This window comes from Pseudocolwellia agarivorans, assembly GCF_002000085.1.
Classification (GTDB): Bacteria; Pseudomonadota; Gammaproteobacteria; order Enterobacterales; family Alteromonadaceae; genus Pseudocolwellia; species Pseudocolwellia agarivorans.
Window position 1 is genome coordinate 115,343 of the sequence record NZ_MUZU01000010.1, and the last position, 57,671, is coordinate 173,013.

43 protein-coding genes (2 of these 43 running past the window's edge) are annotated in these 57,671 nt (G+C 36.9%); 34 read left to right on the forward strand and 9 right to left on the reverse strand.

Annotated features, from left to right (window positions below; genetic code table 11):
* Positions 1–289: the beginning of an L-rhamnose/proton symporter RhaT gene (locus tag B0X80_RS15325; RefSeq protein WP_077341827.1), read on the reverse strand. It extends 737 nt beyond the left edge of the window; 289 of the gene's 1,026 nt are visible here — the first part of the coding sequence; the start codon lies at positions 287–289; its stop codon lies off the left edge, out of view.
* A 548-nt stretch (positions 290–837) separates the two neighbouring features.
* Between B0X80_RS15325 and B0X80_RS15330 the strand changes: the two genes are divergently transcribed.
* The 11 genes from B0X80_RS15330 to B0X80_RS15380 all read left to right on the forward strand — a co-directional run bounded on the left by B0X80_RS15330 (position 838) and on the right by B0X80_RS15380 (position 18,683).
* Positions 838–1,083, forward strand: coding sequence for a hypothetical protein (locus tag B0X80_RS15330; RefSeq protein WP_139345331.1), 246 nt, complete (start codon positions 838–840; stop codon positions 1,081–1,083).
* 101 nt (positions 1,084–1,184) lie between these two features.
* Positions 1,185–2,726, forward strand: a complete 1,542-nt coding sequence (locus tag B0X80_RS15335) for a sulfatase-like hydrolase/transferase (protein WP_077341831.1) — start codon at positions 1,185–1,187, stop codon at positions 2,724–2,726.
* A 70-nt stretch (positions 2,727–2,796) separates the two neighbouring features.
* A complete protein-coding gene (locus B0X80_RS15340) occupies positions 2,797–3,948 on the forward strand; it encodes a mandelate racemase/muconate lactonizing enzyme family protein (RefSeq protein ID WP_077341833.1) in 1,152 nt (383 codons plus the stop codon).
* Positions 3,945–5,375 carry an aldehyde dehydrogenase family protein gene (locus B0X80_RS15345; protein ID WP_077341835.1) on the forward strand — a complete coding sequence of 477 codons (1,431 nt, stop codon included), beginning with the start codon at positions 3,945–3,947 and terminating at the stop codon, positions 5,373–5,375. Before B0X80_RS15340 ends, B0X80_RS15345 begins: the two co-directional genes overlap by 4 nt.
* A gap of 60 nt (positions 5,376–5,435) precedes the next feature.
* A complete protein-coding gene (locus tag B0X80_RS15350; protein WP_077341837.1) occupies positions 5,436–6,893 on the forward strand; it encodes a sulfatase-like hydrolase/transferase in 1,458 nt (485 codons plus the stop codon).
* Positions 6,894–6,948: 55 nt separating this feature from the next.
* Positions 6,949–8,412, forward strand: a complete 1,464-nt coding sequence (locus tag B0X80_RS15355; protein WP_077341839.1) for a sulfatase-like hydrolase/transferase — start codon at positions 6,949–6,951, stop codon at positions 8,410–8,412.
* Between the two features lie 205 nt (positions 8,413–8,617).
* Positions 8,618–12,328, forward strand: coding sequence for a TonB-dependent receptor (locus tag B0X80_RS15360; RefSeq protein ID WP_077341841.1), 3,711 nt, complete (start codon positions 8,618–8,620; stop codon positions 12,326–12,328).
* A gap of 78 nt (positions 12,329–12,406) precedes the next feature.
* The gene (locus tag B0X80_RS15365) at positions 12,407–14,188 is read left to right on the forward strand and encodes an Ig-like domain-containing protein (RefSeq protein WP_077341843.1); all 1,782 of its coding nucleotides are present in this window, start codon (positions 12,407–12,409) and stop codon (positions 14,186–14,188) included.
* A 69-nt stretch (positions 14,189–14,257) separates the two neighbouring features.
* Positions 14,258–15,301: a family 16 glycosylhydrolase gene (locus B0X80_RS15370; RefSeq protein ID WP_077341845.1), complete on the forward strand. Its 1,044-nt coding sequence runs from the start codon at positions 14,258–14,260 to the stop codon at positions 15,299–15,301.
* A 15-nt stretch (positions 15,302–15,316) separates the two neighbouring features.
* Positions 15,317–16,648 (forward strand): family 16 glycosylhydrolase, encoded by a 1,332-nt coding sequence (locus B0X80_RS15375; protein ID WP_077341847.1) that lies wholly within the window; start codon positions 15,317–15,319, stop codon positions 16,646–16,648.
* Positions 16,649–16,853: 205 nt separating this feature from the next.
* Positions 16,854–18,683, forward strand: a complete 1,830-nt coding sequence (locus B0X80_RS15380) for an SLC13 family permease (protein WP_089024899.1) — start codon at positions 16,854–16,856, stop codon at positions 18,681–18,683.
* 7 nt (positions 18,684–18,690) lie between these two features.
* Here the strand turns inward: B0X80_RS15380 and B0X80_RS15385 are convergent, their stop codons facing one another.
* Positions 18,691–19,398 (reverse strand): DUF6445 family protein, encoded by a 708-nt coding sequence (locus tag B0X80_RS15385; protein WP_076420060.1) that lies wholly within the window; start codon positions 19,396–19,398, stop codon positions 18,691–18,693.
* Positions 19,399–19,881: 483 nt separating this feature from the next.
* On the opposite strand from B0X80_RS15385, the gene B0X80_RS15390 reads away from it, so the two are divergent.
* The 3 genes from B0X80_RS15390 to B0X80_RS15400 all read left to right on the forward strand — a co-directional run bounded on the left by B0X80_RS15390 (position 19,882) and on the right by B0X80_RS15400 (position 24,487).
* Positions 19,882–20,397: an RNA polymerase sigma factor gene (locus tag B0X80_RS15390; protein WP_077341849.1), complete on the forward strand. Its 516-nt coding sequence runs from the start codon at positions 19,882–19,884 to the stop codon at positions 20,395–20,397.
* A 14-nt stretch (positions 20,398–20,411) separates the two neighbouring features.
* On the forward strand, positions 20,412–21,461 hold the full coding sequence (locus tag B0X80_RS15395; RefSeq protein ID WP_077341851.1) for a FecR family protein: 1,050 nt from the start codon (positions 20,412–20,414) through the stop codon (positions 21,459–21,461).
* 65 nt (positions 21,462–21,526) lie between these two features.
* Positions 21,527–24,487, forward strand: a complete 2,961-nt coding sequence (locus B0X80_RS15400; RefSeq protein WP_175623959.1) for a TonB-dependent receptor — start codon at positions 21,527–21,529, stop codon at positions 24,485–24,487.
* A 153-nt stretch (positions 24,488–24,640) separates the two neighbouring features.
* On the opposite strand, the gene B0X80_RS15405 is transcribed toward B0X80_RS15400, so the two are convergent.
* The 6 genes from B0X80_RS15405 to B0X80_RS15425 all read right to left on the reverse strand — a co-directional run bounded on the left by B0X80_RS15405 (position 24,641) and on the right by B0X80_RS15425 (position 34,607).
* Positions 24,641–25,570, reverse strand: a complete 930-nt coding sequence (locus B0X80_RS15405; protein ID WP_077341855.1) for a metallophosphoesterase — start codon at positions 25,568–25,570, stop codon at positions 24,641–24,643.
* Between the two features lie 92 nt (positions 25,571–25,662).
* Complete coding sequence (locus B0X80_RS15410) at positions 25,663–26,772, reverse strand: hypothetical protein (protein ID WP_077341857.1); 1,110 nt, start codon at positions 26,770–26,772, stop codon at positions 25,663–25,665.
* 106 nt (positions 26,773–26,878) lie between these two features.
* Entirely contained in the window at positions 26,879–29,584 is a 2,706-nt protein-coding gene (locus B0X80_RS15415) for a TonB-dependent receptor (RefSeq protein WP_077341859.1), read from the reverse strand.
* A gap of 338 nt (positions 29,585–29,922) precedes the next feature.
* Positions 29,923–30,096, reverse strand: coding sequence for a hypothetical protein (locus tag B0X80_RS20470; protein ID WP_175623960.1), 174 nt, complete (start codon positions 30,094–30,096; stop codon positions 29,923–29,925).
* Positions 30,097–30,268: 172 nt separating this feature from the next.
* On the reverse strand, positions 30,269–31,150 hold the full coding sequence (locus B0X80_RS15420; RefSeq protein ID WP_077341861.1) for an SMP-30/gluconolactonase/LRE family protein: 882 nt from the start codon (positions 31,148–31,150) through the stop codon (positions 30,269–30,271).
* Positions 31,151–31,250: 100 nt separating this feature from the next.
* Positions 31,251–34,607 carry a glycoside hydrolase family 2 gene (locus tag B0X80_RS15425; RefSeq protein WP_077341863.1) on the reverse strand — a complete coding sequence of 1,119 codons (3,357 nt, stop codon included), beginning with the start codon at positions 34,605–34,607 and terminating at the stop codon, positions 31,251–31,253.
* A 447-nt stretch (positions 34,608–35,054) separates the two neighbouring features.
* Between B0X80_RS15425 and B0X80_RS15430 the strand changes: the two genes are divergently transcribed.
* From B0X80_RS15430 to B0X80_RS15475, 10 genes are all read left to right on the forward strand, one after another.
* Positions 35,055–36,068 (forward strand): LacI family DNA-binding transcriptional regulator, encoded by a 1,014-nt coding sequence (locus B0X80_RS15430; protein ID WP_217697160.1) that lies wholly within the window; start codon positions 35,055–35,057, stop codon positions 36,066–36,068.
* Positions 36,069–36,088: 20 nt separating this feature from the next.
* Positions 36,089–36,862: a hydratase gene (locus B0X80_RS15435; protein ID WP_077341866.1), complete on the forward strand. Its 774-nt coding sequence runs from the start codon at positions 36,089–36,091 to the stop codon at positions 36,860–36,862.
* A 15-nt stretch (positions 36,863–36,877) separates the two neighbouring features.
* Positions 36,878–37,927, forward strand: coding sequence for a TRAP transporter substrate-binding protein (locus tag B0X80_RS15440; protein ID WP_077341868.1), 1,050 nt, complete (start codon positions 36,878–36,880; stop codon positions 37,925–37,927).
* A 23-nt stretch (positions 37,928–37,950) separates the two neighbouring features.
* Positions 37,951–38,430, forward strand: coding sequence for a TRAP transporter small permease (locus B0X80_RS15445; protein WP_077341870.1), 480 nt, complete (start codon positions 37,951–37,953; stop codon positions 38,428–38,430).
* Positions 38,431–38,439: 9 nt separating this feature from the next.
* Positions 38,440–39,708: a TRAP transporter large permease gene (locus B0X80_RS15450; protein ID WP_077341872.1), complete on the forward strand. Its 1,269-nt coding sequence runs from the start codon at positions 38,440–38,442 to the stop codon at positions 39,706–39,708.
* A gap of 143 nt (positions 39,709–39,851) precedes the next feature.
* Positions 39,852–41,657: an alpha-1,3-galactosidase-related protein gene (locus B0X80_RS15455; RefSeq protein WP_077341874.1), complete on the forward strand. Its 1,806-nt coding sequence runs from the start codon at positions 39,852–39,854 to the stop codon at positions 41,655–41,657.
* A gap of 13 nt (positions 41,658–41,670) precedes the next feature.
* Positions 41,671–43,059, forward strand: a complete 1,389-nt coding sequence (locus B0X80_RS15460; RefSeq protein ID WP_217697161.1) for a sulfatase — start codon at positions 41,671–41,673, stop codon at positions 43,057–43,059.
* Positions 43,060–43,492: 433 nt separating this feature from the next.
* The gene (locus tag B0X80_RS15465; protein ID WP_077341876.1) at positions 43,493–45,055 is read left to right on the forward strand and encodes a sulfatase family protein; all 1,563 of its coding nucleotides are present in this window, start codon (positions 43,493–43,495) and stop codon (positions 45,053–45,055) included.
* A gap of 98 nt (positions 45,056–45,153) precedes the next feature.
* Positions 45,154–45,885, forward strand: coding sequence for a hypothetical protein (locus B0X80_RS15470; RefSeq protein WP_077341878.1), 732 nt, complete (start codon positions 45,154–45,156; stop codon positions 45,883–45,885).
* Between the two features lie 264 nt (positions 45,886–46,149).
* Positions 46,150–46,449, forward strand: a complete 300-nt coding sequence (locus tag B0X80_RS15475; RefSeq protein WP_077341880.1) for a PilZ domain-containing protein — start codon at positions 46,150–46,152, stop codon at positions 46,447–46,449.
* 68 nt (positions 46,450–46,517) lie between these two features.
* On the opposite strand, the gene B0X80_RS15480 is transcribed toward B0X80_RS15475, so the two are convergent.
* Complete coding sequence (locus B0X80_RS15480; RefSeq protein ID WP_077341882.1) at positions 46,518–47,705, reverse strand: class I SAM-dependent methyltransferase; 1,188 nt, start codon at positions 47,703–47,705, stop codon at positions 46,518–46,520.
* Between the two features lie 112 nt (positions 47,706–47,817).
* Here B0X80_RS15480 and B0X80_RS15485 point away from each other — a divergent pair, with 112 nt between their 5' ends.
* The 10 genes from B0X80_RS15485 to guaD form a co-directional block, all read left to right on the forward strand.
* The gene (locus B0X80_RS15485; RefSeq protein WP_077341884.1) at positions 47,818–48,087 is read left to right on the forward strand and encodes an acylphosphatase; all 270 of its coding nucleotides are present in this window, start codon (positions 47,818–47,820) and stop codon (positions 48,085–48,087) included.
* 155 nt (positions 48,088–48,242) lie between these two features.
* Complete coding sequence (gene xdhA / locus B0X80_RS15490) at positions 48,243–49,751, forward strand: xanthine dehydrogenase small subunit (protein WP_077341886.1); 1,509 nt, start codon at positions 48,243–48,245, stop codon at positions 49,749–49,751.
* Positions 49,744–52,143 carry a xanthine dehydrogenase molybdopterin binding subunit gene (gene xdhB / locus B0X80_RS15495; protein ID WP_077341888.1) on the forward strand — a complete coding sequence of 800 codons (2,400 nt, stop codon included), beginning with the start codon at positions 49,744–49,746 and terminating at the stop codon, positions 52,141–52,143. The genes xdhA and xdhB overlap by 8 nt, the downstream gene beginning before the upstream one ends.
* A gap of 67 nt (positions 52,144–52,210) precedes the next feature.
* Positions 52,211–53,074 carry a xanthine dehydrogenase accessory protein XdhC gene (xdhC, locus tag B0X80_RS15500; RefSeq protein WP_077341890.1) on the forward strand — a complete coding sequence of 288 codons (864 nt, stop codon included), beginning with the start codon at positions 52,211–52,213 and terminating at the stop codon, positions 53,072–53,074.
* 9 nt (positions 53,075–53,083) lie between these two features.
* Complete coding sequence (gene allB, locus B0X80_RS15505; RefSeq protein WP_077341892.1) at positions 53,084–54,433, forward strand: allantoinase AllB; 1,350 nt, start codon at positions 53,084–53,086, stop codon at positions 54,431–54,433.
* 78 nt (positions 54,434–54,511) lie between these two features.
* Entirely contained in the window at positions 54,512–55,639 is a 1,128-nt protein-coding gene (gene alc, locus B0X80_RS15510; protein WP_077341894.1) for an allantoicase, read from the forward strand.
* A complete protein-coding gene (gene uraD, locus B0X80_RS15515; RefSeq protein WP_077341896.1) occupies positions 55,632–56,171 on the forward strand; it encodes a 2-oxo-4-hydroxy-4-carboxy-5-ureidoimidazoline decarboxylase in 540 nt (179 codons plus the stop codon). The genes alc and uraD overlap by 8 nt, the downstream gene beginning before the upstream one ends.
* Positions 56,164–56,544 carry a hydroxyisourate hydrolase gene (uraH, locus tag B0X80_RS15520; RefSeq protein WP_077341898.1) on the forward strand — a complete coding sequence of 127 codons (381 nt, stop codon included), beginning with the start codon at positions 56,164–56,166 and terminating at the stop codon, positions 56,542–56,544. Before uraD ends, uraH begins: the two co-directional genes overlap by 8 nt.
* A gap of 3 nt (positions 56,545–56,547) precedes the next feature.
* On the forward strand, positions 56,548–57,087 hold the full coding sequence (locus B0X80_RS15525) for an ureidoglycolate lyase (RefSeq protein ID WP_077341900.1): 540 nt from the start codon (positions 56,548–56,550) through the stop codon (positions 57,085–57,087).
* A gap of 9 nt (positions 57,088–57,096) precedes the next feature.
* Positions 57,097–57,671, forward strand: the start of a protein-coding gene (guaD, locus tag B0X80_RS15530) for a guanine deaminase (protein ID WP_077341902.1). 715 nt of this gene lie beyond the right edge of the window; the window shows 575 of its 1,290 coding nt (coding positions 1–575); it begins with the start codon at positions 57,097–57,099; the stop codon falls past the right edge of the window.

A 57,671-nucleotide genomic window follows, 5' to 3' on the forward strand; every position in this document is an offset into this window, starting at 1 on the left:
CTATATAACCTACAGATACACCGAACATAATGCCACCAATACCCCAGCCAAAACCAAGAGCTGCGCCCATTAATATTTCATTCATTGGGGCTTGTGCAATAACGTTGCCTAAGTCAGGCACTACCATTAGCGCCCAAGCAAGAGGAAAAATTACCATAGCAACTGTTGCGTATACTATCCACCAAGCTTCCCAAGCTAAAGGCTTTACATATTTCATGCCTAAGCCAAATGTACCTTGAAATACACTGGCGATAACTACGATCATTATCGGTAACAATAATTCGTTCATTGAAATCTCTCTTTATAATTAAATGTTGTTGTATACCTAAAGCTTTGCATATCTTTTTTTTATCTTTATATTGATAGAATAACCAAAGGTTAGTTGTAGTTAAACATATGATGTTTTAATTAGCAATTAGATAAATAACACATCATGAATAACTGTTATTAATTAAAATATTCTTTCTATGGTTGAGAAAATTTAAGAACTCATTCTATGTTGTATGCTTAGCCTTCTCTTTTTCTCATTCGTATTGTTGTCATTCGTTTATTTTGACTTTTAATTTTTCAAATATTTACATTAAAAGTGGGATATATACTTTAGATTATGTTGTAAAGTTAAACATCATATGTTTAACTTAGTAGTATTAATAAGTTCGAGTAGTCGTGTTATTTGAGTTTTATATTATTTTAGGCCAGTAAAAACGCTATTTATAAAAAATTCGCCATACGGAAGGAAGCCTCAAGTTAAACGGAATTGAGCGAATTTAGTTTTAATTACTATGAGTACAATTTAATTAAATGAAAAATCTATCGTTGCTAAAAAAACTTTTTACTATGAGCCGTTGTACTCTAACGATTAATTCTGCACACGCAGCTTTTTGGTTTAGTCAATTTAAGCCTGCCTTTATTACTTATGCGCTAGAAACGATAGGTTTATCTAAAGGTACAAGTATTCTCGATATTTATATGCTATCAAATACTCAATTAACCTCTAATGACCAATCAAATCTTTTAGGCTGCTTAACTACACTAGAGGGTAATATCTTTATTCGTAAAGATAAAAAAGAAGGAACCTTCTGAGTGGTTACTTTAATCCAATACAACATAGAGTAAGTGCTTTAAATGTCGCTTAATCAATCATGAGCGGTGTTAATAAATATTTGTAAATGATGAGAAAAAATATGAAAAAAATATGGACAAAATCAATACTAAGTACGGTGTGCGCAATAGGATTATCTTCTTGTGCTTTAACTGACTCCCAAACAGGTAACGTGTTACAAATTGAAAAGGAGAAAAAATCTAATGTTCTGGTTTTATTCTTTGATGACATGCGTTTTGATACTTTTTCATATCGTGGTGGTCCAGTAAATACTCCTAATATCGATGCTTTAGCTAACGAAGGTGTTCAGTTTAATAATGCGATGACGACTACAGGTTTATGTTCGCCATCTCGTGCTGCTTTATATACAGGACGCTGGGGACATAAAAATGGTTTAGACGATAATGTTGACCTTTACCATTCTCGTCAATCAGAGCTTGATTTAAAAGAAGGAGGCTTAATACGCCGAGCTGCAGATGCCGGCTATTTAGTAGGGCATGTGGGTAAATGGCATTTAGGTGCTCGTGGTACTGAATTACGTGGTGCTGAAATTGACTTAGCACAAGGACATGAACCGCGTGAACGCTTTACTCGTCCGTATACGCCTTACTCAAAAGTTAAACAGGTTGAAGGTTATTACAAAGGTAAGTTAGATAAAAACGGTGAAAAACATGAGTACTGGATAACATTAGACGGTACTTATGAAGACACCGAAGCTTATAAAAAAGTCGTTGCTGGTAAGCAAATGTTAAAACAAGTAGCTAAAGATGAGCGTCCATTCTTTGGTGTTATTAGTTTTAACCAACCACATCCTGCTTATCGTGTGCCTGAACCTTACGCAAGTATGTTTGATCCTAAAACTCTTAAATTACCTAAAAATCACCTCTCTAAACGCGTAAATAAACCACTTGCTCAAGAAGGTATTTGGTGGCCTTGGCATGATGTGGGTCATATGAGTGATATGGATTGGCGTAAATCTCGTGCTTATTATTATGGCGCAATTGCTATGGTAGATCGTATTGTTGGTGAGCTTATACAAACAGCAAAAGATGAAGGCGTTTACGACGACTTAACGATTGTTTTATTAGGTGACCAAGGCAGCATGTTAGGTGAACATTCATTATACGACAAAGGCCCATATGCTTATGATGAATTGATGCGTATGCCTCTTATTATTAAACGTCCAGGTAACGCCCCTAAAATAGTAAACCGTCAAGTTTCTATGCTTGATCTGACGCCAACACTTGCTGAAATTATGCATTTAGAAAACGATGGCGATGTTGATGGCTTCTCACTGAACCCTTTAATTGAAAAAGGTGATAACGCTGAAGAATACAAAGATAAAGAAGACACTGCGCTGTATGCATACGAATGGTACAACGGCTCATGGTTTGGTATTCGTGCGATTAGAACACCTGAAATGAAGTTTGTTTGGAATCCAGGTGATACCCGCGATGAACTTTACGACCTTAAAGCAGATCCTGTTGAACTAAACAATTTAATTGGTAACAAAAACTATACAGTTAAGTTAACTAAAATGGCTAAATTATTAGAAAAAGAACTGGTTAGAGTAAGCGATCCGTCAGTGGCTAAATTTAGACATCATTACAAAGATTATCTTTAAACACTCAATTTTAATTAGTCGGTTAGTTGATAAATAACAGCCTAAAATAACAAATAAAGTAGCGAAATAAATGAAAATAGAATGTATTAAAACTCACCACTTACGATGCGAACTAGATCAGCCTTTTGGTTTTTCTCAATGGTCTTACGCACAACGAAACGTTTTGGTTATTGAAATCATTACTGATACTGGCGTTTCAGGTTGGGGCGAATGTTATGGACCTGCAGATGTAACACAAGCGGCTGTCGAAAAGTTTTTTGCGCCTCGCATAATTGGTATGCCAGCTTTATCTACCGATGTTATTTGGCAACATATGTGGCGTTCGGCATTAGATTTTGCGCGTGGCGGGATCATGATGGGCGCTATGTCAGGTATTGATATGGCGTTATGGGATCTAAAAGGTCATGCGCTAGGTTTAAGTGTTAGCGACCTAATGGGTGGTAAACATCGCGATAAAGTGCCTTGTTACGCTACAGGAATGTACTACACCGACTTACCTGAAGATGAGCTATTAACGTCTTTAGTTGATGAAGGTGTTAGTTATGCAAACGAAGGTTTTAAAGCCATGAAAATCAAAGTGGGAAAAAATCCTGATTTTGATATTAAGTTTATTCGAGCTATTCGTAAAGCCTTACCAAATATAGAGCTTATGGCTGACTCTAATCATGCATTTGACCTACCTGAAGCGATCCGTGTAGGTAGAGTCTTAGATGAATGTAATTTTGGCTGGTTTGAAGAACCACTGTCGCCAGAACATCCTCATTTGTTTAGACAATTACACGCAAAAATTGATACACCCTTATCTACAGGCGAATGTGAGCAAACTCGTTGGGGCTTTAAAACTTTAATTGAGCAAGGCCATGTGTCTTTATTGCAGCCTGATCTTGCCTATTGTGGTGGCCCAAGCGAAGCCTTGAAAATTAGAGCTATGGCGTCAGCACACGGTATCAATTGTATTCCTCACGTTTGGGGAACACAGCTTAACTTAGCTGCCGGAACTCACTTTTTAGCTAGTGCTTATCATGAGCCGGGTCGGGCAGAACCGAAAAAATTATTACTTGAATATGATCGTACCGAAAATCCACTTCGCGATGAGTTATACGAAGTTGTTGTAGAAGTAAAAAATGGCGAAGCAACCGTTCCTACAGCACCAGGCTTAGGTGTAAAAATAGATCGTAACGCTTTAAAACAATTTGACATAAATGAGACTGAAACAAAATGAGCAATATACAATACAAAATGCTAATTAATGGTGAATTAGTTAGCGGAGATAAAAGTTTCCCTGTAGTTAATCCTGCAACAGAAGAAGTTATTGCAGATGTACCACAAGTTACTGCAGAGCAAATTACCCAAGTTATTTCTAGTTCTAAAGCAGGATTTGCGACTTGGTCTAAAATGTCTTTAGCAAAACGTGCAGAATTAATTTTTGCTTATGCCGATATTTTAGAAAAGCACAAAGAAGAAATCGTTGATATTTTAATTGCTGAAACTGGTAAGCCAGCAGATAACGCTGAATACGATTTTGATATGTTAACTACGTGTTTACGTTTCTTTGTTGAAGAAGCTAAGCGTTTAGACCAACCTGTATTAGGTGATCCTGATGGTCGTTTCTTAAACTACATTATGCGTCAACCTTTAGGCGTTGCAGTAGGGTATTTAGCATGGAATTTTCCATTACTTAATGTCGGTTATAAATTAGGTCCTGCACTTGCAGCTGGTTGTTCCGCAATTATTAAACCTTCTCAAGTTACGCCATTAGCAAGTTTACGTGTTGCTGAACTTTCAGTTGAAGCAGGTATTCCAGCCGGTGTTATTAACATGATCACATCAAACGATTATGACGTAACTAATCCATTACTAACCAGTAAAGATGTTTCATTATTTACTATGATCGGCTCAACACGAGCGGGTGTAAATGCAATGAAAACTGCTTGCACTAACATTAAACACTTCTCTGTTGAATTAGGCGGTAATGCACCTGTAGTTGTATACGATGATGCCGACATTAAACGTGCGGCAACAGATATTGTAAACCTTAAGTTTGCTAATACAGGTCAAGTGTGTGTTTCACCAAACCGTTGTTTAGTTCATGAATCTGTTTATGACGAATTTGTTGCCTACGCTAAAGCACACGCAGAAGGGATAACTCTTGCTGCTGGCCGTGCAGAAGGTCATCTAATGGGTCCACTAGTGAACGACAAAGAGCGTCAACGTGTATTAGGTTTAGTTAATGCTTCTGTAGAGCAAGGCGCAACTGTTGCTCTTGGTGGTAACGCGGTAGATAAAAAAGGTTTTTACATGGAACCGACTATTTTAACTAACGTAACGTTAGACATGCCAATTACAACGGATGAAATTTTTGGTCCTGTACTTCCTATCGTTAAGTATACCGACGCTGATGATGTAATTGCCTTAGCAAACGACAACGAATACGGATTATCAGCTTACGTATACACCACTAATTTACAACGTGGTTTACAAGCGGCTGAGCAGATCCAAGCGGGTAGTGTATGTATAAACGAAGTTCACTATTCAGTGCATTTACCTCATGGTGGTTTAAAACAATCAGGTGTAGGTAAAGATTGCTCTCAATACAGCTTAGAAGAATACATGACACTTAAACGCGTTTCTGTATTAGTAAATGACTAGTTAAATAAAATTCAGGTTCCTTATTTAGGTCTATGAGGAGCCTGTCGGGGACAAAGAAAAATGATAATAAATAATTCATTCAAATCACTATCAATGATTGCCGCTCTTTTATGTAGTAGTTGTGCTATTGCTAGTAAAGCACCAGAGCGGCCAAATATTCTATTCATTCTTGCTGATGATTTAGGCTACGCAGATGTAGGGTTTAATGGTTCACCAGATATTAAAACACCAAACCTAGATAAATTAGCAAGTAATGGCACAGTATTCACTTCTGCGTATACCGCACACCCCTTTTGTGGTCCAAGTCGTGCAGGTTTATTAACTGGGCGTTATCCTCACAAATTTGGCTCACAATTTAATCTGCCTGAAAGCGATTCATCTGGCGGTTTAGGTGTACCTGTAGAAGAAACTTATATTAGTGATGTTTTACATAACTCTGGTTATTTTACTGGTGCTATTGGTAAGTGGCACCTAGGAGAAATGGCTGAACATCATCCAAATGTTAGGGGCTTTGATGAGTTTTATGGTTTTCTAAATGGTGGTCATCAATATTTCCCAGAAGAGTTTAAAGCCAGTGTTAAACAATGGAAAGCACAAGGTTTAGAGCATGCTATTCCAGGATACTTCCGTCCTTTAGAACATAATGGACAAGATGTGGATGAAAAAGAATACATCACAGATGGTTTATCAAGAGAAGCTGTAACTTTTATTGAAAAAGCCGCCAAGAAAAAAGATCAACCTTTCTTTCTTTATTTAGCTTACAACGCGCCACATTCGCCAATGCAAGCTAAAGAAGAAGACATGGCGATGTTTCCTGAAATTAAAGACAAAAAGCGTAAAACTTATGCAGGAATGGTTTATGCAGTTGACCGTGGTGTTAAAAAAATTGTTGAAAGTTTAAAAGCTACAGGACAATTCGAGAACACATTAATTGTCTTTACCAGTGATAACGGCGGTAAATTAAAGTTTGGCGCTAATAATTATCCTTTAACTGCAGGAAAAGGCAGTGTACATGAAGGCGGATATCGCGCACCTATGTTTTTCCATTGGCCAAACCAAGTTCCTGCCAATAAAAAATATACCTATCCAGTTTCAGCTTTAGATTTTTTCCCAACGTTTGCTGGTTTAGCTAACGCTGAAATACCCACATCAAAACAACTTGACGGAAAAAATATTTGGTCAAAGTTTCTTGCTAACGAAAGCGCAAGAAAGGGCGAAACTATTTTTGCTATGCGTCACCGATTGGGTTATTCAGACGTCTCTGCACGTAAAGATAACTGGAAAGTAATTAGAACGGCTAACGGTAAATGGCAGCTATTTGACGTTGATAAAGACATGGCAGAAAAACATGATTTAAGTGCAAAACATCCAAATATTGTACGTGAATTAGTAACTTCGTTAAGCACATGGAGTTGGACTCATGCAGATCCTAAGTGGTTTCATATCCATAAAGAAGGATACGAATGGCGTGAAAAATCAATGCCTCGTTTTCATGAGACATTTAGCTTAGATAAATAAAGGAGACAATAAGAGGTACTTTACTCATTATTCAAGTACCTCTTATCAAATACATATGAAAATATTACATTCAATATTACTTGTTTGCTTACTAGGAGCCTGTAGCCAAGAATCAGTCTCTCAAGAAATAGACAAACAACCAAAACAAAAAAAACAACCTAACATTGTTCTAATCTTCTCAGATGATGCAGGCTATGCTGACTTTGGTTTTCATGGCAGTAAAGTTATAAAAACACCTCATTTAGATAAATTAGCTAAAGAAGGTATGTTGTTTAAGCAGGCTTATGTATCTGATCCTACTTGTGGTCCTTCTCGTGCAGGGCTTATGACGGGTAAATACCAACAACGTTTTGGTGTTGAAGAAAACAACGTACCAGGTTATATGAGCCCTAATTCAGCCGCTGACGGTGCTGATATGGGAGTGCCTGTTGATCAAGTTACTATGGGGCAATACCTTAAAAAGCAAGGTTATGCCACAGCATATTATGGAAAGTGGCATCTTGGAGGTGCTGATAAATTTCACCCCACTAGACGTGGTTTTGATGAATTTTATGGTTTTCGTGGTGGAGCAAGAAGTTTTTTCGCGTACACCGATAAGAAAAAGCCACATGATGTTTTAGATTACAACGAACGTAATTTTGGTGAAATGGTTGAGTTTGAAGGCTATTACACTGATGTTTTAGCGGATGAAACTATTGACTTTATTGAAAGAAGCGCTAAAAAAGATGTGCCATTTTTTACCTTTGTGGCATTTAATGCTCCACATACACCAATGGAAGCAACAGAAGAAGATTTAGCGCAATTTCCTAACTTAACGGGTAATCGCAAAATTTATGCTGCCATGATGTTAGCCTTTGATAGAGCATCGGGTAAAATTTTAGATAAATTAAAAGAACTTGGTATTGACGATAACACTATTGTAATTTACACCAATGACAACGGTGGTCCAACAGACAAAAATGCTTCAAGTAACCTCCCATTAAGTGGTACTAAATCTAATCATTTAGAAGGTGGCCTTCGTGTTCCTTTTCTAATGAAGTGGCCAGGTAAAATCCAACCTAATACAACTTTTGATAATCCAGTAATGACCTTAGATTTACTGCCTACCTTTTTTGCTGCTGCTGGTGGTGATGCTACTTCAATTACTGATATAGATGGCGTTGATTTAATGCCTTATATCAATGGAACTAAAGAAGAGCGCCCTCATGAAGTGATGTATTGGAAAAAAGACGCTAGAGCAACGATTCGTGTAGGTGATTGGAAACTTATTCGTTTTCCTGATCGTCCAGCAGAACTCTACAAAATACCTGAAGATGTACGTGAAATTGATAACTTAGCGACTGATTACCCTGAAGTTGTTAAGAAAATGTATAAAGAACTGTTTAAATGGGAATCAACATTAGAGCGTCCACGTTGGTTACTTAAAAGAAAGTTTGAAAATGTTGATATCGATCGTATGGATAAGTACAGAGCAAAAATTTTAGAGAAAAAAGTAAATAAAAACAAAGTGGTTTTATAAACAAGAATAATCGATAACCTTTTTTCAAAGGTTATCGAGATTAATTGTTTGTAATATCAAACATCATATGTTTAACTAGGTGTTATCAATGCACTTGAAGGGTTTTGATAAAGAAAAACAAGGTGTCTAATTAAACACCGATTTTAAAACAAGGTAATAGCTATAACTATCTACCGAAAATACTAAAATATGTGGGGGAGACTACATGAAACACAATTTTAAAATTACAACGCTTTCAGCGGCTATTATGGCAACGTTTATCACGATGCCAACATACGCTGCTGAAGAAGCTGAGCAACTTTCAGAAATCGAAGTGAGAAAAGCTGAGCGTGATGCTAAAAAGCAACAGGCTGAAATTGAAGTTATTGAAGTAACGGGGTTTGCAGGTAGTTTACGCAAAGCAATGAACGCAAAACGCTTTTCTGATGGCGTTAGTGATTCAATTCATGCGGAAGATGTTGGTAAATCAACCGATCAAAACATTGCTGATGCATTATCTCGTGTAACAGGTGTAAATGTTCAAGAAGAAGGTGGTGAGGGCGCACGTATATCGGTACGTGGTGCTGGTCCATCAATGAACCAAATTCAGATGAACGGTGTAACATTAACAAGTGGTCTTTCTGGGGATGGTTCTGATCCAACAGCTGACCAATCTGTAGATTTAAGTGCTTTCTCATCTGATATTTTATCTTCAATCGATGTAGTTAAAACGGCTTCTGCAGATCAAGAAGAAGGTTCTTTAGGCGCAACTGTTCGATTAAATACAGTTAAACCATTAAATTTAAATGGGCCTCGTCGTAATATCACAGTTGAAGGTCGCTATAATGATTTTGCTGATGAAAGCGATACACGTATTAATGGTAGTTTCGCAGATAAATTTTTAGATGACACACTTGGTTTTGTTATTACTGCTTCAAGTGATACACAAAAAACTCGTCAAGATCGTGTTGAAACAGAGTGGGTTGAGGGATCTATTGGTATTGCTGACCTTAATGATAACAATGGCCGTAAAGCTACTGACTTAGCTTCAGGTAAAGCTTTACGTGTTCTTGGTTGGCAACGAGATGGTGATGGAAATTTATTACTTGATGACAGTGGCAATAGAATATCTAATTCTATTGATAGTTTAGTTGATTATAATCCTGATACTCAATTGGCTGTTGAAGGCGATTTAGATGTATTAGCACGTGATCAAACACGATTCTCGCTTAATACAGATGTAAGGAAACGTTTTTCAGTGTCAACAGGTATTCAATGGCAACCGACTGATGATACGGATATCCAATTAGATATAACTCATACTAAACAGCGAGTTGAAACTGATTATCATAACTTCAACCTTAACTTTGCGCCTAATGCAAATAGAAATGGTGATGTTGAAGATAATGCTGTTGACTTATCTACACGTACTCTAGCTAATTCAGTTAACCCTCGTTCAGCTGGTGCCTTTAACCGTAATCAAGGGGCTCGTGATGTAACAACTAATATTGTTTCACTTGCTTTTGAGCAAGGTCTTACTGATGATTTAGTAATGAATGTATCTGCAGGTTACTCAAAAACTGAAGATATAACCGATGGTTATGTTAGCTTATCAACGGCTACGTGGGGAACTACAACTGCTAACCTTATCGATTCAATATCTCGAGATATTGTTGAACCTGTTGGTTATAATTGTAGTACGTCAGAGTGTTCATTCGAAACAGGTGTAACGCCAGCAATCATTGACCCATTAGATGGTTCTATTACGTCTGCAACAAGTCGATTTAATCCTTTCGATTTAGAAGCTAATCATCTTGGTTCATTAACATTTCGCGATAACGAACAGATTGATACGAGTAAAAGTCTGAATGTAGATTTTAATTGGAGCCTTGATATTCTTAACTTTATAACGGGCGCTAAATTTGGTTTTAAATATTCAGACCGTGAAAAAGATGTATTTACACAAAATAGACGTATCACAACGGGTACGGCTTTAATTGATAGAACTAACCCTGATATTTCATACGCGACAACAGGTATGAACTCTATCGGTTTATTAGATATGATGTCTGGTGAAGCTTTTCCATACGACGATTTCGGCGAAGGTATTGTTGAACATAGAGACAATGCATTTTTTAATGGTTGGGCAATGCTTGATGCTAACAAAGCTATTGAACAATACTCAGGAAGAAAAGCTGGTACTGTTGGTTTAGATCGAAATAGTGGTGGTTCTCGTAATATTCAAACAGAAACAAATGCAGCATATGTTCGAGTTGATTTTGAAGCCTTAGATGGAGCTTTAACTGGTAACATCGGCTTACGTTATGTGAAAGACAAAAATGAAGCTGCCGGTGTAAGTAATATTAATTACTACCGCCCACCTCATGTACTTGACCCATATAATCTACTTATAGAACGCCGTTTAGGTGATATTGAAGGTTCTCAGCCATGTCCTGCAGCAGAAAGAGGTGTAGATCCTTCAACAGGTAATCTTGATACTCGTTGGGCTCCTACGAATGAATCAGAATTGTCTAATTGCTGGGATTGGGCATTAACACATGGTTTTGATTATACTAATGCTAAAACGATTCCGTATGTAGATGGTCAGTGGGTATTACCTGGCGGTGTATCAACTAACCGCATAACCAATATTGATTATAGTGGCGCAGTTCCAGTATGGACAAACAATAGTTTAACGCCATTACCAAACACCATAACTGATATAGATGGTAATCAAGTAGTGACTAAAACAGGTACACATTTAGGTTTTGCTTCTGCCGGTGTGGCTTGGCCTTATTTAGATCGTTCAACATCATTTACTGGTCCTAATGGTGATCAAGATTCATCGTATATTCGTGAGGCACCTGCTTCAGGTTCAGCAGAACATTCATTATTATTACCTAGTTTAAACTTAAACTATGCGGTTAACGATGAGATGATTGCACGTTTTGCAGTTTCTAAAACGATGACTCGTCCTAGATTTGATTCATTAAACCCAAGAATATCTTTAAATGAAAATATTTGGCAGCCTACTGCCAGTGGTCAAGCTGGTAATGCTGCTCTTAAACCACTTGAGTCTAATAACTTAGATTTATCTTTTGAGTGGTACTTTAATGAGGCAGGTTTATTCTCAGTTGCTTTATTCCATAAAGATATGAGTAATTTTGAAGAAACTGTAACAACACCTTTTTATTATAAAGATGTTCGTTCTGAGTATGAATTAGCTAACGGTAATTTGTTATTAGATTATGATGCTGAACTACAACCAGGAGATATAAATGAAGAGGGAGATAAGTGTTCACCTCATCGTTACCCTGGCGGTACTCTAGCAAGTTCTTGGCAAATAGAGTGTCATACTGCAAACGTGAATATTGTTAAGAATGGTAATGGTGCAAAAATCAAAGGTATTGAATTAGGATACACTCAAAATTATGATTTCTTACCAGGTAACTTATCAGGTTTAGGTTTAAGTATTAATTACACTTACCAGAACTCTGAAAAAGATGAGCAAGAAATAGGTACAACAGGTTTCTTTACTCAACCTTTACCGCAACCGTTAACACCAGAACATTCAGCTAACAGCACATTATTCTGGGAAAAAGACGGTATATCACTTCGTTTAGCTCACCGTTATTCGGGTAAGCAACTTGTTAATGATGGTTTAGTTGGAGGCTCAATATGGCAAGACTCTACAAGCCGTTTAGACTTTAGTTCTAGCTATAGAATTAATCAAATGTTAACAGTAACGTTCAATGCAACTAACTTAACTGATGACACTCGTCGTACGTATTATACCGCTTATGATACAAGAAATGATAACGGCGAAATTATTTTAGACGAAGGTAATGTTTTTGATGGTGGTGTAACTAACGATCGTACGGTTGCGGTTTACCGAAATGGTAGACAATTCCGTTTAGGCCTGCGTGGTACATTTTAATTAAAAAACTACATATTTTTATAAATTACTTAATGTTAAGTAATTACATCAAAAACAAATTATATACGGAGAAGTAAGATGAAAGTTAACTTACTAAAAAATGCAATTATGGTGGCAATGGCGTCATCGATATTAGCTGGTTGTGGTAGTGATAAAGGTGTTGATTATAATTTTAAAGCTGATAATCAAGTTGAATTTTCTGATGCTGAAATTGTTATTAATCTAAATGAAGATTCAGGAATACAAGTTTTAGATTTATTAGAAGGTGCTTCAGCAAATGGTAAGCCACTAAATTCTGAAGATTCTACAATATTTATTCGAGAATTTATATTTAGTACGCCTGATAATCCTGCATTTAGTACACCTCAGGCTACTAGTTCTGTAACAGGGCAAGCTACCTCACCATTTTTTATTGGTGAAGATCCTTCAAAGCTGGCTGTACAAACAGATGCATTTAAAGAGTTTTTACGCTTTTGTGATAGTACTGACGAAAGAGGGGCTTTAGACGCTGATGGTAATCCAACAGGAGATGGTATACCTGATTTTCCTACATCAATTAAATATAATGTTCAATTTATTGTAGATAATGGGTTCACATTACCCGCTGGTGAAGAAGCTACGCCAAGAGTAATGTCATTAACCATTAATGCCGTACCAGACCCTATAACAGGTGTTGCAGCAGCCGATTTAGATGTTCCAAGCGGAGGTTCAGCTCAATTAATCGCTCAACCTACTCCAGCATACTCATGTGATGATAAAACATTAACATATTCTATTGCTGATACGAGTATTGCGACAGTTGATAGTAATGGTTTAGTTACTGGTGTTTCTCAAGGACAAACAGAAGTTACGATAACTAGCGTTGCTACTAATTCAAGTACTACGGTCAAAGTTAATACTACACCAGGTTTTAACTTAGCCATTGTTAATCAAGATTTAACAGATTTAGGTACGCCTTCTGGCAGTAAAGAAGTGCCTTCATGTAGTTTTGCTGGTGTTAGCGTTGAGCCTACTATTGTTAATGACGATTTAACTGGTGAATATACATTTTCTTGGATGTCAGAGAATGTTGATTTACCATTTTTAAGTGAATATTCTGATGGAGCTTTTGGTGCAACAGGAGTTTTTAGTACAGGTACAAGTGCTAACGTTGGTAAAACAACGAAAGTAACTGTTGGTTACGATAGTGGCTATACTGGTGTGACTGCAGGAAATAATGTACTTTCGCAAGATGTTGAACTAACAGTGGTTAAAAATGATTTCTGTGAACCTGGTGAGTCTGCAAATGCGGCGGGTTGGAGAACTGACTTTAACTTAGATGGTGTTCCTGGTTGGACCGGAGCGTCTGCAGGTAGCCCTGCAAGTGTTACTGCAACTAGCATGGAATCACTTGACGGTACTTCTTTAGCGTTTACATCAACAAATGCAGAAACTACCAGTGCGGTTAATGGTGTTTTTAATAAACAAAGAAACTATTTAAGTGCTACTTATGGCTTAGGGGCTGACTCCATAGGTAAGAAATTTAAGTTTTCGGTTTGGGCTAAGTTAGACAAAATGCCGGCTGCACCTATTACATTGAAACATGTTCTTTTCCCATGGATTTGTGAAGGTGAAGGTTGTGTTACTGGACCTGGTTACGATAGACGTCGTGCTATAGCCAGTGCGCTAACAGCAGAGCTTAAAATGACAACAGATTGGCAGCTAGTAGAGTTTATTAATCCACTTACTAGCACACCTGTTTGGACTGTTCCAGATCATTGGAGCCTAGTAGCAGATGTTTTTCAATCTTATGAAATCGATGGTCTGCCTGTAGATGATATTTTATACTTAGATGCACAAACTGCAGTTTCAGTAGAATAATTTAAGTTAAACTTTTATTTAAAAAGCCACCTTTGGTGGCTTTTTTGTTATTTGAAGGAAATTTACAAAATGTTACTGATTAATAATAAATATTCACTGTTACTTTTATTCGTATCTATTTTGTCTGGATGTGGAAGTAGCAGAGATAACCCAGATACTATTGTTAAAAAAGATCCACCAGTTATCGAAAATCCTGCAGAACCATCAGTCGACAATAAAAACATCCCTCATCTTGCTAATGTTAATGCTGATGAATGGGAATATGTTGAAGTACTATCTGATGAGTTTGATGGTGGTTCTATTGATTCAACCAAATGGGATCATGATCTAGCTGATTGGGGACCATGGTCTTGGGAGCCTGAAAACACAACTCAACAGAACGGTAAGTTAAGTATTGCTATGACTTATGAAGAGCATACTGCACAGCGTAGAGCTTGGAATAATAATGGCGAACTAATAGATGTTGATATGTACTATAAGTCAGGCATTTTACGATCTAAAACATACCAAAGTTATGGTTATTACGAAGCTAGAATTAAAGGTTCACCAACATTTCCCGGTCATAGCCCTGCGTTTTGGATTTATAGCATTAACTCTGACCTAGTTGCAGAAGGTTTAGCCCCTACGAAAGAAGGAGATGTTGGCTATTCTGAAGTAGATATAGTTGAAATGCAGCAATCTAACTGGATACCCGGTACTAACGAGCAGTATTTTGGTCCTGAATTATTAGACATGAACCTGCATACACGTGTTATAGAAAACGGAAAATTAGCGTGGAAACGCCCCGGTGGATTTCCTGAGTTGACAAAGAATGAAGTACATGTTGATTTTGATCCAAGAGATGATTTTCATATTTATGGTGCAAAAGTCGATGAAAACTACGTTACTTGGTATTTAGATGGTGAACAGGTTGCTCAAAAACCCAATGTATATTGGCATTTACCTATGCGTGTAACTTTATCTTTAGGTTTGCGTCGCCCGCATGTTACTTATAATTGCTCTGGTGCTTTTCAAGGTTTAGACCGTTGCCCTGTGCCTGAAAATGCGACAGCGGAAGGTTACCCAAGTGCAATGGAAGTTGATTGGGTTAGAGTTTTTAAGAAAAAACCATAAACGAGGATTAACATCATGAAATGGCTTTATTTTAGCTCGTTGTTATTTACTTATGCTGTGCAGGCTGATGTTGTGCAAACTAATATCAGACCTGTTAGTGCACAAGAAGGAACAATAAGATGGCAAGAAAAAGGTAACCGTTCAGACACCTTTAATAGCCCTAATTTAGATAAGAAAAAATGGGATAACGCACCTAAAAGTTTAAATGTAGGTGCTTGGAGCTTCGATCAAAACAATGCGTTTGTTAAAGAAGGCATATTAAACATTGTTGCAACACAAGAAACACATACCAGACCTTTTAAAGATGTTTGTTTAAATGGTGCAACGGTTCAAAGAGAGCTTTTTTATAAGTCAGGTGCTGTTCGAACAAAAGCTGATGGTGTGTATGGTTATTACGAAGCCAGGATGAAAGGCGTTAAATTATTTCCCGGGTTAAGCCCTGCTTTTTGGTTATATAGCGATGGGCATCCTTTCGCTGACCGTCATGTCGAAGGAAGTGTTGACTACAGTGAAATTGATATTGTGGAACTTCAGCAAGCTGATTGGCATGGGCCAGGTATTGATGATGCTGATGCGATTAATGTGATGGATCATAATTTACATGCCCGTATTATTGGGAAAAATAACAAAGTTATATGGAAACGTCCTAAGCCCAACCCTGAGTCGCAGTTATTAAGATATGAAGCACCTTTTGATCCTTCAAAAGCATTTCATACTTATGCCGTAGAAAATAGAAAAGACACTATTTTTTGGTATGTTGATGGCAAGCTAGTAGGGCAAAAACCTAACTTATATTGGCATCGTCCCATGCATGTTATTTTGTCTATGGGATTACGTCGTCAATTTATTAAATATAATGCTAAGTGTCAGCGTGCTGATCCTAATCCTGCTCATGTAGTTACTAAAGGTTTCCCTGAAGATACTACGATGCAAGTTGATTATGTAAAGGTATGGGAAGCATTACCTTCACTTTGGGTTGAAGATAAAAAAGCAATTCAAGCAAAAAACTATAAAGTAGGGCAACCACTGAACGTTGAGCTTCATTACCATGGTGGTAGTAATAGCCACGTTGTTTTAAATAAGGAAAAAGGTTTAACCCTTGGCCTTATTGAAAAAAATGAAAAAGGTTTTGTACGCAACATTAAACAAGTTAACGATGCGAAGGTGGTCTCTGATAATCGTAAATATGGCGGAGTATCAAACTTGAGTTTACCACTCAATCACGTAACGCCATCAGCTTTATTACCAAAAGGGCACTACTATAGTTTAGTAGCATCGTTTAAATCATCTACTGGTGATCAAATCTTTTTAAGCGGGGGAATTTCGCATCTAAATATTATTGAATAATAGTAATGATGAAACAGAGCACATACCTTGAATTACTTGGTATAACGCTCTGTTTTATTAATATTTTCATATAACTTTTTATTGTAATCTCAGAAGTAAATAATTCTTTATAATTATTGCTAAGCCAAGTAACTCAAGCTAAGCTCTTGAATAGTTTTAACAATAAATTTTTATTTATTGTTATTTTTAAACACTAGAGGTTATTTTGAATATTCCTGACATCCCTAATAATCATGCACTAATGATGTTAATCATTACGGCTATTGCTTTATACATTTTTAGACGCGACGATATTCCTTTAGAAACCTCATCGTTAGCTGTACTTGTGCTTTTATGCTTAGTGTTTACTGTTTTTCCATTTGAAACCAGTACCGGACATTTAGAGGCATCTTCCTTATTTTTTGGCTTTGGTCATGAAGCCTTGGTTACTGTTTGTGCCTTAATGATAATAGGGCATGCATTAGTCAGAACTGGCTCTTTAGAGCCTGTAGGGCGGTATTTGGCTAAACTCTGGAAAATAAGCCCTACATTATCTTTATTACTTACGCTTATTATTGCCGGTGCTTTAAGTGCAGTGGTTAATAATACGCCCATTGTTGTTTTGCTTTTACCTATTTTAATGAGCGTTGCCATAAGAACTAAAACCGATTCTTCACCCATGTTATTACCTATGGGGTTAGCGACATTAGTGGGCGGTATGACCACTACAATAGGTACATCAACTAACTTACTTGTTGTAAGTGTAGCCAGTGATATGGGCTTGCCTAGAATTGGTATGTTTGATTTTATTGTGCCTGCATTAATTGCTGCCAGTATTGCTATTGCGTATTTATGGATAGTTGCGCCACGCTTATTGCCGACTCGATCGCCAACATTACCAGATACATCACCTCGAATTTTTACCGCTTACTTAAATATTAATGAAGAAAGCCAATCAAATGGTAAAACCGTTGCCGAGTTACTTAAGTTAACTGATGATCAAATGACGATAGAGTCAATCCAACGCAGCCCTGATAACCGTAATGTTATTCCATTGCCTGATACTTTGATTAAGGCTGGAGACAGGTTGCAGGTAAATGATTACCCTGATCAGCTAAAAGAATTTGAAACAGTTATTGATGCAACCCTTTATTCAGGGAACCAAAAAGTTGATGATGATCACCCTTTAAAAGAAGACAAACAAGTTTTAGCTGAAATTGTTGTTATACAAGCCTCAGGTTTAGTCGGTAGAACATTGAAAGATGCAAATTTCGCTTATCGTTATGGCGTTTCTGTGGTTGCTCTTCATCGTGAAGGCAAGGCGATGAAAATTGGCCGTCAGAGTATTGGCCACGTTACGATTAAAACAGGTGATGTACTTTTAGTGCAAGGTGAAGCTGAACAAATAGATGGCTTAAAAGGAACTCGCGGTCTTTTAATTATTGATGGTGCTGCAAGCTTACCTTATACAAAAAAAGCCCCTATAGCGCTTTTAGTTTTAGTGTTTGTTGTTATATCTGCCGCTGTTGGTTTATTACCTATAGCCATTAGCTCTCTTTGCGGCATTCTCGTGTTATTGGCGACTAAATGCTTAGATTGGAGCGAAATCTCTTCAGCGTTAAGCAGCCAAGTTATTTTAATTGTGGCTGCATCTCTTGCGTTAGGTTCTGCCATGATGCAAACCGGTGGGGCAGAATATATAGCACAGGTTTTTGTTGCTGTTTCATCAGGATTACCACCCGCCGGAATTTTATCCGCGCTTATGTTGTTATTAGCCGTGTTAACCAATATTGTTTCTAATAATGCTGCTGCGGTTATAGGTACACCTATTGCTGTTTCAGTTGCCACGCAATTAAATGTACCCGTAGAACCCTTTATTTTAGCTGTTCTGTTTGGTGCTAACTTAAGTTATGCCACTCCTATGGCTTATAAAACCAATATTCTAGTTATGAATGCGGGGGGGTATCGATTTTCAGACTTTATGAAAGTAGGTATACCGCTTATTCTGCTTATGTGGGTGGTATTATCGTTTCTATTAAGTTGGTTTTACCTTTAGTAGAAACCTAGTTGAACTCTATAAAAAAGTTACTGGTTAGCCTACCTGACCTTACATCATTGTTTACATCGTGTTGTGGATTTTCGATAAAAGCAGAATGAAGTAAGGTCGAAGGGTAAATTACTAAACGATTAGGTTTGTAATCAATAATATTTAATAATTCATAGTGCTCTGTACCTCGTGTAAAGTATTTTTGTTCTGGAGCACCATGGAGATCAAAAAAGTTTTGCGCTTCTTTCATGTATGTGTCTTTTCTTCCTTCGGTAATATTCTCAAATTGAGTTGGCTTGTGTCGATAAAAAGCCGTACCGCCAAATTCACCGGGGTTAATGTAATGGATTACGGCGAAGCTAAACATTTTGTTTGTATCATAATGAGGAATACATTGTAGTAAATTCATCTCTTTTTCATGCTGAGTTAATAATGAATAACTACCGTTTATAGGGTATAAAGTAAGATCTTTAGGGACTTTAAATACGTTATAAAAAATGGGAGCGATCGCTTTTAAAACTGCCATACCATAACCTTCACCAACAGGGGCCCGCACTCCAGGATAATAATTATTATGCTCTTGTCCATTTATGTAATTTAAAGATGCGGCTTCGTTGATAATATCTGTGGTATTTGCCATAAAATCATCAACAACAAAAATAGGTGTTTTTTCGTTACCAACATTAAAAAGGGCACCGTTGCTTTTTGAGCTTATTTCGAACATTTATTACTTCCTATATCTTATTGTTCTAGCCATCATATGAATATATAACTCAAATATCCATAGTAAATAATACATTTCCTGTTAATTCAATAAACTCTGCTAAGTGATTAATAAACAACACTGTCTTAAATATTTAAACGAACTGTCATAAAGTACAGGTAAGATAATTTACAGTTGTGCGTTAATTAATTTTCACACCATAAAAAACTTTTAAAATTTAAAAACTGATTAATATATTCACAGTTTTTGGGTTACATCACACACTAATAACTTATGGGTATCAGTGTAGTTACCGTTGTAATACCAAACGCATTAATGAATTGGGCTATTTTATACGAAGGATAAATGGTCAAATACAAGGCATTTATTTTAATAACTAGTTGTTCTAATTATTAAATAAATAACGATGTAATTGGCCATTTAAACGAGTATAAATGATCAATTGGTTATTGCGATTGGTATAAATAAGGTTATTGTTAATACATGGATATAAGTTCTTATATCGATCAACTTTATCGTGAGCACGGTAAAGAATTGAATAGGCTCGTACGTCGTATTTTTGGAATAGGACCACCTGATCCAGAAGATTTAGTACAAGAAGCGTTTAGTAATATGTTATTGAATAAAAATATACAAAATATAGAGCACCCTAAAGCTTACTTGGTCAGAAGTGCTATTAATCTAGGGCGAAATTATCAATCAAAGCATCACAGTAAAATACAAGACTTTATTGATGATGCTCTACAGAGCGTTGATGAGTCTATATCTCCCGAAGGCAGTCCTGAAGATATTTATAGTTTAGATGAACGTGTTAAATCAGTGACTACCGCCATAGATAAGTTAACCCATAAGCAAAAAGATATTGTTGTTCGTAGTCGCATTCATGGTGAAACGTACGAGCAAATTAAACAAAGTACGGGTTGGAGTTTGGCGGATATTAGTCGTCAGCTCAAAGATGCTTTACGTACTTTAGCATCTGACCATCACCATGAAAATTAAAAGGAAAGAGTGTTTTGACTACTAAAGAATTATCTCAGAATAGCGTTGAAGAGCAAGCAAATGCTTGGTTAGTGTGCCTTTATTCTGAACAGATAAGTGACGCAACAAAAGATGATTTTTTAACTTGGTTACAAGCATCAAAAAAGCACGCAAGCGTTTATAAACAAGTAGAGCAGGCTTGGAGAGATATCCCTTTAGCTGAAAACATTGTGGAGCATGAGTCTCTCATTGAACATAAAGGTACAGTGGCTGCTCAACCTCAGGTTAACGTTGAACAAATACAAGCTAATAAAGTGGTTTCAATAGCGAATCGCAGTCATAAAAAAATGAATACGTTGCTAGCTATTGCGGCCTCGTTAATTATTACTATCACTGGTTATACATTATGGTGGCCCCAAGCCTTACAAACTCAGCAATATGCAACTGCTGTTGGTGAATTAAAAACGATTACATTACCTGATAATAGCCTGGTTTATTTAGCGGCTAAATCTAGTTTTACGAGTTACTTTTCGGCAAACGAACGTAAAGTAAACTTAACCTCTGGCACGGCATATTTTGATATTGAACCCAATAAAAACAAACCTTTTCATGTGGTTGCAGGGGCAAGTGAGATTACTGTAGTAGGTACTGAATTTGAAGTACGAAAAGGGCAAGAGCATACCCGAATTTCGGTGACTGAAGGTGTTGTTTCGCTTTCTACTATCCTTCCATCTCATTCAAACACTATAGATAATCCATTAAAAGAAATGCTGACAGTAGGCCAACGTGCTTTTATGGCTAAAAATGGGGATTTAATCACTAAAAACCATGTTGAAAAAAACAATGTTGCCACATGGAAAAGTGGTCGTTTAATTTATTTGGATGAAAAATTAGATGTGATTGTTGAAGATGTAAATCGTTATCGTTCGGTGCCTATTATTATTAAAAGTGACGAATTAAAAGAGCTCACTTTTACGGCTTCTTTTGACGTTGATAAAAGTGAAGAAATGCTAACGGCGTTACAGCAATTACCTAACATTAATGTGGTGCGCGAAGCTCAAGCAATTTTTATCGTATCTGAGTAGCTCATCAACACAGAGCCATATTTGCTGTCTGTAATGAGTTATATAAGTTTATGTTTAAGGTGAGTATGAAACCATCGTTGGTGATTATTATTTGTTTGTTCCTATTGAATAATCATGATGTAGTCGCAAACACTTTAAACATTCGTCAGCAGCAAACCTTGTTGTTATTTTCTATTGAAGCGCAGCCCATGTCTGCAGCTCTTGCTGAGTTGTCATCTTTTACTCAGCAAACCATTCTGGCTTCTTCTGATCGTATGAAGCATCTAAAATCAAAAGAAGTTAAAGGATATTATACCGCTAACCGCGCATTAAAAATTATGTTATCTGGTAGTTCTTTACAAGCATCGTTTGAGAAAAATGGGGTTATTTTAGTAAGCGAAGTTAACCATATCAACACGCCTAAGGCTGTTCCTGTACTCAATAAAGTTATACCTCTTAAGCATTCATCGGAAATAAATGAAGTAGTAGTTACTGCTCCACGCTCGTCTTTGCAAAGCCGTTTTCAAGAAAAAAGAGATGCGGTAAATGTTATCGAAAGTATTGCCCTAGGCGATGACCTTCATTTAAGCGAAGTTAATTTAGCTGAAACTTTATCGCACATTCCTGGCATTTCTATTTCTAGAGATTCAGGTGAAGGTCGGCAAATATCTTTAAGAGGCTTGCAGGCTAACTATAGTCAAACACGCATTAATGGTTTAGAAGCTTTGTTTGCCACTGACTCGGGCGTTGATCAACGTGGTGGTGCTGATCGTACAAGAGGTTTTGATTTTAGTATTTTTGAACCTGAATTGTTTAACCAAGTTAATGTACATAAATCATATGCTGCGCATTTAGATGAAGGGGCTATTTCTGGTACTATTGATTTAAAAAGCAAACAACCTTTTGATTATTATGATCATTACTGGCATTCCTCAATGCAGATTAAAGGTCAATATAATCAATTAAAGCATAGTCGTAGCCCGCACATTTCTGCTTTTATTAGTAAACGCTCTGATAACTTTGGCGTATTAATCTCTATGGTATATGCCAAAGTAGACACAATAGAAAAAGGCTTTCATGCTTGGCAGTGGACTCAAGCAAATTTTAATGAAAAAAACATTGCTGATTCCGTAGCACCAGAAGTCACACAACAACTTATTAATAATCAAGGTGAAGATCGGGTTTTTGTTCCTGTTGGTAATAGCTTATCAGCATGGGGAAATATTCGTGAACGATTAGGAATGAACAGCGCGTTGCAATGGCAAGTCAGTGATAATAACACGTTGAGTGTTAATGTATTATTAGGAAAGTTAAAAAATAACCGTACCCATTATCAATTAGCAACAGCCGGGAGTAATGGCTTAATTGGCGATGTTAGAGGGCAGCAAGTTTTAACTGATGCTGAAATTATTAATCAAGACTTACTTTATGTGAAATTTGACCAACTAGATTTACGTACCGAACATCAGAGGCAACAAACAGAAACATCGTATTACCAAGTTTCAATTTCTGACGAACTGACGATAAGTCATAACTTAACCGCTAATTTTATTTTAGGGGTATCACACGCCGATTTTTCATCCCCTATTAATGACAAGTTATTTTTAGAGTCAAAAAATCAGCAAGTTGAACTTGATTGGCGAAGTGGTCTTTTAGAGAGTCATTATGGTTTTGACCTGACCCGTCCTGAACAATGGGCTTTAATGAGGAGTGATGTACGTGAAGATGCTTTTGATAATCGTTTTCATACTTTTAAGTCAGATTTTAGTTACCAAATAGCTCAACAATCAAGTTTTGAATTTGGCGTACATGCTAAGCAATATTCATCAGCAGGGTGGGAGCGTCGTTCTAGGGTCGACTGGCGACAAATAAGTGATGCACCTAAAGCAAACTTTACACTAACGTCGTTACCCTTAGTACAAGATTATACTGTTGCTGATCATCAAGCGACATTCGATACTATAGTGGAAACAGGTCTGCAATCACGAGAGTTAACGGCTGTTAATAATCGTGCGGGCACGGTTTATAATATTGAAGAAAATACCTTAGCAGCCTATGGTGAATATCAAACACAAGGAACTTTATTCAACAATGTTTTATCAAGCAACATAGGAGTGCGTTGGTTTACTACTAAACAAAGTGCTAGTGGGGAGTTAAATGAACAACTGTCAGCTAAAATATTAGACAAAAAACGTAACTATTCCGCATGGCTGCCTAGCATTAACTTAAGTTATCAATTAACGCCTGATTGGCTGATGCGTTTTGCGGCTAATCGTAATATTTCAAGACCTAATCTTAATCAGCTAAGAGCTTCTGCTGATATTAATGTTGCTGACTTATCTATCAAGTTAGGTAATCCAAACCTTAAACAATTTACTGCCAATTCACTAGACTTATCGTTTGAATATTACGCTGAGCAAGGTCATGGTGCCTTATCGTTTTTTTATAAATCGTTAGACGATCATATTATTGAGCAATCAGTTAATAAAACCTATAGAGAAACAGGATTACCATTAGCATTTTTGGCTGAAGACAGCAGAAGAACACCTGAAAGCGAGTTTACCGTTGTGCAATCTGTAAATGGCGGAAACGCTTATGTTAAAGGCATTGAATTATCACTGAATGCTAAATTTCCTATTCCGTTTCAACACTTTGGTATTTCAAGCAATATAAGTTTAACTGATGGAAAAACAACAATAATAAAAAATAATCAACAGATAGCGACTCAGCCGCCGGGTTTGTCAACGTTAGTTCACCATAGCCGTATTTATTATGATAATGATGATTGGGGAGTGAGTTTATCAGCCACTTATCGCGATAAATTTATTACAAGTGTTGGTCAAGCACAAAACCAAGTTGAGGGTTTTGACGAGAGCTTGTTTGTAGATTTTAGTAGTTTTTGTCGCATTAATAAGCAAGTGGAATTAACACTAGATGTGAATAATGTAACAAATGAAACCCTACGGCAATTTCAAGATCATCGTACTTTAGTTTCAGTACAAAGTGGTCGACAAATTACCGTAGGGCTTAAATATACCCTTAATTAATATGTTGAATTACCTTTATTATTTAAGTGACATCAACTTGGAATAAGCAAAGTTACTCAACAAGATATTTTGTCGCCTAATATGGTTTAGGAAAACAATGTTAAATATTAAGGTTTTGATAAATAGAACTTTTAATTAATTCGCTAACATTCATTAATCCGAGTTGAGGTTAAGCAATAACACCATGTCTTGTTGTCGGCCAACGCCATTAATTTTTATTTGTTTGTCACTAAATTCAACCGTGCTATAAGCATTTTCTGGTGTGTCGAGCATGGCTTTAAAAGTAACAAAATGAATCCCATTTTTTATTGCGTAATTACCGTCGTGATTATGACCATTAAACCACGCTTTAACGTTTTTATATTGGCTTATAACATCAAGCACTTCTTCAGCATTCCATAAGTTATGAGGGTTTTCCGGAAATATTGGAAAATGACTCAGTAATACCACATGTTTGTTATTATTTTTAGCTGAACTGAGTTGTTGTTTTAACCACTTTAATTGCTCGTCGCCTATGGCACCGTTCCAGTTTTCATGACCTTTATATTTCGTTTGGTATAACGCCAAATTGTGTTTGTGTTTCTCGGTGTTTTTAGGCCAGCCATAAGTACTCACATCGTTTCCGTCTAATGCTATAAATTGCCAATCGCCCAATGTAAAACTGTAATAACGAGCAGGCATGTTAAGTGTACTTGTTACATTATTTTTGTATTCATCAGCAATTGAAAATTCATGATTCCCAAGAACGTGATAAAAAGGCGCTTTTAAATGTTGAGTAATATTCAGTAAGGTATCAAAACTTTTAAAATCTTGATCAATAAAGTCGCCAAGATGAATAACAGATTTAAGGGGGTGCTTGTTTAAGTCGGTAACGGCCTGCTCTAATTTTTTAGGGCAGCTAGTATATAAACGCTGACCTTTATCTGGCTGATTAGCATATTGGCAATCGGCAATAATACCTAAAGTAAATGAATGGTCGGTTGACATATTGTTAGCTTGAGCAAATGAAGGCGATATTAATAATACGACGAATACCCATGCTTGGTTTAATAAAGTTGGCGTTAATTTTGTAACTAGTTTCATATAATTTACTTAGTAGTGAGTAAATGACAAAGCGCACTGAATACATATTCAGTGCGCCTATTAAGTTAAGCGTTATTAATGTTCAGACTACTTTATTTAGCAGAACGACATTCTCTAACACTTGATTTCCAATTGAAAAATGAACTATATGCATATTGTGCTCCTAAATAAGCCACTAAACGACCGTCTTTAGTTACACGAAAACCACTTGCGCCATCAGCACCTTTATCTGTTGGGCCAGAAGCATTACCTATAGTTGCTTGAGCAGCAGGTGTGTTGTTAGTTGATACAGTAAAAGTGCCATTACTATTAAAGTTAGCTTGATATGCTTTTACATGGTTACTACCAATATTAGAACCACAAACAGTGCCACCAGTATAAGAATGAACAACATACCACTTGTTGCTACTGTCTTGTACTAACTGAGCATTTTGCCCAATACTTTTACCACAACCTGTATCGCTTGGTGTGCGGTAATTATTGTTAATTTGAAAAGCGTTTAAATCAATATTACCTTCATCTGAAGTGTTATATTGAAACAGGTCGCTGGTTAGCGCTTTATAAGCAACACCTTTATCTGCGTTCATGTTGTGCAGCATTAGCCAAGTGTAGTTGCCACGTTGTGCTAGCCAAACATCGGTAATTTGGTTTAATTCATTTTGAGTTATCGTACCTGTTTGACCTAGGTTTTGTGTGCGGCTAAAGCCACGTACTCGTACTTTGTTTTCATTTTCTGAAGCGATAAAAAGGTAGCCTCTATCTCGTCCTGAATTACGTGGTGCAGGTAACCAAGCCATTCCTGACGGATGTTGTTCTGTAATTAAAAGTTTATCGCGTAAAGACATTGTTTTGTCTGAATTAACAATATCATTGCTGCTATCAAACATATTAGTGCCCATGGTAAAAGCTAATATTTGACCATAGTCGTTATTACCTGTTTCTGAATGATCAATAAAAGCGGTATGCGTGCCATCGCTCCATTGATGAGACAATTCAAAAGACTGATGATGATCTCCTATCTCTAAGGCGTGATCGCTTTCTGTATCAGCCTTAAAGTTTTGACAGCTATTTCCTAAACTATTTAATACATTACCAATGGTTTTATTGAGTTTAGGTTGAATATAATGATCATTTACCGCATAACTCGATGACACAAGTAATACACTACTTAATAACGTTAACGCCTTAACATGATTTTTCATTTTACTTTCCTTTAATAAAAAAATATAAACAGTAAGTTAGGTGATATAAGTACAGTGGAACAGGAGTGTATGGCTGAATACATTATGTATTCAGCCAAGGTTTTAGTTAAAATTGATAAGACAAACCTAACGCAAAGTTACGACCACTTTGTGTATAAGATTGTGTTCTGTGATCTAAGAACTGACGAATTCGTTCGTCGGTTAAGTTACTGGCTTCAAAGGTTACCTTGGTTTTTTCATTTACATTGTAAAATGCTTTGAAATCAACAAAGGTGGTGTCATCGTAACCGGCAACTATATTTTGCTCAGAACCTTCACCGCTAATGTATTCATCACGGTATGAACTAGATACACGAGCGCCCCAAGTATCAGTCTCATAGTAAAAAGTAATGTTGTGAGATAGTTCAGATAAGCCGGGAGGTGTAACTGAAATTTCTTCACCTTCGTTATATAAAGTGGTATCACCATCTGCAATAGTCACGTTACCCAACATACCAAAATTGTTAAAAGGTTCAGGTAGAAAATCAAAATCAACTTGAAAAGCCATTTCAATACCAGACACATCAGCAGAGTCGCCATTAATAGGCTGTGATACGCTAAATTCTGATTGAGCTGTTACTCGTGGATCAAAGTCTAAAAACGCTAAAGGATAACCCGTTTGGTTGTACGGTAATGTTTGTGACTGTTGAACAATAAACGAGTCCATTTCTTTGTAAAACACGCCTAAAGCAAAGCTCGAAGAGTCGCCATAATATTCTAATGACGTTTCATAAGAGTCAGCAATAAAACGTTCTAAATTAGGATTACCGGCATCAATGCGTTGATCTGCAACACCCACTTGGCCAGCAGCTCTTAACTGGTTTAAATTAGGGCGAGAAATATTTCGGTTAGCACCTGCTCGAATTATCCAAGTATCAGACAAATCTAAAACCACATTTATACTGGGTAATAAATCAGAGTATTTCTTTTCAAAGCTTGCTTGTTCAAAACCATTTCCGGTATTCACTTCGCCACTTGACGTTTGCTCTGTTTCATACCAACGCACACCAGCATTACCTCTAAATGGTAAGCCGCCTAATTCTCTATCCCATACGTACTGAGCGTAAGCGCCTATTGTGTCTTCTTCTAATTGATAAACGGTACCCGGTCTATTATGAGAAGCGTTTAATTCGCGAGAAATTTCACCGGTAGCAACCACACGATCAAAAGTCGCTTGGTTATTCGCAATGGCATAAGGGTGTAAAATTGGAATTTGTGTTAACTGAAAAACAGCTTCTGGAGCATCGGCTCTGTCTTCCCAGTCAACACGGTCTCTACGTTCAAAACCTGAAGATTCGTAGCTTTTAGACTGTACACCAAATTTAATTGAATCGTAGTCGTTAACTAAGTATTCAAAATCTACTTGGTAGGTATTGTATTCATTGGTTATTTCATCTTCACGCACATCTGTACGCATTAACGACCACTCGCTTTCATCGGTTATGTCAAAGTCGTATGTGTTTTGGCCATAGTCTGCATTACGCCAGTCAACTGAAAAGTCGTGTGCAACCGCTTCACTAAATACTTTATCGTGAATAGGTTGTGAAAAATCAGACTTTGATAAACCAAATAGGGTAGTTGCTAAAAGGTTTTCAGAAATTTCAAATTTACCTGTTAAAGATACTTGATGAAAAGTGGTTTCACTTAAACTAACTTTAGACTCTGTACGTAAGTCTAAATTTTTGAAAGAAGCATAAACTAAATCATCACCTTCAATAGCTGCATCAACTAATAGTTGGGTGTTGTTCACATCGCCAGTAAAGGCATTAGTACCAGCGGTAGATAGTTGGTTTTCAATACGGTCGTTTGATAATTTACCGTAAAGTACGTCTAAATCGAACGATACTTTATCAGACGGTTGCCACTGAAACGCACCTGTAATACCTGTACGCTGGCGAGTGTTTGCCCATGAAGCTATGTTGTTAGCACGAGGAACAAAAACACGGTCACTACCTGTAGCATTAACAAGTCTATCTCTTACTGCGGCATCTACTGAAGATGCTACGTTGTCGGCACCAAAGCTGGCTTGGCGCCAAGACCACACATGATAGCCTTCTTCTATGGTATCAACTTCTGAATAAGCAATAGATAGTAAGGCACCAAAATCACCCCATGTGTTTGATACTAACGCCGCAATACGAGGATCTGTGTTTTCTGTGCGATCGTTATGAATGCCTTTCACGCTAATGGCGCCGCGAGTTCCTTCTTCAAAATTATCAAATGGTTTCGCTGTATATAAATCAACGGTACCAGCAATACCACCTTCGTCTAGTGTCGCATTGTAAGATTTATGTACGTCAACTCGGCCAAATAATTCAGAAGCAAAAATGCTGAAATCAAAGTCACGCGTACGAGATGCGCCGCCACGTTGGTCAACGCCAGAGTCACTGGTAAATAAAGCTTCTAAACCATTTACACGAGTACGTGTAAAGTTTGGACCTAAGCCACGTAGTGATATTTGACGACCTTCTCCAGAGTCGCGAGAAATAGAAACACCAGGAATACGTTGTAAGGATTCAGCTAAGTTAGCATCAGGAAACTCGCCAATGTCTTCAGCTAATATACTGTCTTGTGAACCAATAGCGTCGCGTTTGATTGATTTACTTTTTAATATATTGGAACGAAACCCTGTAACAATAATTTCTTCAATAACTTGTTGATCAGCTTGCTCTGTTTTAGTTTCTTCAGCAGACGTTGCATACGATGTAAGTACTAAAGAACCAGTAATTAACCCAATACAGGTAGTGAGTTTATTAAACGAAAATGGGATCATGTTTTTATGTCTCTATGTTAGTTTTATTTAAATCAAATAAAGGTTTATTTGTGTTTCAACGTTGAACACATAGACAAGACAAATTCAGCGAATAAATTTTCCAGAAAAAATGAAGTTTAATAAAACGTTAACATAAGGGATGATGTGTTTTTGTTTTATTTTGTTGATATATAATGACTTTTTGGTGTTTTTATGTTTTTCATAAAAAAGTGAAATATTTGGAAAATTTATAATAAAGGCATTAAATTGATGGGAGTAGTAGCTGAATAAACAAGTTGAATAGAAAGATTAAATAGTAAAATGTACGTCTGGGATTGTTGTTTTTAAGATTAGATTTATTATTTCATTTTTTTACAAACAAGCATTAAAAAAGTGAATAACATTCCCATAAAACCTATGCTACCACCACTTGAGCCTTTAGCTTCAGGTTGGGGTGTAGAATCTGTTTTTAGTTCTGGTTCAGGAGTTGGTGTTGTATCAGGTTCTGGCGCTGCTGTAGGTTCAGGACTCACCAGCGATACTTCAAATAGCTTAGTTTCACGCAGTGCTAACGTTATCTATTGGGTTTTAAAAATAATATATACAAGGTTTTATTGTAAAGTTAAGTAAAGATGGAGAAATGTGAGCTAGAAAATGAAATGTTTATTTGATTTTCTAGCGTTAATTTATTGCAGATATTAAGCGTTATACAAGTTTGGTTTTAAAAGGAGCTAGGCCCGCAACATCAACTTGGAATAGAAAGGTGTTACCTGAATGTGCTTCGTGTTCCATGTCGAGCTCTGCGGTGGTTACTAAGAGTGTTTTTAAATCTTTTCCGCCAAAGCATAAACTGGTTACGCGGGTTGTTGGTACTTCAAAAAAGTCGACGAGTTCACCTTGAGGAGAAATTCTTACAACACCTTTGCCATCCCAACGCGCATTCCAAATATAACCTTCGCTGTCGCATGCTCCACCGTCAGGTCCGCCATATTTTTCGTCTAGCTTATTTAGTAATTTAGGTTTGCCTACTGTCGATTTTTCAGTATCAAAATCACAGGCGTAAATTTCACCTTTCATTGAATCAGCATAGTAAAATATTTTATTATCAGGTGAGAAGGTGGCTAAGTTGAATACACCTATGCTATCACCTTCGATAGTGCTTTCTGACTCTTTTACACTAAATAATCGACCATCAAAATCAACAGGTACGTCTTGACCATTTTCGTCAGGTGTCATGGTAATAGAACCAATTAAAAGGTTTCCGTTACAGTCTACCGTGCCGTCGTTTAATCTAAGAGTTTTGTCTGGTTCTATATCGCGCCATAGTTCCCATGTTTGTTGCTCAAGGTTGAATAGATATAAACCATCAAACAAAGTCACTAATAATACATTAGGTTGTTGTGTTAAAAACACGTTGGCAGGGTTGTTAGGTGTTTCGAACTTTTCAACAGTGTCAGTTTCAACACTGTATTTGTAAAGATTAGGTTTGGTGATATCAATCCAGTAAAAGGCATTGTCATCGGCAGACCAAACACAACCTTCGCCTAGACCACATTTTGAAGGAATATTTTTAATTAAAGAAAACATACGTGTTATCCATTATTCTTTGTTAGTTAATTGGTGTTAATCATGAAAAAGGCTTTGTAAAAAACAAAGCCTTTAATTATTTTTATCAAAAGGACTTACATTATTTAACTGGGCTCAATGTAAATTCGTATTGGAAACGACCTGATTTAATATGGTATTTAGGTATAGATCTCGCACCATTACCACCTGGTGTTGTTCCACCTACACCTGTTTGAATTAAATCAATGTTTACTGTAGAAGAGTCAGCTTCAATAAGCTCTGAAGTTAACTTACTCTCTTCAAGGTTTTTCGCTGTCCAAGGCCATACAGAAACACTTAATAGTTGTTTACCATCTACTAATACACCAGCACCAGCTTTGTTGTTTAAACGTAACCATTCAACGTTTGTGTGATTACCGTTTTCTTGAGGCATAACGTAATGGTGAATAAAGTCTTTAATTTCACCTTCGTATACGTCAACTTCAGCACCGTTATTTCTATCAATGTAGTTTTCGAAAGGGCCTTTACCGTATAAAGCCATTTGTTGAAAATCTTTATTAATAGCGGTTGTCATACCTACACGCAATAAGTCAGGCATGTCTTTGGTGCTTTCCATGTCAAATTTTACGTTAATTTCACCATTACCAGTAACAATATAGTTAAGTTTAAGCATCACTTTGTTTTGGTAGTGGAAAGTTGTATTTATTTTAACAACACCCTTTACTGAATCATCAACATTGAAGGTTGTTAGTTTTAATGCTTCATGCATGGTTTCCCATACACGTGTTTTTTTATTAAGTCCGATCCAATCGTCATTATCGATTAATGGGCGCCAGAAGTTAGGCATTAGCGCTTTTTCAATAATTGAATGACCATTAGCACGGTAAGACGATAAAAAGCCTGACTTGTTATTAAACGACACATTAAAATCTTGATTAGATAAAGTCGTGTGTGTTGCTGTTTTTTCTACAGTAATCGCTTTGTTTGATTGTAGCGTAACTTTTTTCTCTTTAAAGAAAGGCAGCTCAAATTGTTGCTTAGCAATTTCAAAACCTGCTTTTGCCCAGTTTTGATCAACTTTTGTATGTAAGCTGGTACGTAACCAATATTTTGCACCGGCTTTAACAGAAGGGCGTTTAAAAGGTATTTGAATGTTTTTAGCTTTGTATGGCGCTAAGGCAAAGTTATTCATTGTGCCTTCTTCAATAATTTTACCGTCTTCAGATACCGACCAACGTAATTCAAATTGGTTTAGATCTGTATAGAAATGACGGTTTTTAACTTGTACCAAACCTTTAGCAATATTAACGGCATTAAATGCGGCGGGTTGGTAAACATACTTAGTTTCTTTAAGCATTGATTTAGGTTTACCGTATGCGTCAACGATACCGTTGATACAAAAGTTACCATCGTTTGGCACATCGCCAAAATAGCCACCATAAACTAAAAACTTATTACCGTTTTCATCTGTTTGTTCTAAGCCTTGGTCTTTCCAATCCCAAATAAAGCCACCTACTAGGTTGTCTCTATCACGAATTAAATCCCAATATTCGGTCATATTACCTAACGAGTTACCCATAGCATGCTCGTATTCACACATAATAATGGGGCGTTTGATGTAAGGACTTTTCGACATTGAATCAATATCATCAATAGAAGAATACATGCGACTTAGCATATCAACCCAAGGTCTATCAGTTGGGTTAGCGTAACGTGTACCCGGAACACCTTCTTTAGCGATACGTGACCACTTATGTTTTAGGTTACGATATAGTGGATGTTCAGGATCACCTTGAGCCCCCTCATAATGCATTAAACGTGTAGGATCGAATTCTTTAACCCAGCTAGACATACCGGCAAAGTTAGGGCCAGCACCGGCTTCGTTACCTAAAGACCAAATAACAATAGAAGGGTGATTTTTATCTCGCTCCACCATTCTGATCATACGTTCTTGCATTGCGCCATTCCAGCTTGGTGTCTGAGCTATTAAGGCGCCCACTGCGTGAGTTTCAATATTAGCTTCTGCAACAACAAATAAACCGTATTCGTCACACAGGTCATAAAAGTATGGGTCGTTAGGATAATGAGAGGTTCTTACTGCGTTTAAGTTAAAACGTTTCATGGTAAGTACGTCTTGTAGCATGTCATCACGCGAAACCACTTTACCGTTTATAGGATGATGGTCGTGGCGGTTAGCGCCCATAAATTTAATGCTTTTACCATTAACTAAAATTTGACCTTTGTCGCTGGTGGTAATATTTCTAAAACCTACGCGTGTACTTCTGACTTCTTGTACTTTTCCTGACGGGTCGGTTAATTCAAGGGTTAACACATAAAGGTAAGGGTTTTCTGGGCTCCATAAGGTTGGAGCATCAACAACAACTTCAATTTCTTCAAAAGGGAAAGAATCTCTTGCCGGATAAATTTTACGTGTTAATTGCTCTGCACTTACTGTTTGCGGTGAAGTGAATACGGCTTTGCCGTTTGCATCAAAAAGCTTGGCTTCAACTTGCCAACCTTTCATGTGTACACGATCAATATTACTTAACTCAGCATCAATTTGTAGGGTTGATTGAGTGTAATCGTTATTAGGAAAACGTGTGCGTACAGTAAAATCGTTAATCGCAACTTTAGGTTGTGCCATTAATAATACTTCACGATGAATACCGCTTAAACGCCAGTTGTCTTGCGCTTCTAAGTAGCTACCATCGCTCCATCTAAATACTTGTACGGCTAATTCGTTTTTACCTTTTTTAAGAAACTTGGTGATATCAAATTCGGAAGGCAGGCGAGTACCTTGGCTATAAGCAACTTTTTGACCATTTACCCAAACGTAAAATGCAGAACTGACACCACCAAAATGGAGAATAATTTGTTCATCGTTATTCCAATTTTTTGGTACTTCAAACTCTTTAAGATATGAGCCAACAGGATTCTCACGAAAAATAGTAGGCATATTAATATGCTTGTCTTCTAGTGCTGCGTGTCCCGGTGTACCTTCTAAAAATGGGTATGTTATATTGGCATAAATAGGGGTCCCGTATCCGCGCATCTCCCAGTTTGACGGCACATCAATATTGTTCCAGCCTGAGCTGTCGTAACTGTTTTCAAAAAAATCTAAAGGTCTATTTTTAGAGTCAGGGGTAAATTTAAATTTCCAGTCACCATTTAAACTGAGTTGTTTGGCTTTGCTGCGATCGTATGTCTTAGCGTCTTCAACAGAGCTAAAAGAATAAGACGTAGCACGAGCAGGTAATTTGTTGATTTGCGTTACATATTCATTCTCCCAATCGTTTTGTTTCCACGAATGAGAAGAACTGGCTTGACTTGTTTTATCTTGATTAACACTACAGCCCATTACAATAGCAACGGTTGTTAACCCGATAAGACATTGTTTGACATGTTGATTACCGAACATAGTTTTACCTTTTTGTTTTGTTTCATGCTTATTGAATGACTGATGTAATTCAGTAAACATTATAATTTTTTAAGTGTTTGTATTTATTATTAATAAAAAATGAATATAGGATGTTACTCGGTTAGTATCCTATTTTGACTAATTTTGAGCAAGCGCTTTCTCAAATTGATTTTTTTTTATTATCAAAGTCATTCATGATTTTTATTTCATTTGTTATATAGCATTTTTATTGGTTTTAAGCTGTGAAATAGTTAAATTACCAAGTTTACTGGTTATTCTAATTATTTTTGTTATAGGTGATAGCAAAGCGAAGTATTTATCTATCAAGCAATAAATAAGCTTGAGTAATAATAGAGCAAGCGTTTTCTCAATTTAAGTTGTGTGTCTATTTTAACTGAATTACAATGCGAGCAATAAGCTATACCGTTTAGCACATGATATGTGTTAGGTATAAAAGGGTATTTGAATGATTTTATTAATTATAAGTAGTTATTACAGATGGTAACTTTGAAAGACGTAGCCCTTAAAGCGGGGGTTTCTCCATCAACAGTTTCGCGTGTTGTTAGTGGTAATGGCCGAGTGGGGCAAAAGTGTCGTGAACACGTGCAAGCTGTGATCAAACAAATGAACTACCGTCCTAATACTCATGCGCGTGCGTTGGCGTGTAACCGAGTAGAAATGATTGGTTTAATTACCCCTAATGTATCAACACCATTTAACGGCAGTATTGCTATTGGTGTTGAAGAGGCTGCAATAGAACTTGATTATAAAACTCTGATCACTAATACGTTTAGATCACCTGAAGCTGCTATTAATGCGATTGAATCATTTAGAGAGCAGGGCTGCGAAAATATTATTATACATACGCATAGTATCGACGACGTTACCCTTGTAAAACTTGCTAAAGAGATAAAAGGTTTAGTGGTTGTAAATCGTTTTATTGCACCAATTGCGCAGCGTTGTGTTTGGATTGATAATGTTTACGGTGGTCGAATTGCCGCAGAATATCTTATTGCACAAGGCCATAAAAAGTTGACCATTATTACCGATGATAAAACGGCTCGAGACCCAAAAGATCGAATTTTAGGTATTAAACAAGCGGTGGAAGATGCGGGTTTACATATTCCTGAAGAGCGTATTTTATTTGGTATTAATAGTATTGGTAATATTGAACACGGCAGAAAACTTGCTCGACAACTTATTGAAGAGAAAAGAGATTTTACTGCTGTTCTTGCTTACAACGACATGATGGCCATTGGTGCTATTAACGAATTTCAAGACATGGGCTATAAAGTGCCTGAAGATATTTCTGTTATCGGTTTTGACGACTTGTTTATTTGTGAAGTATCTCGCCCTCATTTATCAACAATTCATTATCCTATTGTTGAAGTGGCTAAGTTTGCCACGCAATTATCTTTAGCATTAACCAATGGCGACGAAGGTGTTATCGGCAAAGCGAATATGTTTATGCCTTCGTTAGTTGAACGCAGTTCAGTAAAAAACATTAAAAATAATAAATAAAAATGATTAGGTAGTAATTAATGACAAACATAAAAGCAGCAAAAGTTTTATTAGAAAATCGATTAAGCAATCAAAAGCTTGATCGTTTACCCGAAGACATTCGCCCTGAAAATAATGAACAATCGTTAGTTATACAAACCGCTATTACAGAATTAAATAGCGAAAATGCACAGATAGCAGGTTGGAAATGCTTATTACCTTTAGCTAATGGAAACATAGTAGTCGCGCCTATTTTCTCAAATACAGTGGCTCGCTTAAGTGAAGGCTCTGAAGCTTTTTTAGTGCCAGATAACGAGAAAGCAAGAATAGAACCTGAAATAACCTTTGTATTAAGCAAAGATATTCCAGCGTCAACAACGCCTTATACAGAAACTGAAATAGATGATGCTATTGGCCAAACGCATATGGCATTGGAGCTTATCCAAAATCGTTTTTCAGCAAATAGCGAAGCGAATTTTGATGAAAAACTCGCAGACTGTTTATCAAACCAAGGTTTATTTATAGGTCCTGAAATAGATAAAAAACAAGCTTATGCGGCATCGACTATTGATATTGCTATTACTCAAAATGGTGCTGAAGTGTCATATGAAGGTAAGCACCCAAATGAATTACCTGCTTTGCCTATTTATTGGATGATTAATTACATGACGCAACGTGGCGTTAGTTTTAAAGCAGGGCAAGCCATTATTACGGGTTCATACTGTGGTGTTGTTGATTTAGCTTTTAATGAAAAAACGACTATTGAGTATAAAGGTTTAGGTTCATTTAACGTTGAATTTAAAGCAACTCATTAATAAAAAGAGGATGTTATGTCTACAGCAGGTAAATTTTTATTAGTAGGGGCTTTGTGTATTATTTCAGTGATTACAGCTGCTATTTTATCTAACAATAAGCAAAGCCAAACAAGTGATTCTGCGTCTTGTGAAAGTTCGCCTAAAACACTGCGCTTTAGTATGAGCTCTAACAACAAGCATCCTATATTTTCAGGTGCGAGTAAATTTAAAGAGTTGGTAGAACAAAGCACCGATATTACCGTTAATATATTTCCTTCTGCGCAACTGGGCGACGATAGAGCATCTATCGAAATGTTACAGCTTGGCACGTTAGATATCGCCATACCGTCTACTGGGCCGTTAGCTAACTTTTCTTCAGCTTTTAATGTGTTCGACTTACCTTTTATGTTTCAAAGTGAAGCCGTTGCTGACGATGTTTTACGTAGTAACTTTGCTGGCACTATGCTGAATATTTTAAAAGATAAACAACTTATTGGTTTAGACTTTTGGGAAAACGGCTTTCGGCATTTAACCAATTCGACCCGTGCAGTAAATACTATTGATGACGTAAGCGGCTTAAAAATTAGAACCATGGAAAGCGCCTTACATTTAGATGCATGGCAAGCTTTAGGCGCTACGCCAACTCCTATGGCATTTAAAGAATTATTTACCGCACTTCAACAAGGTACGGTTGACGGACAAGAAAATCCTTACCCCAATATTGCCTTAAATAACTTATATGAAGTACAAGAATACTTAACCGATACAGGGCATGTTTATACACCTTTAGTTTTACTGTTTAGCGCTAAAACGTGGAGTACACTCAGTGTTAGCGAACAAGTTGCGTTGAGAGAAGCTGCTAAAGAAGCGGGCGACTATCAACGAAAAGTTAACAGAGAAATGAATAAGCAAAGTTTAGCGCAGTTAAATGATCACATGACCATAACGACTTTACCTTTAGCTGAACGTAAAAAGTTTCAACAAGCCACTTTACCTGTACTTGAAAAATACAAAGACGTGATTGGTGAAAATATCGTTACGCAATTTCAACAAGCCATTAAAACGGCAGAAATGAATGATCTTTAAAATAATAATTCAAGGTTGTTAAAATGCTTGATTGGATAAATAAACATTTAGAAAACGTTATCGCAATCGTTTTATTTGTTGTGATGACCATTGCCGTATTTACGCAAATACTTACACGAACCTTTGACTATTCATTGTCGTGGACTGAAGAGCTAGCTCGTTATTGTTTAATTTGGTTGGTTTTTATCGGAACGAGTTTAGCGGTAATTCATCAGCAGCATATCAATATTGATGTTATTTCAAAACGATTAAACGAAAGTGAAAAGAAAGTGTTAGCTGTTATCGCTCAGGCTATTTTTTTCGCATTTTCATTAGTTATATTATTTTATTCAACACAAATGGTTATGGATTTATATCGTTTAGAGCAACACTCTCCGGCTTTAGGTTTACCTATGTGGATTGTTTATTTAGCGTGCCCAGTAGGTTTTGCTTTAACGGCGTTTAGATTGCTTCAACAAATAGTGATCACTGTTGAAACTACCAAAACCGAAATGGATAAATAGGAGAACTTTATGTCGTTATTTATCTTGTTTACCACTTTTGTTTTTTTAGTGCTATGTACCGTGCCTGTGGCTATTTCATTAGCGATTGCTACGTTAATCACCATACTTTCTGCGGGGAATTTAAGCGTAGAATTTTTAGTGAGTAGTATGATTAATTCTCTTGACTCATTTCCTATTATGGCGGTTCCTTTTTTTATTTTAGCCGGCGAAATTATGGGAAGAGGCGGTATATCGCAACGTTTAGTTAATTTTTCTCATTCATTAGTTAAAAACATAACGGGTGGTTTTGCTATCGCCTCAATATTAACGTGTATGTTATTTGCCGCTATTTCAGGTTCTGGCCCGGCGACTGTAGCCGCTGTTGGCGGAATTATGATCCCCGCTATGATCAAATATGGTTACGATAAATACTTTGCTACTGCTGTAGTTACTGCCGCTGGCGCTATTGGGGTAATGATACCGCCCAGTATTCCTATGGTTATGTATGGTGTTGCCGCTAGTACCTCTATTGGTGATTTATTTATCGCAGGTATTTTTCCAGGTATTTTGGTTACGTTATGTTTAATTATTTGGTCGTATATTTACGCAAAACATAAAGGATACAAAGGCAGCGACGAACCGTTTTCATTCAGCCAAGTATTTAAAGAGTTTAAAAACGCTCAACTCGCTTTATTCATCCCTGTGATTATTCTTGGTGGTATATACGGTGGTATTTTTACGCCAACTGAAGCCAGTGTAGTTGCCGTAGTATATGGCTTAATTATTAGCTTATTTGTGTATAAAGAAATTACCGTAAAAGACCTACCTGCAATCTTTACTAAATCAATTCTTACCTCCGTTATTGTATTAATTATTGTGGCTTCAGCTACCGCATTTGGTAAGTATTTATCGATAGAGCAAATACCCACACAAGTGGCTAATGCTATGTTAGCTTTTTCAGAAAGCAAAATTGTATTTATTACCTTAATGGTGGCTTTACTACTGCTAGTAGGCTGCTTTATGGAAACTATCGCCGCTATCATTATTTTAACGCCGCTGTTAGTGCCTGTGTCTACTGTGTTTGGTTTTCATCCCGTACATACAGGCGTTATTATGGTGGTAAGTTTAGCTATTGGTTTTATTACACCGCCATTAGGATTGAATCTATTTGTGGGGGCGAGCGTAGCGGGAATTTCGGTGGATAAACTATCAAAAGCGATTATACCGTTTTTCATCTCTATGATAGTCGCACTGTTTTTGATTATTTACTTACCGTTTTTGTCTTTATCTATGATTTAGTTAATTAACAAGAGATAATTTTAAAATATCTTTATCAATTATTTGACGTTCCCTACGTTAAATTGTAATTTATAGGGATAACGTTATCCCTTTGGCTTTTTAATTATAATATTTAGCCATTACTCAAATGTAGGTTTATAAAAATGACAATAAAATCGGGTTTATTTAAATTAAGTACATGCTTTGCTATGTTACTTTCAGCACAAGCATTTTCACAACAAACAATTGTTTTAGAACCCAGTGCAAAAGACATGACACCTGTTGTGCGTAACGCTTTAGCAAATGTAAAAGATAAAGACTTAAAAATAGTGTTTAAAAAAGGGACTTATACTTTTTTACCTGATTATGCCGTAAATCGTTACAGTACTATTACTAATCATGGGAATGGCTTAAAAAACGTTATTTTTCCTTTGGATAATTTTGACTCGGTAGAAATTGAAGGCAATAACGCCGAGTTTATTTTTCACGGTAGAGTGGCTCCATTTCAGTTTTATAATAATCGTAAAATAACCGTATCAGACATAACGGTTGATTGGGATATTCCTTTTACCTTTGTGGCTGAGGTGATGGCGGTTAATGAAAAAGAAGAATGGATTGACGTAAAACCATGGTCAGGCTCTCATCAATGGAAACTGCATAAAGGTGAGATTAAATTCCCTAACGTAGATGGGTTTAGTTATCCTGAATTGGGTAGTACTTTAGATTTTAACAAAGAACATAAACGTGTAGCACATGGGGCTTTAGACCGTCATTCAAAACCAAAAGAAGTTGAGCAACGTGGCAACGGTGTTTTACGTCTTTATGAAAAAACAAGACAATTTCCGAAAGTAGGGTCAGTAGTAACGTCTAAAGGTGATCGTGAACATGATAGATATGCACCAGCCTTTCAAACTAAAAATTCAGAAAATGTAGTATTTGATAACGTAACAGTTCATCACGCTTTAGGTATGGGCTTTTTGTTTGAGCGTACAGACGGTATAAAGTTACTAAATGTTGGTGTTCATTTGCGTGATGGCGCACAACGTATGATTTCATCTACAGCTGATGCTAGTCACTTTGCTAACTGTAAAGGCGATATCCTTATAGATAACGCTCGTTTTGAAAATATGTTAGACGACGGTGTAAATGTACATGGTACTTATGCGATTGTAGACCAAGTGATTAATAGTAAAACACTTCGTGTTAAGTATGGTCATTTTGAACAAATGGGTTTTGAGTTTACGGCTAAAAATGAAGAACTATGGATAATTAATCAACCTAATACTCAGCGTTCGCAAGTGAATAAGGTTGTATCTGTTAATACACTTAATGAAAAGTACACGGATATTACTTTTGAACATGCGTTTAAACAAACCGTAAAAGCAGGCGATTTGCTTGAAAATAAAACGTGGAATCCAACGTTTACATTACGTAATTCCGTGCTTCGTGATCATAGAGCGCGTAATGTAGTATTGAAAACACCATTAAAAACAGTTATTGAAAACAATAAATTTTCTTCGATGATGTCGTCAATTTTCTTTAGAGGCGAATCTTACTTTTGGTTAGAGTCTGGTAGCGTTGAAGATGTCTTAATTCAGAATAATGAATTTGACTATGTTGCTTACTCAGGCATGGAACACTCGGTATTAAACATTACCCCGCGTTTAGGTAAAACCTTTAATCAAAATGAAATATACGATCGAAATATTCGCTTTGTTAATAACACTATTAATACGTTTGATAGCCGAATTGTTTGGGCTGATAGAGTTGACGGCTTATTAATTAAAGATAATAAAATTACTAAAAATAATGATCATTCACCTATACATCCTAATGCACCATTGTTTGAGTTTAAAAAGAGTAAAAACATTACCTTATCAAATAATAGCTATAACGGAAAAATCGATAATTTCATCAAAATTGATAAAGATTCAGCGTCTACTTTCGTAGATGATGGTTCAATTAAATAAATAAGGACTTAACGTGAAACTTACTGCATTAAGCGGTTCAATCATGGCATTACTCATGGGTGTTACAACAGCCAGCTATGCCGATGAAACCAAAAGTACAGAGCAACCGAATATACTACTATTTTTTGTTGACGATATGGGATGGGCGTCTCGTACTAGCAAAGATCCTATCTACGAAACCCCTAATATTGATCAACTGTCGAAAGACGGTTTAGAGTTCGAAAGTACTTATATTGCTACACCAACGTGTAGTCCTAGTCGAGCTACTTTATTAACGGGGCAACACCCAGCACGTATTAAAATGCCTAGGCATATACCTCATCAGGCTCAATACGGTTTTGATAAAAAGGGGAGAACAGATCAAAAGTGGAATTTATGGCCTAAAGATCCTGCACAAGTACCTAGTGCTAACTGGTTAGGTTTAGAATACACCACCTACGCAGAAGCATTAAAAGAACAGGGTTACTATAATTTGTTTGTGGGTAAATGGCATTTGGGTGATGAAAGATATCATCCCATTCATCAAGGGTTTGATAAGCAAATAGGGACGTCAAATTGGGGGCATCCTCGTTCTTATTATCCTCCATATTTTAAAAACAGTGATGTATATAAAGACGTAAAAGATCGTTATTTAACCGATAAACTTACCGATGATGCTGTTAGCTTTTTAGAAACTTACGACAAAAAGAAACCGTTTATGTTGTCGATGTGGTACTACGCTATTCATACGCCGTTTGAAGGTAGAAAAGACTTAGTTAAGCATTTTGAAGAAAAAGGTTTAAGAGGTAAGCACGCACAACATGCGGCTTTAGTAAGTGGTATAGATGAGTCTATTGGACGAATTAGAGCCACGCTAAAAGCACAAGGACTTGATAAAAATACTATGGTGATCTTTTTATCTGATCAAGGCGGTATTTTAAATAATAAGCCATTCCGTGGTGGAAAAATGATCGACACCTTATATGAAGGTGGAGCGCGCGTTCCTTTTATTGTTAGCTGGCCAGGTGTAACAAAACCGGGCACTAAAAATACAAGTTTAGTGCAATCAACAGACTTGTTTCCTACCTTTATTGAGATTGCGGGCGGAGATACCAGCAAGTATAAAAACCTTGATGGCGTTTCATTGTTAAATACTATTAAAGAGAATAGTACACTTAACCGAGGTGAACCGTTATTTGGTTACCGCGCTTATCAAGACTTATATGCAACCGTGCGAGAAGGTGATTGGAAACTAGCGGCTTTTAGAAGTGGCAACACAAAACTTTATAACATTGCCGATGATATTAGCGAATCAATTGATGTATCTCATAACCATGAAGAAAAAGTTAATGAGCTCGTTAAAAAATTAACCACATGGGAAAAAGAAATGGGTGTTGAAGAATATTCTGGTTTTAACCGATAACCTAAATATTGACCTAGATTGATTTGTTTTTAAGGTAAGGTGCTGATAAATAAAATGTTATTTATCAGCGTTTATTTACTTAAAGCGGAATAACTTAAATATTGAACGTATATTTATATCTAGACTATACCTAACATTAAGAAATAAATGATGTTAGATTTAGATAACTATACCCGTAACCAATTAAGAGGTTATTTCAGAGCACTTCTCCGAGGGGACTAAAAATAATATATGCCGCGTTATTAACTTTTGTCAGGTTCCTAGATAGATGTAGGCCTTAGATTTTTTATAACGTAAAATCTGTGCCTAAATTGTTTTAGTTTCTACTGAAAGCTGCATCTTGAAGGGGGATGGGGATATATAAATTAATTAAAAACATTATCCATAGTTAACTTTTAAATTAAAATAATAATCAAACGAATTAGAGAACAACATGAAAATAAAATTAAATAATGTATCTAAAAAAGTGGGTATAGCACTCTCTTTTTTATGTATGGCCGCATGTTCAGAAAATACAATAAGTACTGTAAATACAGCGAATGATGTAAAGCAATCTAAACCTAATGTTGTCATTTTTTATGTAGACGATTTAGGTTACGGCGATATTAGTAGTTACGGCATGACATCAACAACCACGCCAAATGTAGATGCATTAGCGGCTGATGGTATTCGATTTACCGATGCACATAGTTCAGCGGCTACTTGTACGCCATCACGCTATTCTTTGCTTACAGGGCAATTTGCTTTTAGAAATAATGCCGCAATATTACCTGGCGATGCTCCACTTATTATTGATCACACTAAACCCACTTTACCTAAAATGATGAAAAAAGCAGGCTACAAAACGGCTGTTATAGGTAAATGGCATTTAGGTTTAGGTGTTGGACAAGTTGATTGGAATGAAGCGGTAATGCCAGGGCCTATTGAACTTGGTTTTGATTACAGCTTTTTAATACCCGCAACAGGTGATCGCGTACCAACGGTTTATTTAGAAAATCATCATGTTGTTGGATTAGATAAAAACGATCCTATTACCGTAAGTTACAAAGAACGCATCGGTGATCGCCCAGTAGGTACCGAACGCCCAGACTTATTAAAGCAAACGGCTGATCTACAACATAGCGCTACTATTGTTAATGGTGTTAGTCGTATTGGTTGGATGGCTGGCGGTAAATCAGCAGAATGGGTAGATGAAGACTTCCCGTTTGTTTTTACGGATAAAGCCATAGAGTTTATTCAACAAAGCAAGAATGAACCTTTTATGTTGTTTTTCCCATTTCACGATATTCATGTACCACGTTCACCTAATAAAATGTTTGCGGGTAAATCAGGTATGGGACCTCGTGGCGATGCGATTTTACAAATGGACTGGATGACGGGACAAATTGTTGATGAACTTAAAAAGCAAGGTATTTACGATAATACGTTAATTATCTTCTCAAGCGATAATGGTCCAGTGGTTGATGATGGGTATTTTGATCAATCAGTAGAGCTTATTGGCGACCATGATCCATCGGGTGGATTTAGAGGCGGTAAATACAGTGCTTATGAGTCGGGCACACGTGTTCCAATGATTGTGACATACCCTGATAAACTTAAAAATAAAGGTGAAAGTGATGCGTTGATCAGCCATATCGATTTTTATAAATCGTTAGCATCTCTTGTGGGGATTAATTTAGCCTCAGGCGAAGCAATTGATAGCCAAAATGTTTTACCTGCATTACTTGATAGCACAAAAGAAGCTCGTACTGAAATGTTAGAAGAGTCGTTTACTTTAGCGTTAAGAGAAGGTCGTTGGAAGTACATTGCACCATTTAGTGGTTCAACGCCTGATTGGCTAGCGAATAAAACAGCTATTGAAAATGGTTTAATGAATGGTGCGCAATTATTTGATTTAGATGCAGATCCTAGTGAGCAAAATAATATTGTAGCCAAACACCCTGATATCGCAAAAAAATTACAACAACGTATTGATGAACTAAAAGCGTTGAAGTAATCGTTTTAAAGTATTTTCAAAAACATGACCTTAAAAAGCTGAAATAATTATTTCAGCTTTTTTTATGGAAATAATATTTAAAAATATAAGAGTAAATAATGAAATATATATTAAGCCTACTTTTAATTAGTTTTACCTCTTTAAGCTATGCAGCTGATGAGGAACTCAAATCTGTTGAACAATTACTTAAGCAAGCAAAGCTTGTATTTTCAGACGATTTTAATAGAAATGAACAAGATGAAACCCAAGAACAAATAGGAAACCACTGGCTTACTAATAGCGAAAAAAGAGCTCAAGGGCGAAAGCAGGTTGATTTAGACAATGGTGTTTTACACATTACCAAGCTGAAAGGGGTAAAGGCTGCGGTTAATGTTAATAATAAAATGTCGTTTAAAAACGGTATTGTTAAATTGAAATTTAATATGACTCATCAACAAGGCGCTAAATTTAATTTTTATGACACTAATGCCACCGAACAGTCTTTTTCTGGTCACATTTGCCAGCTAAAAGTAGAACCTAAAGCCTTTCAAATTGTTGATCAAATAAAAGGGCGATTTCGTCGCGATATACTTTTTAAAGAATTAACGACAGAAGCCCAGAACGAGGTAACAGCTAAAACTACAACGACCATACCTGTAAAGTACGAATTAAATAAATGGTATGAATTAACTATGGTGATCATAGATGATGTATTTGAAGTGTATATTGACGATGTGAAAATAGGCAAACTTAAATCAGAAGGGGTTGCACATAACTTAAAAGACACTTTTGCTTTTTCAATTACTCATTCTGTAAAAATAGACGATATGCAAGTATGGTTATTAGATTAAATAACAAACGATTTGTTCTGTTTTTAGAAAATATGGCAGTAATTACTCTTATTAATGTTACGAATTGAAAAAGCTAAACTACACTTACATAAGTCTCTACTTGCACAGTACTGTAAATAATTGTTTAAGTGCTAAACTTTTTTAATAAAAATAAACTAAAATTAAGTAGAACTTGAATACATCGCTTGAATTTTATAATAAATTGACACGCTTAAAGTCTATAAGTATAAATGGTCAATCGCTTTTTTGTATAATGGAGTAACAATGATTAATTATGATGATAATCGCGATTTTTATCGCATGATGATAAACAGCCAAGTTACCGTAACTATTATTGATGATGAAGTTAATTCAACAATATTAGCTGTATGTCGAGATTTGAGTGCGACTGGGATGGCGATTGAAATGCCTCATCCATTAGAGTTAGGAACGGCGGTAAGAGTGCATGTAGATGCTGCAAACAATAGTATTTCAGCGCTAGATGTAAAAGGGAAAGTCGTTCGATGCAACCAAGAAAGTGATGAATGTTACTTGCTAGGCATTAATATTTCTGAAATTGATTAAGTTAATTTTACTGTCTAGAAATTAACAAGCACAGCTACAATGAAAAGCTGTGCTTTTTTTGTCTAGTATTACTCTACTTGGCAAACTAAACCTTTCAGGTAATAACCTTCAGGGTAGTTTGACGATACTGGGTGATCAGGTGCTTGATGCAAACGATCAACAATATAAGCATTTCTTCTAGCATCTAATGCTGCATCAGCGACAATTTTTTGAAATAACCCCGCTTCCATTAAACCTGAACATGAAAACGTTAGTAAAGTTCCACCGGGTTTTAATAATTGCATGGCGAGCATATTAATGTCTTTATAGCCTCTGCAAGCTCCTGTTAGCTGCGCTTTAGATTCAACAAACTTTGGCGGATCTAGAATGATCATGTCAAAGGTACGTTTTTCTTCTCGGTATTCACGTAATAATTTAAATACATCAGCTTTAACAAATTTTACATTATCACCAAGGTGATTAAGCTCAACATTTTCTTTTGCAATATCAAGAGCTGACTGAGAAACGTCAACGTTAATGACTTCTTTAGCGCCCTTTAAAGCACAATGCAGTGCAAACGTACCGGTATAAGAGAAACAGTTCAGTACTGATTTTCCTTCAGCATATTTACCTGCTGCCACTCTCGATTCACGTTGATCTAAATAAAATCCTGTTTTATGACCAGTAACAATATTAACTTTAATTTTTACGCCGTATTCTTCAATAACACATTCAGTAGAGTCTTGTGGTTCAGTTAACCAACCTGTTACAGGGAGCAAACCTTCTTTTTTTCTAACATCAACATCTGAACGTTCATAAATATGGCAATCGGGATAAAGTTTTTTTAGGGCTGAAACTAAAGTATAACGATGAAAGTCTGCGCCGGCACTCAGTAGTTGACAAACAAGAAAGTTATCGTATTTATCTATGGTTATTCCCGGTAAGCTGTCAGATTCACCTGCAATTAGGCGATAGCCCGTTAAGCCACCTTTTTCAATAAACCAATCTCTGCGAGCTTGAGCACTTGATAGTTTTTTGAGAAAAAAAGCTTCGTTTATTTCTTCGTTTTCATCAAAGGTCCAAACACGTATACATATTTGTGATTCTGGGGAGTATGCGCCTCTAGCCAGCCAATTATCCTTACTGTCGTATATATCAACAGTATCTCCTAATTGAGGATTACCTTTAATTTTATTGATGGCTCTTGAGAATACCCATGGGTGTTTTCTCAACAAAGACTTTTCTCGGGAAACTTTTAAATAAATTCTGGCTGACATATGTCTATACTTAATATTAAAGAGGCGTGGATCATACCATATCAATTGATATTAACCATCTTGGCAGGGTACTCATTATTATGAGTTCGGCTATATACAAAGGAAAAAGAACATGAATGTAAGTTACATCGCACATTTAAGTGGCAAAGTACAAGGAGTTAGTTTTAGGTCGTTAAGTCAACAAATGGCAATAGACTATAGCTTAAGTGGTTATACGCATAATTTAGCTGACGGAAGTGTAGAAGTGCTCCTTTGTGGAGAACAGGTCAATGTAGACAAAATGTTGTTATGGTTAAAACAAGGCCCACCAGACGCTATTGTTAATAAAATGGAACAAAAACAAGTAGAGTGGAAAGAACATCACTTTTTTGCAATTAATTGAATATATAGAATTTTATATAATTTCGAGTCATTTATTATATTTTAAATAACTTATAATACTTTTAAAAGTTGACACTGCAGTCAGGTTTTTGCTTTACTATAGCTATAGTTTACGTAAATACGTTTAATCGGCTGGCACAATAATAGAGAATTCATATGGCAAATGGTGCGCTTCAATTTCTGCTCAATGATGAAATAGTTACACTTGATAACTTTGATCCTAATTTAACGGTACTTCAGTATTTAAGAAATATTGAAAACAAAACAGGCACCAAAGAAGGTTGCGCATCGGGCGATTGCGGTGCCTGTACTGTTGTTGTAGCTGAACTCTCTAATACGAGTACAGATTTAGCTTATAAATCGATAAATTCGTGTATAACATTTTTAGGTGCGATGCATGGTAAGCAACTTATTACAGTAGAGCACTTAAAACCTGCTAGCCAGCTTGATTCAAATGAAAAACTTCATAGCGTACAACAAAACATGGTTGATCATCATGCATCACAATGTGGCTTTTGTACGCCGGGTTTTGTTATGTCGTCGTTTGCGTTACACAAAAACAAGCAAAACCCTGATAGAGAAGAAGTGCTTGAAGCATTAGCTGGAAACTTATGTCGTTGTACAGGGTATCGCTCCATCATTGATGCCGCGATAGATCAAACCAACGATTGCGGTAATGATTCATTCGCACAAAATTATCAGCAAACGGTTGATAAACTTTCTGTATTAAACCAATTACCAGCAGTTCAAATTCAAAGTACAAATAAAAGCTATTTTGCGCCTAAAAGCAGCCAAGAACTATCTACTTATTTATTAGCTCATCCTAATGCAACTTTGGTAGCAGGCGGAACAGATTTAGCTTTATCAGTGACTCAACATTTATCCTCTATTAACGAGCTTGTGTATTTAGGTGAAGTTGAAGAGCTAAATGCAATCACTGTTGATGACGAGTTTATACACATTGGCTCTGCTGTTCCTTATCATAAATTTACGCACTTACTTGAAAAAGAATATTCAGACTTAGGCGATATGATTGAGCGCATTGGCTCAATGCAAATACGTAATAACGGTACGTTAGGGGGGAATATTGGTAACGCGTCACCAATAGGTGATATGCCTCCTGCCTTAATTTCATTGGGCTGCACTATGGAGTTACAATGTGGAGATAAAACTCGCACCGTTTTAGTAGAAGACTACTTTGTTGATTACAAAAAAACGATACTAGCACCATCAGAGTTTATTAAATCTATCAGCATACCTAGAGCGAATAAGCCTAAAGCTGAAGCGGCTTTAAAAGTGTATAAAATATCTAAACGTATCGATGATGATATTTCTGCAGTACTTGCTTCATTTTATATCGAATTAACAAACAACCAAGTTACTGCTATTCGCATAGCTTTTGGTGGTATGGCTGCTATTCCAAAACGCGCGCTAGCAACTGAGCAAGTATTATTAAATAACGCGTTTACGAAAGAGAACATTGATCGTGCTCAGCAAGCATTAACGCAAGACTATCAGCCAATGTCAGACGTAAGAGCGTCAGATGCTTACCGAATGCGTGTTGCACAAAACTTGTTAGAAAAATGCTTTATTGAACTTACACAAAGTTCGGCTTCTTCAACACCACATCAACTTATTGAAACGCGAGTTATTAATCATGCGTAATTTAACCAATGTACCAAAAGGTACCGATAAAAGCGTAGATGCTGCTACACAAGCTATAGAAATAGGTTTAGGTGGTGTAGGTAAACATAAAAAACATGAAAGTGCTGAAAAACACGTAAGTGGCGAAGCGCTTTATATTGACGACAAGCCAGAGTTACAAGGGCAGTTACACGCAGCCGTAGGGCAAAGTACTCATGCTCATGCAAACATTAAGTCACTTGATTTATCAGCCGTTAAAGCAGCTGAAGGCGTTATTGCCGTAATTACTGTGGAAGATGTACCGGGGCATACAGATATCGGCCCTGTATTTCCGGGTGATCCTGTTTTAGCGATAGGTAAGGTGGAATATGTTGGCCAACCTATTTTTGCTGTAGCGGCTACAAGCCATGATTTAGCGCGTAAAGCGGTTACCTTAGCAAAGATTGATTACGAACCACTTGAAGCCGTTTTAACGGTTAAACAAGCGTTAGAGCAGCAATCATTTGTTAGACCACCATTTACAATGCAACGTGGCGAGTCAGATGCTGCAATTGAAAAAGCTAAACATCAACTTAGTGGCGAAATTACCATAGGTGGGCAAGAGCATTTTTACCTTGAAGGGCAAGTCTCATCAGCAGAGCCTACCGAAGATGGCGGAATGGTGGTTTATTCATCTTCTCAACATCCGAGCGAAGTGCAAAAACTAGTCGCTGAAGTGTTAGCCATTCCTTTAAATCTTGTCGTTGTAGATACTCGCAGAATGGGAGGTGGCTTTGGTGGTAAAGAAACTCAAGCGGCACCTTGGGCATGTTTGGCGGCACTTTTAGCGAATAAAACAAAACGTCCGGTTAAATTTAAATTAAGCCGAATGGACGATATGATCATGACGGGAAAACGTCATCCATTTGAAAATAATTACACCGTAGGATTTAATGATAAGGGTGTAATCGAAGGCATTAATATTACCGTAAATGGTAATTGTGGTTATTCGCCTGATTTATCAGACGCCATTGTCGACCGAGCTATGTTTCATTCTGATAATGCTTATTATTTGAATGAAGCAAAAGTAACGGGTAACCGTTGCAGGCTAAATACAGTCTCGCATACAGCATTTAGAGGCTTTGGTGGTCCACAAGGTGTTATGACCATTGAAATGGTCATGGACGATATCGCAAGACACTTAGGTAAAGACCCTTTAACGATAAGAAAAGCAAATTTATACGGGAAGAACGAGCGTAACATTACTCATTATTATCAAACCGTAGAACATAATAAATTACCTGAATTAATGGACAGCTTAGAACAAAGTTCTGACTACCAAGCACGTCGTAAAAGTATTAACGATTTTAATAAACAAAGTCCTATTTTGAAAAAAGGCTTAGCCTTAACACCTGTTAAATTTGGTATTTCATTTACTGTTCAGCATCTAAATCAAGCAGGGGCTTTAGTTCATATTTATACCGATGGCACCATCCATTTAAATCATGGCGGTACCGAAATGGGTCAAGGCCTATTTACTAAAGTTGCTCAAATTGTAGCTGAAGAATTTCAAGTGAATGTTGATACTGTAGGTGTGTCAGCCACTCGAACCGACAAAGTACCGAATACGTCTCCTACAGCAGCATCTTCAGGAACCGACTTAAACGGTAAAGCGGCACAAGCGGCGGCAATTACGATTAAAAAACGGTTAATTAATTTCGCTTGCGAACATTACTTTATTGATGAATCAGGTGTTGTTTTTGACAATAACCAAGTTATTTTAAGTATGAACGACAAAGTTATGCATACGTTTAGCTTTGCTGAATTTGTTCAACAAGCTTATATGAACAGAGTTTCTTTATCGGCAACGGGTTATTACAAAACACCTAAAATACACTTTGATCGCTCAACAGGTAAAGGTCGACCATTCTTTTATTATTCAACGGGCGCATCAGTTTCAGAAGTATTGATTGATACATTAACTGGCGAATACAAAGTACTACGAGCCGATATTTTGCATGACGTTGGTCATTCATTAAACCCCGCAATTGATAGAGGCCAAATTGAAGGAGCCTTTATTCAAGGCATGGGTTGGTTAACTACCGAAGAATTGATGTGGAACGACCAAGGTCGATTACTTTCAAATAATCCGGCAACTTATAAAATTCCGGCAATTAGTGATACACCTGAAGACTTTAGAGTGGATTTAGTGCCTGACGATCCTAACCGAGAGCAAACTATTTATAACTCGAAAGCGGTAGGTGAGCCTCCATTTATGTTAGCTATTTCTGTGTGGTCTGCTTTAAAAGATGCCATTGCGAGTGTGGCTGATTACAAGTTAAGCCCTAAGCTAGATACACCTGCAACGCCTGAACGTGTGTTATGGGCGGTAGAGTCAATGAAAGCTCATAACAAAACCGATAAAACGGCATAGTTGTGTGTTTGTCTAATGATTTTGGTGCAGGTTTAGGAAAGGTAAATATGTTGATGGGTAAATATTGATGAATAAGCAAAATTGGAGTAGTGCAACCTACCAGCTTAACCAGCAAGGTAAAGCCTACGTAATGGTAACCTTAATAGGCATTACCGGCTCTACACCGCGTGATAGCGGCACTAAAATGGTGATCACTCATGATGAGTTTTTCGACACTATAGGTGGTGGTCATCTCGAATTCAAAGCGACAAAATTTGCCCATAAGTTATTAAAAAAAGGCGTGAATGCTCAACATATTGAACACTTTCAATTAGGTAGCCAACTAGGGCAATGCTGTGGTGGTACAGCAACCGTTTTATTCGAATGTTTTGCAGCTACAGGTATTAACATTATGTTATTTGGAGCCGGACATGTAGGCCAAGCACTTATGCCTATATTGTCAGCTTTACCGTGCCAAATTACGTGGGTAGACAGCAGAGCAGAACAATTTCCAGTGAATGCCGAAACCCTTAATAATACCCGCGTTATTGTGAGCGAAACACCAGAAGACGAAGTAGCAAATATGCCCGCGAATAGTTATTTCATCGTTATGACACATAATCACCAAATGGACTTTGATATCTCTCAAGCCATTTTGAAGCGTGGCGATTTTGCTTACCTTGGTTTAATTGCGTCTGACACTAAATGGCGTCGATTTAAACAAAGATACAAACACAGAGATATTGATGAAGCGTTAGTTGAACGTATGCATTGTCCAATCGGTTTACCTGACGTTACCGGTAAGTTACCTATGGAAGTTGCCGTATCGGTTGCGGGGCAAATTATCAGTTGTTACCAAGCCAACGAGCATCAAAATATAGTTCAAGACAAAGGAAGCCAGCAAGGTGTTCCTTTAAAAACGATTAAACAATTAGTTAGCGATATAAATTAGGATCAAGTTATGCACTTTGCGTTACAAAGTAAAAAAGTGATTGTTCAGGGGCAAATGAAGCCTGCATGTATTGAAATTAAAAATGAATTAGTGGTTGCTATTCATAACTATGATCATCCTTTAGATTGCCAAGTGATTGATCACGGTGATCTAGTTATTTTACCGGGATTAGTTGATTCACATGTGCATATTAACGAACCCGGTCGAACAGAGTGGGAAGGCTTTAACACAGCAACTCAAGCCGCTGCTGCAGGTGGAATAACCGCCTTAGTGGATATGCCATTAAACTGCATACCGGTAACAACCACTAAAGCGGCATTTGAAGAAAAGCTAGATGCGGTACACGACAAACTTTGGGTTGATTGTGGCTTTTGGGGCGGTGTTATTCCCGATAACATTGATCAACTTGATGATTTATTAAATGCTGGTGTATTAGGTGTTAAGTCTTTTTTAATTGATTCAGGTGTTGAAGAGTTTCCTAACGTACAAGCTAACGACATTCGCAAAGCACTGCCTATTTTAGCTAAACATAATGTGCCTTATCTTATTCATGCAGAGCTAGATTGTGGTTCGCATCCAGATCCTATTATCGGCGATAAATACAATAGCTTTTTAGCGTCTCGCCCTAAAAAATGGGAAAACGATGCGGTTGCTTTAATGGTTGATTTAGCAAAAGAAGCTAAGCAAAACGGCCACGACTGCAAGGTGCATATTGTACATTTGTCGTCTGATGAAGCCCTTGAAAGCATCAGCGAAGCTAAGCAAGCAGGATTACGCTTTACGGCTGAAACATGCCCGCATTATTTAACCATAGCGTCTGAAAATATTCCTGATGGCAAAACACTATTCAAATGTTGTCCGCCTATTCGAGAGAACACCAACCGTGAATCGTTATGGACAGCCGTAAAAGATGGTCGTATTAGCTTTATTGTGTCGGATCATTCACCTTGTACACCTCAATTAAAGCATATTGATACAGGCGATATTGAAAAAGCATGGGGAGGTATTTCAGCCTTACAGTTTGGTTTACCTCTTATATGGACCGAAGCCAAAAACAGAGGCTTTAGTTTAGTGGACATCGCTCGTTTAATGTCGCATGAAACTGCTAAATTTGCTGGGCTTGATCATTACAAAGGTCAAATTAAAGTTGGTTACCATGCTGACTTTGCCATATTTGACGAATCAAAAGTTTTCACTATTACCAATGAGATGATCAAACATAAACATAAAATAACCCCTTACGTAGGTAGAGAAGTTACCGGTGAAATTAAACAAACTTATGTGCGTGGGCAGCTTGTTTATAGCGACGACAGTTTTGTAAGTACACCTAAAGGGCAGGTACTACTGAAGCAAAAGTAGATACGGTTAAAGCATTCAATATAAATAGATTTTAAAAAATAGATAAACAACAAATTCAGCCATGAATTGGAGCAAATAATGATCGAGAACACACAACAACAAAATAAACTAACAGGTGAGAGTGCCGAGTTAGCTTTAAAACTTAAAACACACTATGTAGATTTAGCAAGCGAACGTGTTGGCGGTGAAACATTGTCGTGTAGTGACGATTTTTTTGCTGAAATGGAAAATCTACTTAAATCAGGTCGTGGCATCTTTATTGATGACAAATATACCGAACGTGGTAAATGGATGGATGGCTGGGAGTCGCGCCGCAGTTATGGTAGAGACAACGGGCGTGAATTTGACTGGTGTATTATCCGTTTAGGTATTCGTGGTGTTATCAAAGGTTTTGATATTGACACAAACTATTTTAGAGGTAATGCACCACAAACCGTTTCAGTTGAGGCGTGTGTAAGTGAAGTACAACCTAATGAGGATACCGTTTGGCATACAATTTTAGCTGAAAGTGCGGTAGAGCCACATAGCCAAAATATCTTTGAATTAACGCAAGCATCGGCTGGTGAGTTACTTGAAAAGTCATGGACTCATGTGCGATTAAATATGTTTCCTGATGGTGGCATAGCTCGTTTTCGTGTTTACGGTGAAGCTGATGTGAGCTGGGATGATTTTGTTGCAGGTGAACTTGTTGATTTAGCTTATATTAAAAATGGCGGTAAAGCCTTACTCGTAAGCGATATGTTTTTTAGCGATAAAAATAATCTGATTATGCCTGGTCGTGGTAAAGACATGGGCGATGGTTGGGAAACTAAACGTCGTCGCGATCCAGGGCCAGATTGGTCCATTGTAAAATTAGGCCAGTCGGGTACGGTAGAAAAAGTGATTATTGATACCTGCCATTTTAAAGGTAATTTCCCAGATAGCTTTAAGCTAGAAGGTACTATTACGATGGATGATGACTTTACGCAAAACAATGCGCGTTGGGAAACCATTATTGAGCAAACTAAACTGTACGCACACCGCGAGCACTTGTTTATCAATGAAATAATTAAACCATCAAATATATATACCCATGTACGTTTAAGTATTTACCCCGATGGCGGTATTTCACGTATGCGCGTATTTGGTAAAGGTTCTGAACTTGGAGCGGATCTAAATACTTTAGATGAAGCATTAGGTGGTGAGTTAGGTACAAACCATGAGTAATTCTTTAGCAATTGATACACTAAACGCCTTACCTGAAAATGATGCCCTACATGTGTTTATGCAGTGTTGTACATCGTCAAAATGGGTAGAACGAATGCTGAATTCTTTACCTGTTGCAGATAAAGCCCAGCTGGTAAACCTTGCAAACGAACATTGGAAAAACCTAACTGAAAAGGATTATTTAGAAGCCTTTGAAGGTCACCCTAAAATTGGTGATGTGAATTCGCTTCGAGCTAAATATGCCAATACCAAAGCCTTAGCCAGTGGTGAACAGAGCGCTGTTGATAATGCGAATGAAACAGTATTAACCCAGCTTGCGAAAGGTAATGATGATTATCTGCAAAAATTTGGTTTTATCTTTATTGTTTGTGCAACAGGAAAGTCAGCTGAAGAAATGCTGACGTTATTGCAACAGCGTTTACCTAATAATAGGCAAACAGAACTGGTAAATGCAGTTGAAGAACAACGTAAAATATTTCAAATACGAATAGACAAAATGTTAGAGCATCTTGAGGAAAGTAATAATGACTAGTACAAATTCAACTCCCGTGAGTCAAGGTGTTAGCCAAATAACCACTCATGTATTAGATACTTCTCGAGGTTTACCTGCTAAAGGTCTTCCTATTACTTTGTTTCAACAGGATGAAGACTCTGTATGGCATTCATTAGCGAATGGAGTAACTAATGATGATGGGCGTATTGCAGGGCTATTAGATCCTGAACTCGTATTGCCTGCGGGTTTATATCGTATGCATTTTGATACTAAAACTTATTTTGATTCTATAGATGAAAAAGGCTTTTATCCGTATGTAGACATTGTATTTGAATTAGACGCAAGCGGTGATCATTATCACATTCCATTACTGCTCACAGCGTACGGCTATTCAACTTACCGAGGCAGTTAATCAATGACCACCGATGTAATTTTAGTAAAACCTAAACCGTTAACAAAACAAAGCTTTTTGCCTTTTGGTGATGTGATAGAAGTTGATGAGTCAAATCAGCATTTTACGATAAACGATGGTTTTACAGAGCGTTATCATGATTTAGCTAACATTGATGTAGAAACCAATAACGGCAGAACACTCGTTAATATATTCAGAGCAACACCATTAGCTCAGCCTATTACAATCAATATGATGGAAAGGCATCCATTATCAAGCCAAGCTTTTATGCCATTAAGTCAACAACCTTATTTGGTTGTTGTTGCTCCTGCTGGCGATTTTAATATTGATGAATTACACGTGTTTTTGGCAACAGCTAATCAAGGTGTTAATTATCACAAAGGTACTTGGCATCATTACTGTTTGGCATTAAACGAAGTGTCAGACTTTTTAGTTGTAGATCGTGGTGGTGTAGGAGATAACTGTGATGTTATTTCACTAGATCCATTAAAAAATGATGCCGTTAAGCATTCGTTAGTTATTTCTTTAGAAAAGAACAATTAAGGTAAAACCATGTTAAAAGTTTATCGAGGTGAGTTATTACACTTCTTAGCCGATCCCTCTAAAGTTAAGTTAGAAGACAGCTACGAATATTTTCCAGACGCCTTACTCATCATTAAAAATGGCTTGGTTGATACCGTAGGACATGCTCATGATTTATTATCTACATTGCCTTTCGGTACTGAAATTATTCACTATACCGATGGTTTAATGATGCCGGGGTTTATTGATACTCATGTTCATTACCCACAAACAGAAATGATCGCCTCTTACGGTGAGCAGTTATTAGAGTGGCTTGAAAACTACACCTTTCCCGCTGAACGACAATTTAGTGATGAAGCGCATGGTAAAAAAGTTGCTGAGTTTTTTCTTTCTCAGATGCTTGATGCAGGAACAACTACTGCTTTAGTTTTTGGCACTGTACACAAAGCTTCTGTTGATGCCTTTTTTAGTATTGCAGAACAAAAAAACCTTCGTATGATTTGTGGCAAAGTCTTGATGGATCGTAATTGCCCTGATTATTTGTCTGATACCGCAGAGAGTGGTTACACTGATAGTAAAGCTTTAATTGAAAAATGGCATAACAG

Bases quoted from the DNA above. Each gene is read 5' to 3' on its own strand.
- B0X80_RS15330 (WP_139345331.1), top strand. From the start codon at position 838: ATGAGCCGTTGTACTCTAACGATTAATTCTGCACACGCAGCTTTTTGG.
- B0X80_RS15335 (WP_077341831.1), top strand. From the start codon at position 1,185: ATGAAAAAAATATGGACAAAATCAATACTAAGTACGGTGTGCGCAATA.
- B0X80_RS15340 (WP_077341833.1), top strand. From the start codon at position 2,797: ATGAAAATAGAATGTATTAAAACTCACCACTTACGATGCGAACTAGAT.
- B0X80_RS15345 (WP_077341835.1), top strand. From the start codon at position 3,945: ATGAGCAATATACAATACAAAATGCTAATTAATGGTGAATTAGTTAGC.
- B0X80_RS15350 (WP_077341837.1), top strand. From the start codon at position 5,436: ATGATAATAAATAATTCATTCAAATCACTATCAATGATTGCCGCTCTT.
- B0X80_RS15355 (WP_077341839.1), top strand. From the start codon at position 6,949: ATGAAAATATTACATTCAATATTACTTGTTTGCTTACTAGGAGCCTGT.
- B0X80_RS15360 (WP_077341841.1), top strand. From the start codon at position 8,618: ATGAAACACAATTTTAAAATTACAACGCTTTCAGCGGCTATTATGGCA.
- B0X80_RS15365 (WP_077341843.1), top strand. From the start codon at position 12,407: ATGAAAGTTAACTTACTAAAAAATGCAATTATGGTGGCAATGGCGTCA.
- B0X80_RS15370 (WP_077341845.1), top strand. From the start codon at position 14,258: ATGTTACTGATTAATAATAAATATTCACTGTTACTTTTATTCGTATCT.
- B0X80_RS15375 (WP_077341847.1), top strand. From the start codon at position 15,317: ATGAAATGGCTTTATTTTAGCTCGTTGTTATTTACTTATGCTGTGCAG.
- B0X80_RS15385 (WP_076420060.1), bottom strand. From the start codon at position 19,398: ATGTTCGAAATAAGCTCAAAAAGCAACGGTGCCCTTTTTAATGTTGGT.
- B0X80_RS15390 (WP_077341849.1), top strand. From the start codon at position 19,882: ATGGATATAAGTTCTTATATCGATCAACTTTATCGTGAGCACGGTAAA.
- B0X80_RS15400 (WP_175623959.1), top strand. From the start codon at position 21,527: ATGAAACCATCGTTGGTGATTATTATTTGTTTGTTCCTATTGAATAAT.
- B0X80_RS15405 (WP_077341855.1), bottom strand. From the start codon at position 25,570: ATGAAACTAGTTACAAAATTAACGCCAACTTTATTAAACCAAGCATGG.
- B0X80_RS15410 (WP_077341857.1), bottom strand. From the start codon at position 26,772: ATGAAAAATCATGTTAAGGCGTTAACGTTATTAAGTAGTGTATTACTT.
- B0X80_RS15415 (WP_077341859.1), bottom strand. From the start codon at position 29,584: ATGATCCCATTTTCGTTTAATAAACTCACTACCTGTATTGGGTTAATT.
- B0X80_RS15420 (WP_077341861.1), bottom strand. From the start codon at position 31,150: ATGTTTTCTTTAATTAAAAATATTCCTTCAAAATGTGGTCTAGGCGAA.
- B0X80_RS15425 (WP_077341863.1), bottom strand. From the start codon at position 34,607: ATGTTTACTGAATTACATCAGTCATTCAATAAGCATGAAACAAAACAA.
- B0X80_RS15435 (WP_077341866.1), top strand. From the start codon at position 36,089: ATGACAAACATAAAAGCAGCAAAAGTTTTATTAGAAAATCGATTAAGC.
- B0X80_RS15440 (WP_077341868.1), top strand. From the start codon at position 36,878: ATGTCTACAGCAGGTAAATTTTTATTAGTAGGGGCTTTGTGTATTATT.
- B0X80_RS15445 (WP_077341870.1), top strand. From the start codon at position 37,951: ATGCTTGATTGGATAAATAAACATTTAGAAAACGTTATCGCAATCGTT.
- B0X80_RS15450 (WP_077341872.1), top strand. From the start codon at position 38,440: ATGTCGTTATTTATCTTGTTTACCACTTTTGTTTTTTTAGTGCTATGT.
- B0X80_RS15455 (WP_077341874.1), top strand. From the start codon at position 39,852: ATGACAATAAAATCGGGTTTATTTAAATTAAGTACATGCTTTGCTATG.
- B0X80_RS15465 (WP_077341876.1), top strand. From the start codon at position 43,493: ATGAAAATAAAATTAAATAATGTATCTAAAAAAGTGGGTATAGCACTC.
- B0X80_RS15470 (WP_077341878.1), top strand. From the start codon at position 45,154: ATGAAATATATATTAAGCCTACTTTTAATTAGTTTTACCTCTTTAAGC.
- B0X80_RS15475 (WP_077341880.1), top strand. From the start codon at position 46,150: ATGATTAATTATGATGATAATCGCGATTTTTATCGCATGATGATAAAC.
- B0X80_RS15480 (WP_077341882.1), bottom strand. From the start codon at position 47,705: ATGTCAGCCAGAATTTATTTAAAAGTTTCCCGAGAAAAGTCTTTGTTG.
- B0X80_RS15485 (WP_077341884.1), top strand. From the start codon at position 47,818: ATGAATGTAAGTTACATCGCACATTTAAGTGGCAAAGTACAAGGAGTT.
- xdhA (WP_077341886.1), top strand. From the start codon at position 48,243: ATGGCAAATGGTGCGCTTCAATTTCTGCTCAATGATGAAATAGTTACA.
- xdhB (WP_077341888.1), top strand. From the start codon at position 49,744: ATGCGTAATTTAACCAATGTACCAAAAGGTACCGATAAAAGCGTAGAT.
- xdhC (WP_077341890.1), top strand. From the start codon at position 52,211: ATGAATAAGCAAAATTGGAGTAGTGCAACCTACCAGCTTAACCAGCAA.
- allB (WP_077341892.1), top strand. From the start codon at position 53,084: ATGCACTTTGCGTTACAAAGTAAAAAAGTGATTGTTCAGGGGCAAATG.
- alc (WP_077341894.1), top strand. From the start codon at position 54,512: ATGATCGAGAACACACAACAACAAAATAAACTAACAGGTGAGAGTGCC.
- uraD (WP_077341896.1), top strand. From the start codon at position 55,632: ATGAGTAATTCTTTAGCAATTGATACACTAAACGCCTTACCTGAAAAT.
- uraH (WP_077341898.1), top strand. From the start codon at position 56,164: ATGACTAGTACAAATTCAACTCCCGTGAGTCAAGGTGTTAGCCAAATA.
- B0X80_RS15525 (WP_077341900.1), top strand. From the start codon at position 56,548: ATGACCACCGATGTAATTTTAGTAAAACCTAAACCGTTAACAAAACAA.